General features: G+C 51.2%; 51 protein-coding genes, 2 tRNA genes and 1 pseudogene (2 of these 54 only partly in view). 28 read left to right on the forward strand and 26 right to left on the reverse strand.

What is annotated here, in order from left to right; genetic code table 11:
* On the reverse strand, positions 1 to 1,038 hold the 5' portion of the coding sequence (locus BSZ31_RS13200) for a hypothetical protein (protein ID WP_105029127.1). The gene continues 45 nt to the left of window position 1, outside the view; 1,038 of the gene's 1,083 nt are visible here — the first part of the coding sequence; the start codon lies at positions 1,036 to 1,038; the stop codon falls past the left edge of the window.
* A complete protein-coding gene (smc, locus tag BSZ31_RS13205) occupies positions 1,035 to 4,562 on the reverse strand; it encodes a chromosome segregation protein SMC (protein ID WP_105029128.1) in 3,528 nt (1,175 codons plus the stop codon). The genes BSZ31_RS13200 and smc overlap by 4 nt, the downstream gene beginning before the upstream one ends.
* 194 nt (positions 4,563 to 4,756) lie before the next feature.
* On the opposite strand from smc, the gene queF reads away from it, so the two are divergent.
* From queF to BSZ31_RS13235, 6 genes are all read left to right on the forward strand, one after another.
* Positions 4,757 to 5,176, forward strand: coding sequence for a preQ(1) synthase (queF, locus tag BSZ31_RS13210; RefSeq protein ID WP_105029129.1), 420 nt, complete (start codon positions 4,757 to 4,759; stop codon positions 5,174 to 5,176).
* A 67-nt stretch (positions 5,177 to 5,243) separates the two neighbouring features.
* Positions 5,244 to 6,440, forward strand: coding sequence for a succinyldiaminopimelate transaminase (gene dapC, locus BSZ31_RS13215; RefSeq protein WP_105029130.1), 1,197 nt, complete (start codon positions 5,244 to 5,246; stop codon positions 6,438 to 6,440).
* Positions 6,441 to 6,454: 14 nt separating this feature from the next.
* Positions 6,455 to 7,285, forward strand: a complete 831-nt coding sequence (gene dapD / locus BSZ31_RS13220) for a 2,3,4,5-tetrahydropyridine-2,6-dicarboxylate N-succinyltransferase (RefSeq protein WP_105029131.1) — start codon at positions 6,455 to 6,457, stop codon at positions 7,283 to 7,285.
* A 16-nt stretch (positions 7,286 to 7,301) separates the two neighbouring features.
* Entirely contained in the window at positions 7,302 to 7,646 is a 345-nt protein-coding gene (locus BSZ31_RS13225; protein WP_105029132.1) for an ArsC/Spx/MgsR family protein, read from the forward strand.
* Positions 7,643 to 8,557 carry a 50S ribosomal protein L3 N(5)-glutamine methyltransferase gene (prmB, locus tag BSZ31_RS13230; protein WP_105029133.1) on the forward strand — a complete coding sequence of 305 codons (915 nt, stop codon included), beginning with the start codon at positions 7,643 to 7,645 and terminating at the stop codon, positions 8,555 to 8,557. Before BSZ31_RS13225 ends, prmB begins: the two co-directional genes overlap by 4 nt.
* A 9-nt stretch (positions 8,558 to 8,566) precedes the next feature.
* Positions 8,567 to 10,480 carry an ABC-F family ATP-binding cassette domain-containing protein gene (locus BSZ31_RS13235; RefSeq protein ID WP_105029134.1) on the forward strand — a complete coding sequence of 638 codons (1,914 nt, stop codon included), beginning with the start codon at positions 8,567 to 8,569 and terminating at the stop codon, positions 10,478 to 10,480.
* Between the two features lie 15 nt (positions 10,481 to 10,495).
* On the opposite strand, the gene BSZ31_RS13240 is transcribed toward BSZ31_RS13235, so the two are convergent.
* Positions 10,496 to 12,097: a hypothetical protein gene (locus BSZ31_RS13240; RefSeq protein WP_105029135.1), complete on the reverse strand. Its 1,602-nt coding sequence runs from the start codon at positions 12,095 to 12,097 to the stop codon at positions 10,496 to 10,498.
* A gap of 122 nt (positions 12,098 to 12,219) precedes the next feature.
* On the opposite strand from BSZ31_RS13240, the gene BSZ31_RS13245 reads away from it, so the two are divergent.
* Positions 12,220 to 12,864 (forward strand): glutathione binding-like protein, encoded by a 645-nt coding sequence (locus BSZ31_RS13245; RefSeq protein ID WP_105029136.1) that lies wholly within the window; start codon positions 12,220 to 12,222, stop codon positions 12,862 to 12,864.
* 76 nt (positions 12,865 to 12,940) lie between these two features.
* A complete protein-coding gene (locus BSZ31_RS13250) occupies positions 12,941 to 14,620 on the forward strand; it encodes a long-chain fatty acid--CoA ligase (protein WP_105029137.1) in 1,680 nt (559 codons plus the stop codon).
* A gap of 56 nt (positions 14,621 to 14,676) precedes the next feature.
* Here BSZ31_RS13250 and BSZ31_RS13255 read toward each other — a convergent pair whose 3' ends face one another.
* Entirely contained in the window at positions 14,677 to 15,312 is a 636-nt protein-coding gene (locus BSZ31_RS13255; RefSeq protein ID WP_168426982.1) for an NYN domain-containing protein, read from the reverse strand.
* Positions 15,313 to 15,629: 317 nt separating this feature from the next.
* On the opposite strand from BSZ31_RS13255, the gene BSZ31_RS13260 reads away from it, so the two are divergent.
* The 3 genes from BSZ31_RS13260 to BSZ31_RS13270 all read left to right on the forward strand — a co-directional run bounded on the left by BSZ31_RS13260 (position 15,630) and on the right by BSZ31_RS13270 (position 18,198).
* Entirely contained in the window at positions 15,630 to 16,022 is a 393-nt protein-coding gene (locus tag BSZ31_RS13260) for a GIY-YIG nuclease family protein (RefSeq protein WP_168426983.1), read from the forward strand.
* A gap of 209 nt (positions 16,023 to 16,231) precedes the next feature.
* Complete coding sequence (locus BSZ31_RS13265; protein WP_105029140.1) at positions 16,232 to 16,801, forward strand: hypothetical protein; 570 nt, start codon at positions 16,232 to 16,234, stop codon at positions 16,799 to 16,801.
* Positions 16,802 to 16,881: 80 nt separating this feature from the next.
* Positions 16,882 to 18,198, forward strand: coding sequence for an MFS transporter (locus BSZ31_RS13270; RefSeq protein WP_105029141.1), 1,317 nt, complete (start codon positions 16,882 to 16,884; stop codon positions 18,196 to 18,198).
* 20 nt (positions 18,199 to 18,218) lie between these two features.
* On the opposite strand, the gene serS is transcribed toward BSZ31_RS13270, so the two are convergent.
* The 4 genes from serS to BSZ31_RS13290 form a co-directional block, all read right to left on the reverse strand.
* Positions 18,219 to 19,508: a serine--tRNA ligase gene (gene serS, locus BSZ31_RS13275; protein ID WP_105029142.1), complete on the reverse strand. Its 1,290-nt coding sequence runs from the start codon at positions 19,506 to 19,508 to the stop codon at positions 18,219 to 18,221.
* 84 nt (positions 19,509 to 19,592) lie between these two features.
* The gene (locus tag BSZ31_RS13280) at positions 19,593 to 20,948 is read right to left on the reverse strand and encodes a replication-associated recombination protein A (RefSeq protein ID WP_240605715.1); all 1,356 of its coding nucleotides are present in this window, start codon (positions 20,946 to 20,948) and stop codon (positions 19,593 to 19,595) included.
* A complete protein-coding gene (gene lolA / locus BSZ31_RS13285) occupies positions 20,945 to 21,580 on the reverse strand; it encodes an outer membrane lipoprotein chaperone LolA (protein WP_105029143.1) in 636 nt (211 codons plus the stop codon). The genes BSZ31_RS13280 and lolA overlap by 4 nt, the downstream gene beginning before the upstream one ends.
* A gap of 108 nt (positions 21,581 to 21,688) precedes the next feature.
* Positions 21,689 to 24,001 (reverse strand): DNA translocase FtsK, encoded by a 2,313-nt coding sequence (locus tag BSZ31_RS13290; RefSeq protein WP_105029144.1) that lies wholly within the window; start codon positions 23,999 to 24,001, stop codon positions 21,689 to 21,691.
* A 108-nt stretch (positions 24,002 to 24,109) separates the two neighbouring features.
* Between BSZ31_RS13290 and trxB the strand changes: the two genes are divergently transcribed.
* From trxB to BSZ31_RS13305, 3 genes are read left to right on the forward strand one after another with little or no spacing between them, the layout of a single operon-like run.
* A complete protein-coding gene (trxB, locus tag BSZ31_RS13295) occupies positions 24,110 to 25,075 on the forward strand; it encodes a thioredoxin-disulfide reductase (RefSeq protein ID WP_105029145.1) in 966 nt (321 codons plus the stop codon).
* Positions 25,076 to 25,101: 26 nt separating this feature from the next.
* A complete protein-coding gene (locus tag BSZ31_RS13300; RefSeq protein ID WP_105029146.1) occupies positions 25,102 to 25,743 on the forward strand; it encodes a Smr/MutS family protein in 642 nt (213 codons plus the stop codon).
* Between the two features lie 26 nt (positions 25,744 to 25,769).
* Positions 25,770 to 26,690: an alpha/beta fold hydrolase gene (locus BSZ31_RS13305; protein WP_105029147.1), complete on the forward strand. Its 921-nt coding sequence runs from the start codon at positions 25,770 to 25,772 to the stop codon at positions 26,688 to 26,690.
* Between the two features lie 59 nt (positions 26,691 to 26,749).
* On the opposite strand, the gene BSZ31_RS13310 is transcribed toward BSZ31_RS13305, so the two are convergent.
* Positions 26,750 to 27,088 carry a P-II family nitrogen regulator gene (locus tag BSZ31_RS13310; RefSeq protein ID WP_008252857.1) on the reverse strand — a complete coding sequence of 113 codons (339 nt, stop codon included), beginning with the start codon at positions 27,086 to 27,088 and terminating at the stop codon, positions 26,750 to 26,752.
* Positions 27,085 to 28,740: an NAD+ synthase gene (locus tag BSZ31_RS13315; RefSeq protein WP_168426984.1), complete on the reverse strand. Its 1,656-nt coding sequence runs from the start codon at positions 28,738 to 28,740 to the stop codon at positions 27,085 to 27,087. The genes BSZ31_RS13310 and BSZ31_RS13315 overlap by 4 nt, the downstream gene beginning before the upstream one ends.
* Before the next feature lie 41 nt (positions 28,741 to 28,781).
* Here BSZ31_RS13315 and BSZ31_RS13320 point away from each other — a divergent pair, with 41 nt between their 5' ends.
* A complete protein-coding gene (locus tag BSZ31_RS13320) occupies positions 28,782 to 29,987 on the forward strand; it encodes a GNAT family N-acetyltransferase (protein ID WP_240605716.1) in 1,206 nt (401 codons plus the stop codon).
* 49 nt (positions 29,988 to 30,036) lie between these two features.
* Here the strand turns inward: BSZ31_RS13320 and ppa are convergent, their stop codons facing one another.
* Genes ppa through hemC form a run of 4 tightly spaced genes read right to left on the reverse strand, consistent with a single transcriptional unit; the run spans position 30,037 to position 34,716 of the window.
* Positions 30,037 to 30,564, reverse strand: coding sequence for an inorganic diphosphatase (gene ppa, locus BSZ31_RS13325; protein ID WP_105029150.1), 528 nt, complete (start codon positions 30,562 to 30,564; stop codon positions 30,037 to 30,039).
* A 50-nt stretch (positions 30,565 to 30,614) separates the two neighbouring features.
* The gene (locus BSZ31_RS13330) at positions 30,615 to 31,805 is read right to left on the reverse strand and encodes a heme biosynthesis HemY N-terminal domain-containing protein (protein WP_105029151.1); all 1,191 of its coding nucleotides are present in this window, start codon (positions 31,803 to 31,805) and stop codon (positions 30,615 to 30,617) included.
* Positions 31,802 to 33,742 carry a uroporphyrinogen-III C-methyltransferase gene (locus BSZ31_RS13335; protein ID WP_146106695.1) on the reverse strand — a complete coding sequence of 647 codons (1,941 nt, stop codon included), beginning with the start codon at positions 33,740 to 33,742 and terminating at the stop codon, positions 31,802 to 31,804. Before BSZ31_RS13335 ends, BSZ31_RS13330 begins: the two co-directional genes overlap by 4 nt.
* A 41-nt stretch (positions 33,743 to 33,783) precedes the next feature.
* A complete protein-coding gene (gene hemC / locus BSZ31_RS13340) occupies positions 33,784 to 34,716 on the reverse strand; it encodes a hydroxymethylbilane synthase (protein WP_105029153.1) in 933 nt (310 codons plus the stop codon).
* 149 nt (positions 34,717 to 34,865) lie between these two features.
* On the opposite strand from hemC, the gene argH reads away from it, so the two are divergent.
* Genes argH through BSZ31_RS13355 form a run of 3 tightly spaced genes read left to right on the forward strand, consistent with a single transcriptional unit; the run spans position 34,866 to position 38,250 of the window.
* Positions 34,866 to 36,290, forward strand: a complete 1,425-nt coding sequence (argH, locus tag BSZ31_RS13345; protein WP_105029154.1) for an argininosuccinate lyase — start codon at positions 34,866 to 34,868, stop codon at positions 36,288 to 36,290.
* Positions 36,291 to 36,304: 14 nt separating this feature from the next.
* Positions 36,305 to 36,811, forward strand: a complete 507-nt coding sequence (locus tag BSZ31_RS13350) for a TRAP transporter small permease subunit (protein WP_240605717.1) — start codon at positions 36,305 to 36,307, stop codon at positions 36,809 to 36,811.
* The gene (locus BSZ31_RS13355; protein ID WP_105029156.1) at positions 36,802 to 38,250 is read left to right on the forward strand and encodes a TRAP transporter large permease subunit; all 1,449 of its coding nucleotides are present in this window, start codon (positions 36,802 to 36,804) and stop codon (positions 38,248 to 38,250) included. The genes BSZ31_RS13350 and BSZ31_RS13355 overlap by 10 nt, the downstream gene beginning before the upstream one ends.
* Positions 38,251 to 38,274: 24 nt before the next feature.
* On the opposite strand, the gene BSZ31_RS13360 is transcribed toward BSZ31_RS13355, so the two are convergent.
* From BSZ31_RS13360 to pmbA, 4 genes and pseudogenes are all read right to left on the reverse strand, one after another.
* Positions 38,275 to 39,420 carry a HAMP domain-containing sensor histidine kinase gene (locus BSZ31_RS13360; protein WP_168426985.1) on the reverse strand — a complete coding sequence of 382 codons (1,146 nt, stop codon included), beginning with the start codon at positions 39,418 to 39,420 and terminating at the stop codon, positions 38,275 to 38,277.
* A 10-nt stretch (positions 39,421 to 39,430) separates the two neighbouring features.
* Positions 39,431 to 40,099 (reverse strand): response regulator transcription factor, encoded by a 669-nt coding sequence (locus BSZ31_RS13365; protein WP_105029158.1) that lies wholly within the window; start codon positions 40,097 to 40,099, stop codon positions 39,431 to 39,433.
* A 215-nt stretch (positions 40,100 to 40,314) separates the two neighbouring features.
* Positions 40,315 to 41,402, reverse strand: a pseudogene (locus BSZ31_RS13370) (TRAP transporter substrate-binding protein).
* 21 nt (positions 41,403 to 41,423) lie between these two features.
* Positions 41,424 to 42,776 carry a metalloprotease PmbA gene (gene pmbA, locus BSZ31_RS13375; RefSeq protein WP_206018609.1) on the reverse strand — a complete coding sequence of 451 codons (1,353 nt, stop codon included), beginning with the start codon at positions 42,774 to 42,776 and terminating at the stop codon, positions 41,424 to 41,426.
* A gap of 27 nt (positions 42,777 to 42,803) precedes the next feature.
* Here pmbA and yjgA point away from each other — a divergent pair, with 27 nt between their 5' ends.
* The 4 genes from yjgA (at position 42,804) to BSZ31_RS13395 (ending at position 44,965) form a co-directional block, all read left to right on the forward strand.
* A complete protein-coding gene (gene yjgA, locus BSZ31_RS13380) occupies positions 42,804 to 43,370 on the forward strand; it encodes a ribosome biogenesis factor YjgA (RefSeq protein ID WP_105029883.1) in 567 nt (188 codons plus the stop codon).
* Complete coding sequence (gene mog, locus BSZ31_RS13385; protein ID WP_105029159.1) at positions 43,367 to 43,972, forward strand: molybdopterin adenylyltransferase; 606 nt, start codon at positions 43,367 to 43,369, stop codon at positions 43,970 to 43,972. The genes yjgA and mog overlap by 4 nt, the downstream gene beginning before the upstream one ends.
* Positions 43,973 to 43,974: 2 nt before the next feature.
* Positions 43,975 to 44,640: an alpha/beta hydrolase gene (locus tag BSZ31_RS13390; RefSeq protein ID WP_105029884.1), complete on the forward strand. Its 666-nt coding sequence runs from the start codon at positions 43,975 to 43,977 to the stop codon at positions 44,638 to 44,640.
* 70 nt (positions 44,641 to 44,710) lie between these two features.
* Positions 44,711 to 44,965 carry a DUF3717 domain-containing protein gene (locus BSZ31_RS13395; RefSeq protein WP_105029160.1) on the forward strand — a complete coding sequence of 85 codons (255 nt, stop codon included), beginning with the start codon at positions 44,711 to 44,713 and terminating at the stop codon, positions 44,963 to 44,965.
* Positions 44,966 to 44,983: 18 nt separating this feature from the next.
* On the opposite strand, the gene BSZ31_RS13400 is transcribed toward BSZ31_RS13395, so the two are convergent.
* The gene (locus BSZ31_RS13400; protein WP_168426987.1) at positions 44,984 to 46,198 is read right to left on the reverse strand and encodes a PcfJ domain-containing protein; all 1,215 of its coding nucleotides are present in this window, start codon (positions 46,196 to 46,198) and stop codon (positions 44,984 to 44,986) included.
* Positions 46,199 to 46,313: 115 nt separating this feature from the next.
* On the opposite strand from BSZ31_RS13400, the gene BSZ31_RS13405 reads away from it, so the two are divergent.
* Positions 46,314 to 47,117, forward strand: a complete 804-nt coding sequence (locus BSZ31_RS13405) for a crotonase/enoyl-CoA hydratase family protein (RefSeq protein WP_105029162.1) — start codon at positions 46,314 to 46,316, stop codon at positions 47,115 to 47,117.
* A 47-nt stretch (positions 47,118 to 47,164) separates the two neighbouring features.
* Here BSZ31_RS13405 and BSZ31_RS13410 read toward each other — a convergent pair whose 3' ends face one another.
* On the reverse strand, positions 47,165 to 47,704 hold the full coding sequence (locus tag BSZ31_RS13410; protein ID WP_105029163.1) for a hypothetical protein: 540 nt from the start codon (positions 47,702 to 47,704) through the stop codon (positions 47,165 to 47,167).
* A 277-nt stretch (positions 47,705 to 47,981) separates the two neighbouring features.
* On the opposite strand from BSZ31_RS13410, the gene BSZ31_RS17630 reads away from it, so the two are divergent.
* Both BSZ31_RS17630 and BSZ31_RS13415 read left to right on the forward strand, forming a co-directional pair.
* Complete coding sequence (locus BSZ31_RS17630) at positions 47,982 to 48,398, forward strand: outer membrane protein transport protein (protein ID WP_255411434.1); 417 nt, start codon at positions 47,982 to 47,984, stop codon at positions 48,396 to 48,398.
* Positions 48,374 to 49,471, forward strand: a complete 1,098-nt coding sequence (locus BSZ31_RS13415) for an OmpP1/FadL family transporter (RefSeq protein ID WP_255411447.1) — start codon at positions 48,374 to 48,376, stop codon at positions 49,469 to 49,471. The genes BSZ31_RS17630 and BSZ31_RS13415 overlap by 25 nt, the downstream gene beginning before the upstream one ends.
* Here BSZ31_RS13415 and BSZ31_RS13420 read toward each other — a convergent pair whose 3' ends face one another.
* The 6 genes from BSZ31_RS13420 to BSZ31_RS13445 all read right to left on the reverse strand — a co-directional run bounded on the left by BSZ31_RS13420 (position 49,472) and on the right by BSZ31_RS13445 (position 55,719).
* Positions 49,472 to 50,902 (reverse strand): efflux transporter outer membrane subunit, encoded by a 1,431-nt coding sequence (locus tag BSZ31_RS13420; RefSeq protein WP_105029164.1) that lies wholly within the window; start codon positions 50,900 to 50,902, stop codon positions 49,472 to 49,474.
* Entirely contained in the window at positions 50,899 to 54,027 is a 3,129-nt protein-coding gene (locus BSZ31_RS13425; protein WP_105029165.1) for an efflux RND transporter permease subunit, read from the reverse strand. Before BSZ31_RS13425 ends, BSZ31_RS13420 begins: the two co-directional genes overlap by 4 nt.
* Positions 54,024 to 55,103, reverse strand: coding sequence for an efflux RND transporter periplasmic adaptor subunit (locus tag BSZ31_RS13430; RefSeq protein WP_168426988.1), 1,080 nt, complete (start codon positions 55,101 to 55,103; stop codon positions 54,024 to 54,026). Before BSZ31_RS13430 ends, BSZ31_RS13425 begins: the two co-directional genes overlap by 4 nt.
* Before the next feature lie 170 nt (positions 55,104 to 55,273).
* Positions 55,274 to 55,471, reverse strand: a complete 198-nt coding sequence (locus tag BSZ31_RS13435) for a hypothetical protein (protein ID WP_146106696.1) — start codon at positions 55,469 to 55,471, stop codon at positions 55,274 to 55,276.
* An 80-nt stretch (positions 55,472 to 55,551) separates the two neighbouring features.
* Positions 55,552 to 55,627 (reverse strand) — tRNA-Glu (locus tag BSZ31_RS13440).
* A 16-nt stretch (positions 55,628 to 55,643) separates the two neighbouring features.
* Positions 55,644 to 55,719 (reverse strand) — tRNA-Ala (locus tag BSZ31_RS13445).
* A 202-nt stretch (positions 55,720 to 55,921) separates the two neighbouring features.
* Between BSZ31_RS13445 and BSZ31_RS13450 the strand changes: the two genes are divergently transcribed.
* The 3 genes in view from BSZ31_RS13450 to BSZ31_RS13460 are tightly spaced (each overlapping or abutting the next) and all read left to right on the forward strand, a layout consistent with a single transcriptional unit that may run on beyond the window.
* Positions 55,922 to 56,488, forward strand: a complete 567-nt coding sequence (locus BSZ31_RS13450; RefSeq protein WP_105029168.1) for an NUDIX hydrolase — start codon at positions 55,922 to 55,924, stop codon at positions 56,486 to 56,488.
* Positions 56,485 to 57,213 carry a leucyl/phenylalanyl-tRNA--protein transferase gene (gene aat / locus BSZ31_RS13455; RefSeq protein WP_105029169.1) on the forward strand — a complete coding sequence of 243 codons (729 nt, stop codon included), beginning with the start codon at positions 56,485 to 56,487 and terminating at the stop codon, positions 57,211 to 57,213. Before BSZ31_RS13450 ends, aat begins: the two co-directional genes overlap by 4 nt.
* A protein-coding gene (locus tag BSZ31_RS13460) for an arginyltransferase (protein WP_105029170.1) crosses the window boundary here: on the forward strand, positions 57,200 to 57,671 show its 5' portion. 263 nt of this gene lie beyond the right edge of the window; the window shows 472 of its 735 coding nt (coding positions 1-472); its start codon is at positions 57,200 to 57,202; the stop codon falls past the right edge of the window. The genes aat and BSZ31_RS13460 overlap by 14 nt, the downstream gene beginning before the upstream one ends.

The raw sequence follows: 57,671 nt of genomic DNA on the forward strand, positions 1-57,671 counted from the left end.
AGAATCGGTCAAATTACGAACCCGTTCAATCAACTGGTTGTAGATGCCCTCAATGGCTTGAGTGCTCAAGGTTCGGCCAGAATCGTCCATTAGCGGTGCACCGAATTTTTCATTCATGCCATGGCATACGGTGACAATATCGCCCAAGGCTTTAATGGGTTCAGCTGAATTGGGTACGTCAATACTAAAGCTCAACAGGCGTTTGCCGGGCGCATTGTGAATTACCATGCTGGCCAGGGTGCCGGATTCATCATTGAGAAACCACTGGTGGCCTTTTTGCACCCAACCTGCCACAGCAAGCATGTCGACTGCGGTGCTTTCCTGTACGGTTTCAGGTAACAGGCAATGCAGACCGAGCAAGGTATCCAAAGCAGCCGCGGCTTGGTCCAGCGTTTCAGCTTTGGCCACCACTTCCTTCATCTCGGGAAATTCAATGTCCGCGTTTTGGTCTTCAGCAAATCGCCTGAATTTTCCAAGCACTTCAGAAAACTCGATTGAGCTGAGCGGACCTTTGCGGTTGGCAATTTGAACGCTTGCTTTCAAGGATTTTGCGGTGCCCTCATAGGGGCTTGCCTTGAACCACAGCGTATCAGCGTTTTCAGCGGCGTCTGGGCTGGCAGAATAAATAATTCGCTTGCGATTGATTTGTTCCAACCCGTCGATCAGGGCCTTCCAGGTGTTGGCATCCTTTTCTTCGTCGAAACGGATGATGAAATCTGCAAACAGGCGTTTGTCGATTGTCATTTGCGGTTCATTTTGCAAATGGCTGTCAGCTCGGTGTGCATTAAAGTCTGCTTCTCCGCCTGTTTCATCCAATTCAAGGGAAGAGTCAAACTCTTGTGATCCCGAGAACCCGGGCTCTGTACGCTCATAACTCGATTTGACAGAACCCGTATTCAACAGCGGGTCTTGATCGGTTTCACCAAAACGTTCGCTGGCTTGTTTGCGCAGTCGATAATCTTGCCACCAGTTGTAAGCGATCATGGCAGCAATGCCACCACCTCCAACAATCAGCAGGGTAAGTTGTAGGTCGTTCATACGGTTTCCGTTGCCATTTTTTCTGCAGCCGCCAGGTCAACGGCAACAATGCGGGAAACACCTTTCTCCTGCATCGTGACGCCGATCAGCTGCTGCGCCATTTCCATGGCGATTTTATTGTGGGAAATGAACAAAAACTGGGTTTGTTCAGACATTTGTTTGACCAAGCGGGTGAAACGCTCGGTGTTCGCATCGTCCAGCGGTGCATCAACTTCGTCGAGCAAGCAGAACGGTGCAGGATTCAACTCGAAAATTGCGAAAACCAGTGCTGTGGCCGTTAGTGCTTTTTCGCCACCCGACAACAAATGAATGGTGCCGTTTTTCTTGCCCGGCGGTTGAGCAAATACCTGCACGCCTGCATCCAGAATTTCGTCGCCAGTCATGACCAAGCGCGCCTCGCCGCCACCAAACAACTTGGGAAAGAGGCGCGAGAAATGCCCGTTAACCACACCAAAAGTTTCGGAGAGAAGGTCGCGTGTTTCTTTGTCAATTTTGCGGATCGCATCCTCAAGGGTTTCCATGGCTTCAATCAGGTCGCCGGCCTGTTGGTCAAGGAATGATTTTCTCTCTGTTGCAGCAGCCAGTTCATCCAGCGCAGCCAGGTTCACTGCTCCCAACTCTTGCATGCCGTTGGTAAGGCGGGTTACTTCGGCCTGAAGCACTGATGCTTTCGGAGGTACATCCATGGCAACGAATTGCTGACCCAATTCGTTTACATCGGCCTGCACTTCGTCCATCAAATTCTTGTATTGTTCAATGGTGAGTTCAGCGGCCTGAATTTTTAATGCGAGGTCTTGTACCGCATCCCGCAGTGGATCAGCCTGCTTGTCACTTTCTTTTTCCGCACGTTCAAGCTCAGATACCTTCGCCATGATTTGTTCTAGCGCATCACGAGAAACTGCCACTTTTTCTTCTGCAATTACGCGCTCTTCCAAGGCAAGCTGCAATGCTTCTTGACCTTCGGTTTCAAAAAGCCCCTCAAGTTCAGCCAGCGCCAATTGTTTGCGTTGCTGAATTTGCTGAATTTGACTGCTTGCAAAAGCAATGTCTCGTTCACATTCGCGTTGGCGAGATTCCTGATTACGAATATTGAATTCTGCATCCTGCTTTTTACGCAGCGCATTCTGCACCTGCGCCTGTTTGTCGCGCAGCGCCTGTTCTGCTTCAGTCACTTTGTCTTTCTGGCTTTCGAGCGCATCGCTGGCGACGGCAAGCTGCTCATCCAGTTCGGCGTACTTGTCTTCCGATTCAAGTAAAATTGCCCGTTGTTCTTCCAGTTCGCTTTGCAACAAAGCCAGGTCTAAACCAATTTGTTCCCGGCGGCTGTCTGCCCTGCTTTGCTGCTCTTGCAAGCGAATCATTTGTACCTGGGCTTCATGCAGTCGCTTGGTCAAACTTTCAACCAGTTGACGCGCTTGCACCACATGGGCTTTCATTTCACCCGTGCGCAATTGCAGTTGGTCGCGCTTGGCCATGGATTCATTTTTCAACATGTCTAGCGCGCGTACTTCTGTACGAAGGGCTTCTATTTGCTGCTGGCGCTCAAGCCGACCGCTTTGCGCATTGTCTGCCGCATAAAAAGACACGCCTGTGGCGCTGACACAATGCCCTTGTGGCGTGAAGATCCGCTGGCCTGGCTTCAGGTTTTTTCGTTTCGCCAGTGCGGCTTGCAAATCGGGGGCCAGGAGGTACCCAGCCAGTGATTGAATCAAAGATTGCTGAATGGCAGAGTCGGTGCAGCGCACCAGGCTGGCCAGGTCTTCCGGGCCAACAGAAAGGTTTGAACCACCGCCCTGACTCGCTGATTCCATGAAAGCCACGCGTGCAGGGGGTGGCTGTTTGGCAAAGCCCTCAACCATGTCAAGCGTTCGTACCTGAAAGCTGTCAAGCGACTCCCGCAGCGCCGATTCAAGTGCCCTTTCCCAGCCACGCTCCACTTGTAACTTGCCCAACAAGCGCGGTGTATCGCCAAGGCCGCTACTTTCAACCCAGGGCTTTAACTCAGCGCTTTCGGCAAGTTGCTCGTTTAATTTCTGAAGTGCCTGCAATTGCGCCTGCGCGTTGGCATGCTTGTCCCGCTCAGCATTGAATGAGGCTTGAACATGATCAAGTTCGGCACCACCAGCAGCCAACTTGCTTTCAAATTCAGCAAGGTTGCCGGTGGCATTGTCAAGCTCCCGTTCAAGGGAATGGACCCGAGATTGGACTTCGTCCATTTCGTGTACCGAAGGTGCTGCAATTTGCTGCTTTTCGCTTTCAAGCCGATCCAATTTCACTTGAATCGTGTTTTCGGCACGGCTGGCTGATTCCTGCTGCGAAGAAACCTGGCCAAGTGCCTGCTGTATTTGCATGACACCGGCGCGTTTTTGGTCTACAGCGGATCGTGCAGCCTGCAAGGCCAGCTCAACTGGCTCGACGGCCAGCTCGGCCTCTTCAAGGGCAATAATTCGTTCTTCCAGCTCGGCTTGCTGTTCTTCAGTAGAACCACTGATTTCTTCCAATCGTGCCTTCGCGTCTTCTTCCCGCACAGTCCAGTTTTGAATTTCAAGTTCAAGCTCGGCCACTCGAGTACCCAGGCGTGCGCGTGATTCAGCCATCACGCGCAAATCAGCTTCAAGACGGCTTACTTGCCTGTTGGATTCAATCCATTGGGTTTGGTCGTTCTCCAGCTGTTGCTGGGCGTCCACCTGCTTTTCACGCACAGCAAACAGTTCTGTTTGGGTGCTAATCGATTTGCTTTGAATGGCCTCAAGATCAGCTTTGGAACGTTCAAGCTTGGCCTGGCCAGTATTTTTCTGCTCTAACGCCTCGGAATAGCGGATATACCAAAGCAAGCGCTGCTTGGTATTTTTAGCCTCTTCAAGTTCCTTGAACTGCCGCGCCACGGTGGCTTGCTGCTCCAGTCGCTCAATCTGGCTGGTCAATTCGCGAAGAATATCTTCGATGCGGGTGAGGTTGTCGCGCGTGTCGGCCAAACGATTGCCAGTTTCCCGGCGGCGTTCCTTGTATTTCGATACACCTGCGGCCTCTTCCAGAAAAATGCGCAATTCTTCCGGGCGGGCTTCAATAATACGGGCAATCATGCCCTGCCCGATAATGGCATAGGCGCGTGGCCCAAGACCTGTACCCAGGAAAATATCCTGGACGTCGCGGCGGCGAACCGCCTGCTGGTTGATGTAATAGGTTGAAGCGCCATCGCGTGTGAGCACGCGTTTAACGGAAATTTCGGAATATTGGTTCCAGCTGCCGCCTGCCCTGCCTTCTGCATTGTCAAACACCAGCTCTACGCTGGCACGCGAGGCCGCTTTGCGGTTGGTGGAGCCATTAAAGATCACGTCTTGCATGGATTCGCCACGCAGCTCCGACGCCTTGGATTCACCCAGTACCCAGCGTACCGCGTCGATGATGTTGGATTTGCCACAGCCGTTCGGACCCACCACACCCACCAGATTACTGGGCACGGCAAAGGACGTTGGTTCAACAAATGACTTAAAGCCAGCTAAACGAATGTGAGTTAATCGCACGATGAAGTGGAAATGAGACCAATAGAACGAATAAAAACTTCAACCCACGGGAACTTGAAAACCCGCTGACCTTATAATAGCAAAGCCTTCGCGCTTTACGCCGGGCCCCCGCCCGTAGTTGGCAGGATGATTGAGTTGTTTAACGCCACAAAGGCCAAAGGCCACAACAGGCTAAAAAGGCCCACGAGAGAATTATGAGTAACAAACCCAGCCGTGATTTACAGACTTTTCCGAATCCGAACCCGGATCGGCCCTACCACGTTCACATCGAAGTGCCTGAATTTACATGTCTTTGTCCCTTGACCGGGCAGCCAGACTTCGCCACTTTGGTGATCGACTACCTGCCCAACCAGAAGAATGTAGAGCTGAAAAGCCTGAAAATGTACATGTGGAGTTACAGGGAGGAAGGTGCTTTCCACGAGGCTGTAACCAACAAGATTCTGGACGACCTGGTGGCCGCAACTGACCCCCGCTACATGAAACTAACTGCGAAATGGTATGTTCGGGGTGGCGTATACACCACGGTGGTGGCTGAACACCGCCACTCAGGCTTTCAGCCCTTGCCGAAAGTTGAACTGGATTCCATTTCAACCATGAACCCTACTCGTGGCTAAATGCGCGGGGTTAAAAGCGCGTGGCTATACGCGCTTGGCTTAACACGATGGCTAAACAGCAATTCCGGTGAACTCATTGAAAAACCTCGACAAACTTCAGCCTTATCCATTTGAACGCCTCAAAGCATTGTTCGCGGGCACCCAGCACACGGGTGGTTTGACCCATGTGAATTTGTCGATTGGCGAACCCAAGCATCCCACGCCAGCGCTGATCAAGCAGGCTTTGATCGACAACCTTGATGGCTTGTCGGTATACCCCGGTACGCAGGGATTGCCGGTGTTGAGAAAAGCAATCTCTGAGTGGATATTGCGCCGTTTTGATGCCTTGGTCGATCCGGAAACCCAGGTGCTGCCAATTCTGGGCTCGCGTGAGGCTTTGTTTTCTTTCGCACAGGTGGTACTGGATGGTTGTGAGAACGACAGCCACGTTGTTTTTCCAAACCCGTTTTATCAAATTTACGAAGGCGCCACCTTTTTAGGTGGCGCAAGCCCTGTGTTCGTGAACATTGATCCGGCCAGCGGTTTGTCAAATTTTCACGCACTCAGCCCCGATGTATTGGCCAAAACAAAGCTGATGTATGTGTGTTCGCCCAACAACCCGACCGGCGCGGTGTATTCACTTGAAGACTGGCAAAAGCTGTTTGATCTGGCCGATGAATACAATATCGTGATCGCATCGGATGAATGTTATTCAGAAATTTATCTAGATGGCACCGCAGCCCCCATCGGTGGGCTTGAAGCAGCAAGCCGTTTGGGAAGGTCGGATTACAACAACCTGATTGTGTTTTCCAGCCTCTCCAAGCGCTCTAACGCGCCCGGGCTTCGTTCTGGTTATGTGGCAGGCGATGCAGAGCTGATCAAGGCATTTCTTCGCTACCGCACCTACCATGGTTCTGCCATGTCGACCACCATACAAATGGCCAGCGTAGCTGCCTGGAACGATGAAGAACACGTTGCCGAGAACCGCCGCTTATACACCGAGAAGTTCAAAGCCTTCAGCGCCATTCTTGAAGGCAAACTTGAACTGCATATTCCACCCGCCGGCTTTTATTTTTGGGCTGATGTGGGGCAAAGCGACACCGCATTCGCCAAGAGGCTATTTGAGCAAGCCCATGTTACCCTGTTGCCCGGAAGCTTTTTGGGCCGTGAGGTGAATGGTTTTAACCCCGGTAGCAACCATGTGAGAATTGCACTGGTAGCCAGCCTGGCCGAATGCAATGAGGCCGCTGGTCGTATTGCACAACAAATTAAAAACAGTCTCTGACACAGGAAATCACCATGACAAATAATCATCAATCCATCATTCAAGCCGCATGGGAAAACCGTGCGGAAATTTCCCCTTCTTCTGCACCTGCAGAAGTTCGCGCCGCTGTTGGCGACGTACTGGAAAAATTGAACAGGGGTGAATTGCGTGTTTGTTCCAAGGAAAGCGGCGAGTGGGTAACCCACCAATGGATCAAGAAAGCCGTGTTGCTTTCTTTCCGCCTTGAAGACAACAAACCAATGGCTGCCGGTGGTTTCACCCAGTTTTACGACAAGGTGCCCACCAAGTTTGTCGATTACACCGAAGAAGACTTCAAGAAAGGTGGATTCCGTGTAGTACCGCCTGCCGTGGCCCGCCGTGGCAGTTTCATTGCCAAAAATGTTGTGCTGATGCCCAGCTACGTGAACATTGGTGCGTATGTAGACGAAGGCACCATGGTGGACACTTGGGCCACTGTGGGTTCATGCGCACAAATCGGTAAAAACGTCCACTTGAGTGGTGGCGTAGGCATTGGTGGCGTGTTGGAACCTCTACAGGCGAACCCCACAATCATCGAAGACAACTGCTTTATTGGCGCACGTTCTGAGGTAGTGGAAGGCGTAATCGTTGAAGAAAACTCCGTGATTTCCATGGGTGTTTACATCGGTCAAAGTACAAAAATTTACAACCGCGAAACAGGCGAAGTAAGTTACGGCCGAATTCCTGCTGGCTCAGTGGTCGTCAGTGGCTCACTGCCCAGCGCTTGTGGCAAATACAGCCTGTACTGCGCGGTGATCGTCAAGCGTGTTGATGCAAAAACACGTGCGAAAACCGGCATCAACGAATTGCTGCGCAACGCAGAGTAAAGGAGCATCCGACAGAATGACAGCCAAGGTATACGGAATTCCTAACTGCGACAGCGTAAAAAAAGCGATTGCATCCCTGAAATCGAATGACGTGGAAATTGTTTTCCATGACTTCAAAAAACATGGTGTACCCGCGTTGCTGCTTGACGAATGGATCAGTACCTTTGGGTTGGATAAAGTCGTCAACCGAAAGGGCACCACTTGGCGTGGTCTGGACGAAAGCCTGCAAGGCAAAGCCCGGTCACCTGAGGGTGCCAAAGCCCTTCTGTTGGAATACCCCAGCATCATTAAACGCCCGGTCGTCGAATTGAACGGCGTACTCACCATTGGGCAAACCGATTTCAGCCAAGGCAATTCATGAATCAGGATTACACCGCACACATTGCAGTCGACCCCAAAGAACTACACACCGTTCGCGACTGGGTGCGGTTTTATGTCAGCGAAATGCGCCGTGGTCAGGTGTTTTTTGGCCATGGCTCAAGCAACGCATTTGATGAAGCGATTTATATGGTGCAGTCAGCGCTCAGTCTGCCGATTGGCGATGTCGGGCCGTTTTGGGACGCACGTGTCACCATTCAAGAAGCCAATCGACTGACACGTTTTATTACCCAACGTGTAGTCGATCGCAAGCCGGCCAGTTACATCACTGGCGAGGCCTGGTTGCAAGGACATGCCTTCAAGGTCGACGAACGGGTCATCATCCCGCGTTCCTTTATCGCTGAACTGCTGGCCGACCAATTAACGCCCTGGGTGAATGCCCCTGAAATGCCATTCGAGATTCTTGACATGTGCACAGGTTCCGGCTGTCTGGCGATTCTGGCTGCCTATGTGTTTGAAAATGCGCAGGTTGATGCTGTCGATTTGTCAACTGAGGCCTTGAGTGTCGCGCGCGAGAACATACAGCTGCATGAGATGAAGCAGCGTGTTCATGCCATTGAATCGGATTTGTTTTCAAACCTGAATGGCAAGCAATACGACTTCATCTTGACCAACCCGCCTTATGTCAATGAGGCCTCCATGAAAAAGCTGCCGCCAGAGTACCTGCATGAACCACGCATGGCTTTGGCCGGTGGCGACAGCGGTATGGATCTGATTCAGGATATTCTTGAACAGGCCCCTAAACACCTGAAAGACGGCGGTTTTCTGGTGGTTGAACTCGGCAATGAAAAACTGCATTTCGAAGCGGCCTTTCCACATTTAAATCCCATTTGGCTTGAAACCTCGGCAGGTGACGAACAGGTGTTTTTGCTCAACAAAGAAGACTTGGTCTAAACCCATTCAATGATTCAAATCAACAACCTCAGCATTGCGCGGGGCAGCAAGCCTATTTTAACAAATGCTGAACTCACTCTGTTTCCCGGTGAAAAAGTAGGTCTAATTGGTCACAATGGCGCGGGTAAATCCAGTTTTCTAAGTGCCCTTCTTGGCGAGCTTCACATTGATCAAGGCAGTATCGACCTGCCCAAGGTGTGGCGACTTTCCTGGATTGATCAGGAAGTAACAGCCAACCACCTCAGCGTGATTGATTTCGCCCTGGAAGGTGACCGGGCCTTGCACGAAGTGCGCCAAAAAATTCATGCTGTTGAAGAAAGCGGCGACATGGAGCAACTTGGCCACTTGTATGAAGAGCTGGAGAACCTGGATGGCTACACTGCTGAAGCGCGTGTGGCCACCATTCTTCACGGCTTGGGGTTTAAAACAGAAGACCTTCAACGCAAAGTTGGCGAGTTTTCTGGCGGCTGGAAAATGCGCTTGAACCTTGCCAAAGTGCTGGGCTCAAGGGCCGACCTTATTTTGCTGGACGAACCCACCAACCACCTGGACATCGAAGCGGTGGTGTGGCTGGAGCAGTGGATCAAGCAAGTCAACAGCACGGTAATTCTGGTTTCACATGACCGTGATTTTCTAGACGAGGTGTGTACCCACACCGTGCACCTGAACAGCGAAAAACTGACCAAGTACACGGGTGGTTACTCTGCGTTTGAGCGTGCTTTTGCCGAGCGTGCAGACCAGGTTAGCCAGGCCAACAAAAAGGCTGCTGGTGAAATGGAAAAGCTGCAAAAATTTGTGGATCGTTTCAAGGCCAAAGCCAGCAAGGCCAAACAAGCACAAAGCCGGGTAAAGCGACTTGAAAAGATCAAGTTGATTGAAACTTTGCAAGTAGAACCCCATGTGGCAATTCCGTTTATGGAACCCCACAAAAGTCCAGACCCGTTGGTGGTGCTGAACCGGAGCGATTGTGGCTATGAAGGTGCAACGCCCATTCTAAAAAGTATCAGTCTTGAACTTCGCCCTGGCGACCGTATCGGTCTGTTGGGTGCCAACGGCAATGGCAAAACCACCCTGGTTAAGACATTGGTGGGCGAGCTCAACATGTTGGGTGGTGAGCGGGTTGAGGGCAAAGGCCTGGTTTACGGGTACTTCGCGCAAGACCAAATTGAATCGCTTGACATGAACGCCACACCCTTGCAGCACATGTCACGTCTTGAGCGGCAAATTTCCGAGCAAAAAGCGCGTGAATTCTTGGCACGCTATCACTTTAGAGACGACAAAGTTCGTCAATTGGTTGGCAGTTTTTCGGGCGGTGAAAAGTCGCGTTTGGCTTTGGCCCTTTTAGCCTACAAACGCCCCAACCTGCTATTGCTGGATGAACCCACAAACCATCTGGACATTGCGACTCGCCAAGCCTTGGCCAGCAGCCTTCTGGAATTTGAAGGAGCCCTGGTGATGGTTTCTCATGACCGGCATTTGCTGGAATCTATTACTGATCGATTTTGGCGCGTTCACCAAGGTGCCGTGACCGAATTTGACGGCGATCTGGATGACTATGCGGATCTGCTGCGCAAAGAAACCAGTGCGGAAAATCGCAATGCAAAACAAGGCAATTCGAACAACAAACCTGTTGCAGTTGTGGCAGCACCCATAGACAGGCAAGCTGTGAACCAACGAATCAAACAATTGGGCAATCAGGTTAAAAAACTTGAAAAGCTAATTGAGACTGATCAACCCAAAATGGCCAAACTTGATCAAGCTTTGGCCAAATGCGACTACAGCAAACCCGACGATTCGAAAAAAGCCACGGAACTGCACCATGAGCGCAACTTGATCGCCGCTCGCCTAGAGAACGTGGAAACTGAGTTGCTTGAACTGATGCTTGAGATTGAGCAACTGGAAGAGTCCCTAAGCGTGTCGTGAACAGCAATGTGATGGCTAATCTAGAATACCTTCCTCACTCAAGAATTCGCGCCATGCATTTGAATTAAAGCAAAGTGCGGGGCTAAGCACCTGGCTGTTCAAGTTCACCAGGTTTTCACGAAGTAACTGGCGCTTATCGGCACCCGCGATCTCGCACATTTTTGCGCGCACATGACTTTTGACCACATCGGGCACGCAAAGCGTTGCTCTAAACTCCAGGTCATGTAACTCATTGCCAAGTACCTGCTCCAGCAGTTCCAGTGAAGACTGCGCCGGGGTCAACTGGCCCTGTTTGGCATCCTGAAACGCCAATTCAATCAAGCCAATTTGACTTCGCAACAACAAAGCATCGATCGTTCGGTGTAACTCCAGTGATTTGTTCCGCGACTCGACCAAACCCAGATAAGATGCAGGCAATTTCCAGCTGGGAATGTCGGCCCGATTGATCAACTCAAGACTGATTTTTAGAGACGATCGATACACAGGGTCGATCAAACCGGCGTTCATGTTATGGGCAGATGAATTCAGGTCGGCGTCAAAGTCTTGTTCATCATTTCCAATCAATGACTCCAATACCCGATGGCTACCCACTGACGCTGATGCGGGCTCTCCTGAAAACGCCAAGACGTGTTCCCGGCTGATGGTCGCTACATCCATCGGCTGAGAATTGTTGGCACGACGATCATCGTGTCCGTGCTCATCAACCCCAAACGGAATGTTTGCTTTTTGAGCTGAATACCGTCGATAAAGTAACAAAGTAATCATCAACAGAACCGCTGCACCCAACGATACCGGCAGCAGCCAATCTTGCAGGTTACGGTTTGCAGCTGTTTCCCCAGTGTATTCATTCAAACCAAGCCCGCCAGATACATCGGTAGTTTCCCTTCGGCTTTCAATGAGCCCGGCGCCAAACAAATCAGTATTAAGCGATGCCACCTTCACAACTTCATTGTTACTTACCGCCTCGTCATTTTCTGGTGTCGTTAAAACAACCTCGGGAGTCTCGCCCAATGCTTGCTGAGGCTTTATTTCATGTCGCTTGTCTTGGGTCATCCATGCTGGCTTGCTGTCAACCTGTGGTACTGGTGCTTTTCTGGAATTGGCCAACAACGAAGAACCTTCAGGGTCAAAAGCAGATTCTTTGCCAGCAGTGTTTACGTTAATCGCATTGCCCTGTTCAACCCCACCCTGTTTCAACAGCAATGTCCATTTTGTACTGAACACGATCAACGGGCACTCCGACACCAACTCCATTTCAACCACTGCGTCCTCAACAGGTGCTACCGACTTGAATTCAAGCAAGCCTCCTCGGCGAATCGTTGGGTCAAAATTCACCAGTACCTCTCGCGAAAGGGTACTTTCATAACTGCCCGGATTATTTCCCGAAGCATATATTCGAGCCTTCAGGCATGTGGATCGCAATTGCGATTCAGCTCCTTCTGGCATGTTGCTGAGCGTACTTTTCAGATTCAGGATTTGACCAATTTGCTGAATTCCCACTGGTGTGGAAATTTCAAGGCTGTGCCCCGGCAGGGGAAACAGCGTCAATAAAGCACAGAGAATCGAAAACACCGAAAGGTGAATTATTCGAGCGGCTTGTGTCCAGAAAATCGGCATCTCTACTCTCGGTTCAATTGTTCCTGTTAGCGTAAGCATACGCATGACCACATTCAGTGAGGTATCCTTGAAATGACCTAGCACGAACGTGTTAGCCCATTTGCATCACTGGAGAGCGTTGATTGAATACTGCGCATAATGAACCGATTCAGGTTTACACTTGGACAACTCCCAATGGCTACAAAATCCACATTGCCTGCGAGGAAATGGGTCTTCAATGGAAACCTATTGCAGTTGATATTGGCAAGGGCGATCAATTCAAGCCCGAGTTTTTAAAATTCAGCCCCAACAACAAAATACCGGCGATTATTGACCCGCATGGCCCTGACGGAAAACCACTCGAATTGTTTGAAAGCGGTGCCATTCTGATTTACTTGGCCGAGAAAACCGGCAAGTTTTTCGGTAACAGTCACCGAGAACGCCTATCGATCATTCAATGGTTAATGTTTCAAATGGGTGGCGTTGGTCCGATGCTGGGGCAGGCACATCATTTTCGTATTTACGCGCCTGAACCGATTGAATATGCTATCAATCGATACACCAATGAGGCCAAAAGGCTCTATGAGGTTATCAACAAGCAGCTCAACGAATTTCCTTACATCGCAGGGGAAAACTATTCCATTGCCGATATGGCTTTGTATCCTTGGGTTTATCGCTGGCAGCGCCAGGGAATAGAACTAAGCGCTTATCCCGCAGTGCACAAATGGTATGAAGAACTAAGTGCCCGACCTGCTGTTATCAAGGCCTTGAATGTAAATCTAGAATGACTGTTCTTATCAATCCTTAAACTGTTCAGTACACTACGGTCAATTTTATAAAAACAGAAATTTGGGAGACCTCCTTATGGCGAACATCGCCACTTTCTTGTTTCAACATGACGACACCCCCAATCGCGTGTTGTACCGTCAGTTCATCGACAACGAGTGGGTTGATTTTAAAGCCCGGGAAATGATTGATCTTGCACGTTCCTGGCAGGCTTTTTTTCGATCCATGGGCTTACAGCCCGGCGACAGGGTTGCCATTTGCCTGAAGAACAGTGTTCACTGGGTGGCGTTTGACCAGGGTGCAGTGGCCATGGGCCTTGTTTCAGTGCCGCTGTATGTGGATGACAACGCCAGCAACATTGCCTATTGCATTCAGGATTCCGGATCGCGCGCAGTGGTTGTTGAAAATGACCGCATTGCCCGCAACTTGTTGAAAGAGAACCTGAAAGACGTTCGCGTGTTGTCGATCAAATCAGACATCGAAAAAGAAGCCGATGGCGTGGAAAATGCGGCCCATGTGCTGAAAAGTCTGGATAAAAAGCTGGAGCCTTTCGAACTGCTCGATCTTGAGCAAAACACGCTGGCCACAATTTGCTACACCTCGGGCACATCGGGTCGCCCTAAGGGAGTGATGTTGTCGCACAAAAACGTGATCGCCAACGTAGACAGCTGCTTCCAGTTGGACATTGCAAAGCCGGAAGACGTATTTTTGTCATTTTTGCCCATGTCGCACATGTTCGAGCGCACAGGTGGCTACTACCTGCCCCTGCGTGTGGGTGCAAAAGTGATTTACGCGCGTGGTATAAACCAATTGCCAGAAGACCTGGCAACCCAGGCACCCACGGTTCTGTTTGCCGTACCGCGCATTTTTGAAAAGTTTTACGGCCGCATTCAAGCCTCTGTCAAAGACTCTCGCTTCAAGCGAAAGGCATTCGAAAAGCTGGTGGATGTGGGCTGGCGGATGGAACAGGGCAAAGGTGGCATTGTCGATCACTTTCAGCTCCCTCTTCTGCGCGCCAAAGTGGCTCAACCTATTCTGGAAAGGCTGGGCGGTCGCTTGCGTTTGGCTGTGGTGGGTGGTGCGGCACTAGAAAGCACAATTGCCAAAGCGTTTATCGCCATGGGGCTTCCCATTCTTCACGGCTACGGCATGACTGAGGCTTGCCCGGTCATCTCGGTCAACCGTCCCGAAGGCAATGTGCCCGAATCAGTGGGCCCTGCTCTGCCCAATGTGGAGGTCATGCTGGGTGAAAATGACGAATTGCTGGCACGTGGTCCCAACATCATGTTGGGGTATTGGCAAAACGATGAGGCTACAAAAACAGCGATCGATTCAGACGGTTGGCTGCACACGGGAGATGTGGCTGAAATCAAGGACAAACGAATTTATATTCGGGGTCGAATCAAAGACATCATGGTGTTGTCCAACGGCGAAAAGTTTTCCCCGCAGGATGCAGAAATGGCCATTATTGGTGACGATGTGTTCGAGCAAATTGTATTGATCGGCGAAGGTCGACCTTTCATTGGCATGATTGCGGTCACTGCCAACTCCAATGAAAAAGAACTGATCAAACGGGCCAATGAGCGTTTGCAGCATTTGCCGCGCTACATCCGTGTGCGCCGCATTATCACCACCAAAGAACCCTGGACCGTCGACAATGGTCTTTTAACGCCGACCCTCAAGGTAAAACGCGTGAAAGTGATTGAAGCGTTCAAGGATCGAATCAACGACCTTTACGCAGAAGGCATGGGGGATTGATTGATGTAATGCACCTCGCCGGGTGCTGAAAAAAGCCCACTTTGACGTGGGCTTTTTTATTCAGCAGGCAGATCGTCGTGATCGTAAGTATCTGATCCAATTCGGGCCAGGAAATCTGCTGCCCTGTCTGGTGGGGGGCAGGTCGAGCGCAGCCCATCAATGTAGGAAAACAGATCTTCAGAAATGTTTTGCCACATCGGATCGAGCACTACATCAACGCCCTCGTGGCGCAACAGTTCGGCTGCACTTGAAAAAGCACCATCTCCGGTCAGCAAGACCACCTGTTGAACCTGTCGTTTGTAGGCCAGAGTCGCCAGGTCTACACCCATTCTCAATTCAATCCCCTTGGGGTGGGAATCGGGGGTGAAGTCCTCATCGGCCAGGTCGTCTACGGTAATGCGTTTGCCAAGCAAATCTGCTAGGGCATCCTCATTCAGTTTCCAGGTATCTGCTTCGCGCGCTTCACCCAGCTTCACCGCCAATTTCCGTTTTCTTTGCAATTGACGCTGAAACGCCACCCGGAATTGCCCTTCTTTGGATTTTGACAAATCAATTTGTTGCCTGGAAACCGGCAATGTTACACGTTGCGTGAACACGGGCGTGTCGTAGAAAAAAATGCGGAACAAGTGGCGCTTAGGCTGATTGCGTTCAAACAAATGAGCGGCTGATAAACGCCACACTAGGTCTGCCATGACTTTTGCATCATGGTGGACTGAACTTGGGAATATTTGGCGAATTCTGCGTATGAAGAACGGACCATCCACCAGGATAGCTGTAAGCATATAAGCCTTTGATAAATATATAAATAATTAAAAAGCCAATTTCATTTTGGCATTAGGAAATAATCATCCAAAGCTATAGTACCACCGAATATCCGTCAAAAATAGCGATGGCAGCACCCATTAAGAGGGAGAAACTTGCACTACAAAATAAGCAATACACATACAATCAATAAGTATTGTACTTACAACCACTTATTGCCCTAAAGCCCAATGGTGCGGAGGAAGAATTGAGCAAGAACACGGACAGTAGCTTGAGCGACACCGCCAGAAAACAAGACAAATACTGGCTTTATATTTTGTCGAACAACAAACCCAATGGCCCACTTTACCTGGGGGATACCAACTGTCTTGCCACGCGGATGGATGAACACCTGCAGGGGCTTCGTCGTGATTATGCACACTACCATCGACTTGATCGCCTTGTTTACTTCGAAGTCTGGACTGACCATGACAAATTCGTGGCCCGACTTCGCCGAGTGCGGAACTGGCCACGCGACATGCGCCTGTTGTTGATTGAGTCCTTAAACCCCGATTGGGACAATTTGCTGCCCCAATTTTTGAATGAATATTCAGCTAAAAGAATGGGAGAACCTGCGAAGAACCAGGAAAAAGCAGCGTAAGCAAATTATTTGTGAAATTGGTATTCCAAATTCCGGGTTCAGCGTTAACAATAATTGAACCTTCTCTTGTAACTGCACACAAATCAGTATGGTTTTCGGTTGCTGATTGTTTGTGAAGTCAAGGGAATTTGGTTAGAGCCTCGGTATGAATCTGAATAACTCCGAGCCCAGTACCAATAACATTGCAGCATGTTTTTCAGGAGTTCATCATGAGTTCGATTGCAGAGCGTTTGACTCGGTCTTATTGCCTGTTCCACTGGTTACAGGTTAAGCCTATTCCGGATCAAATTCGTTCTAGCATTGCTTACAGTACACTTGAGCAGGAACTCCTGGCGCTTAAGGTAAAACCTGAAGATTTAGCTGCAGTGGGTTCAGATGTAACGGATAATTTCGAAGAATCCAGACTGGCATTTATGGTTCGCTACAGTGGACTTACCTGGTCAACCTGCTCCATCTTCTGTGATGCTATTGAAAACAACAGCTGGCTTCAAAACGGTACTCCATTGCTGGTTCAGTTCACCGGCGTGGATGCGAGCGGCCAAGTTGGCTTGCCCAAAGTAGCTTTGGGCGATTTCATGTTCCTGAAACCCAGCAATGTCTGGATTGATGACAACCGTGTTGTGTCATTCACCGTTCGCTGGAACAAACACGAAACCCGCCGCATGGAGCGCTTTATCCGCCTGGCTTCTGCCCGCCACGGTCTTGAAGCTACAGTTAGCAACATAGCGCAAAGCGAGAAGTTCATCGCAGCCATCAAGGCCACGGTTGGCGCGCAGTAAACTGCTCGCTTGGCAATCAACAGCCAGTGTTTGATCGGAAAGGCACCTTCGGGTGCCTTTTTAGTTGATAAAGTATCCAGATGCAAAAAGCCAAACCTGCCACTACAGCCCTGTACGACCTTATCACAGGCGACGAAGACGCACGCGTTTGCAAAGATATTCCTGATGAATCCTGCAAACACCAACCCTTCAATTTTTTTCTGCACTTACTTGGCAACTTTTTCACCAAATTGGCTGACGAAATAGCCAGTGCACGCTTGGTGTTTCCATGGGTTCTTGGCCTGTTGGGAGCGCCCATGCTGCTAGTGTCTTTGGCCGTGCCCATTCGCGAGTCGGGTGTGCTGCTTCCACAGCTGTTTATAGCCGCAAAAATAAGGGCCGTAGCACTGAGAAAGTATGTTTGGTTGTTCGGCGGCTTGCTCAGCGGCTTTGCCCTATGGGCATGCGGGTTTGCGTTATTCCTTGATTTGAAGGCAGAAAATGCGAGTTGGCTGGTGTTTGCCGCCCTGTTGGTGTTCAGTTTTGCACGGGGTATATGTTCAGTTGCAGCCAAAGACGTACTGGGAAAAACCGTCTCGAAATCGCGGCGCGGTACGCTCATGGGCCTGGCCACGAGCGTTTCGGGGCTGTTTACCTTGCTCTTGGGGCTCAATCTGGGTTTCTACAATCAAATCAAAAACAATGAATTGATCCTCGCCAGTCTTTTTGGCATTGCTGGGCTGTGCTGGATTATCGCTTCTTTCGCGATTTGGGCGATCCGGGAAGAGCCGGGCGCAACCACAGGCGGCGGCAATGCTGGCATTGAGGCTTTGAAATCGCTTCGTTTGTTAAAAGAAGACAAACCTTTTCGCAATTTCGTGATTCTTCGCACCCTGTTATTGAGCGTGTCACTGGGCGCCCCCATGCTGATTATTCTTGCCCAGGACGCCCTGGGCAACGCCGCGTTGATCGGCCTGTTTTTGATCGTTTCTGGTCTGGCCAATACCGCGTCGGGCTATTTGTGGGGACGTTTGGCCGATTATTCAAGCCGCACCTTGATGGCAATCGCCAGTGCAATCAACGCCGCGGTATGCATTGCTGTACTGCTGGTTTTGAAATTTGAAATTGAATTCAGCGCCTTGGTGCTGTTTCCCGGCGCTTATTTCCTGACTTCGGTGTGCCTGGCGGGTGTGCGTTTGGGTAGAAAAACCCTGCTTGTGGACATGGCCACTGCAGAAACCCGCTCTGCTTATGTGGCTGTCAGCAACACGGCGATCGGGTTTCTAATTTTGATTATGGGGGCGGTGGTCAGCCTGCTGGCAGGGCAAAGCACACACGCCATGTTGTGGACCTTTAGCGTGCTGTCTGCACTGGCCGGCGCGCTGTGTCCCCTGCTTCTGCCGGCACAACAGGCTTGAAAGCCAAAAGTTGGGCAATTTTATGGCTGAAGTACAGCTTTTCCGCCCATGTAGGGCTGAAGAACTTCAGGCACCTTTACCGAGCCGTCGGCTTGTTGATAATTCTCAAGCACCGCCACCAAGGTACGCCCAACCGCCAAGCCTGAACCATTTAAAGTATGCACAAACTCGGTTTTACCAGCCTCGTTTTTAAAGCGGGCTTTCATGCGACGCGCCTGGAAGCTTTCACAGTTCGAACAAGACGAAATTTCACGGTAAGTATTTTGGGCAGGCAACCACACTTCAATGTCGTGCGTGCGGGTAGAGCCAAAGCCCATATCACCAGTACACAGAACGATAACCCGGTAAGGAAGCCCCAGCTTTTGCAGAATATTTTCCGCGTGCTGGGTCATTTCATCCAGTGCCGCATAGGAGTTTTCCGGGTTCTCAATGCGCACCATTTCTACTTTGTCGAATTGGTGCTGGCGAATCAGACCACGGGTGTCACGGCCATAGCTACCCGCCTCCGAGCGGAAACAGGGTGAATGTGCGGTCATTTTGATGGGCAAATCGCCTGTTTTCAACATTTGGTCAGCCACCAGGTTGGTCAAGGTCACTTCTGCGGTCGGAATCAGATACAGAGGTTCAGAAGTTCCCTCTTCTCCGCCTTTCTTGACTGAAAACAAGTCATCAGCAAACTTCGGAAGCTGTCCGGTGCCTTTCAGGGTTTCGCCACGAACAATGTAGGGTGTGTAGTGTTCGGTGTAGCCGTGTTGCTCGGTGTGGGTATCGAGCATGAACTGCGCCAATGCCCGATGCAGTTTGGCGATTTGCCCCTTTAACACGGCAAAACGTGAACCTGACAAATTAGCAGCCGTTTCAAAATCAAGGCCAAGTTTCTCGCCCAAATCCACATGGTCTTTCACCTGGAAATCAAACTGGGCTGGTGTACCCCAGCGGCGAAGTTCAACGTTGTCGTCCTCGGATTTACCTGCGGGCACTGATTCATGCGGCAGGTTTGGAATGTTCAACAAAAATGCGTTGACCTCTTCTTGCAAAGCACTCAACTCGGTTTCATTGCGTTTCAATTCATCACCAAGGCCGGCCACTTCCTCCATCACGGCAGAAACATCTTCACCCTTGGCTTTCAGCTGACCAATTTGCTTGGACATGCTGTTGCGCTTGGCTTGCAGCTCTTCGGTGCTGGTTTGTAGTTGCTTGCGTTTGCCTTCCAGTGCGTTGAACTGCGCAATGTCGAGGCTGTAGCCACGTTGGGCCAGTTTTTCGGCCACATTGGTCAAGTCTTTGCGAAGCAATTGAATGTCTAACATGAAAATTTCTCGGAATGCAGTTGGAGTGGATAGCGGTGATGGTACTAAAACTTCATGCCCAGTGAGGGTGACATGGGGCGCTTCTTACTTTTTTTGACGGGCTTCGGCATTGCGCTGTGCAAGCCAACTCAGCTTTTCGGCAATTTTACCTTCGAGTCCACGATCAGTGGGCCGATAAAACTGCGGCGTTTGCATACCCTCGGGCCAATAGCTTTCTCCCGCGGCATGTCCAGCTTCCTCGTCGTGGGCATACCGATAGCCACTGCCATGTCCCAGTTCTTTCATCAGCTGGGTGGGTGCATTGCGCAAGTGCATTGGCACGGGCATGGAGCTGCTTTGCTTCACGTGTGCCATCGCTTGTTTGTAAGCGTTGTAACCCGCATTGCTTTTTGCCGCAATCGCTAGGTAAAGCACGCATTGGGCCAAAGCCAATTCACCCTCGGGGCTACCCAGCCGTTCATAGGTCTGCGCCGCTTCATTGGCGATGGTAAAAGCTCGGGGATCGGCCAAACCGATGTCTTCCCAAGCCATGCGCACAATTCGGCGGGCCATGTAGCGCGGGTCTGCTCCGCCATCGAGCATGCGGCAAAACCAGTAAAGGGCTGCATCGGGGTCAGAGCCACGAACCGACTTGTGCAAGGCCGAGATCTGATCGTAAAAGGCATCGCCCCCTTTGTCGAAACGGCGAATTTGTGAGGGAGCAATTTGCTTCAAAGCTGGTAAATCAAGGCAGCTCAGGCCCTGTGCCTTGATTTGAAGAAGCGTAATTTCCACCAAATTCAGAAAACGGCGTGCATCCCCATCGGCATAGGCGCACAAAGCATCGAATGCATCGTCCTCAACCTTGATGTCAGTGGCCAGTTCCGCCTGAGCACGTTTGAGCAAACGAGTAAAATCATCGGCATTCAAACTGTTCAGTACATACACCTGTGAGCGCGACAGCAAGGCTGAATTCACTTCAAAAGATGGGTTTTCAGTGGTTGCTCCAATAAATGTGACCAAACCCGATTCAACAAAAGGCAACAGGGCATCTTGCTGTGATTTGTTGAAGCGGTGAATTTCATCGATAAACAAAATGGTGGATTTACCCACCTTGGCATACTCGCCTGCCTGTTCAATTGCAGCGCGAATTTCCTTGACCCCGGCCAGCACAGCCGACAAGGCGATGAATTGCGCTTTCGCAGCGCCTGCCAGCAAGCGGGCCAAAGTTGTTTTACCCACACCGGGTGGGCCCCACAAAATCAGTGAGTGAACATGTTGCTGGTCAAACAGCAAGGTAAGCGGTTTGCCAGGGCCGAGCAGGTGCGTTTGGCCCACCACTTCGGCCAGTGTGTTTGGGCGAATCCGTTCGGCTAACGGAACCGATCCGGCGACACCGCCTTGATTCGGCGGTGAAGAACGTTGCTCAGTGCTGTCGCCAAACAGATCAGGGGTAGTCATTGGGTTCGAATCAAATCCACACCGGCGGGTGCCTTGAAGTCAAAAAAGCCTGCCGGGCGTTGCTTGGAAAAATCCCAATTGCTCAATTCCAACTGGGTAACCTGGCCCAAAGCGTCATGAATTTCCAGGTTCACTGGCAAGCCGTCTTTCCAGCCAATACGTGCATAGTCGAACAGGTTGTCCTTGTCTTTCGGACGAATGACTAGCCATTCCTTGCCGTCTTTCATGCCTTCATCTTTAAGATTAAACAACTTGTCAACGTCTTTACTGCCGAACAACAGGGCGACAGGTGTTGAATCCATGGCATTGCCAATGGGCTTTTGTGTGGCGTGACCCATGTCTTCATCGTAAGAAACCACGCTGCTGCCATTGGAGAGCAACAGCAAGGGATAGGGTTTCTTGATTTCCCAACGGAATTTGCCAGGCCGTGAAAAAGAAAATTCACCTGTACCGCGTTGTTTCACCGCGCCGCTGGGAGAAATAACCACTTGTGAAAACTGACCTTCGGCGAAGCCCCGGTTTTTTACAAAGTTGTTCAACGCCTCTTGGGCAGACGCCCAAGCCGACCCAAGTGCGCCAGCACTCAAAGCCGCAGCCAGGATTGATCGAAACAAGAATTGTTGAATTCGCATTAATTTCTACTTCCTTTAAGGTGCCTCACCCTGAATAACGCATGTTGTTACCAGGGGTAAACAGGCTTTACCGAACTTAATGGATGAATGCTGAATTAATCGTCATGATTATTCATCATCCTGGCCCGCCTCGGCTCGCGCCAGAATTTCGCGGTTGCCGTTGGACTGCATGGCCGATACCAAGCCCGCCTGTTCCATGCTTTCCAGCAGGCGTGCTGCACGGTTGTACCCAATGCGCAAATGGCGTTGCACAAATGAAATGGATGCCCTGCGGTGCTTCAGCACAATGCCCACGGCTTGGTCGTAGAGTGCATCTTTTTCGCCATCGAAACTGCCGGCTGTCGCGTCCATGCTGGCGTTGCCACCTTCCTCCGCGGTGCCGCCCTCTAGAATGCCCTCAATGTAGTTGGGCTCACCACCCTTCTCTTTCAGGTATTCAACCACACGGTGTACTTCTTCATCCGATACAAAAGCACCATGCACACGCTGGGGCACGCCGGAACCAGGCGGCAAGTACAACATGTCACCCTGCCCAAGAAGTGCTTCAGCACCCATTTGGTCGAGAATGGTGCGGGAATCGATTTTCGATGAAACCTGGAATGCAATTCGGGTTGGAATGTTGGCCTTGATCAACCCAGTAATGACGTCGACCGAAGGCCTTTGCGTTGCCAAAATAAGGTGAATGCCGGCCGCACGGGCTTTCTGGGCCAAACGTGCAATCAGTTCTTCAATTTTCTTGCCCACCACCATCATCAGGTCGGCCAGCTCGTCGATCACGATCACCAACATGGGTAAGGTGTCCAAAGGCTCGGGCGCGTCAGGTGTCAGGCTGAACGGGTTTGGAATGCTGTTACCGCTTTTTCGGGCCTCTGCAATTTTCGCGTTGTAGCCCGCCAGGTTACGTACACCCATTTTACTCATCAGGCGGTAGCGTTTTTCCATTTCGCCCACAGCCCAATTCAAGGCATTGGCAGCTTGGCGCATGTCGGTTACCACTGGGCACAGCAGGTGAGGAATTCCTTCGTAAACGCTCATTTCAAGCATTTTCGGGTCAATCAGAATCAAGCGCACATCTTCGGCGCCACTTTTATAGAGAAGCGACAAGATCATGGCGTTAATACCCACCGATTTACCCGAGCCGGTGGTACCCGCCACCAGCAGGTGTGGCATCTTGGCCAAATCGGCCACCACCGGCTTGCCTGCGATGTCTTTACCCAAAGCCATGGTCACGGGCGATTTGTTGGTGCTGTACACCTGCGAACCCAAAATCTCGGTCAGCTTCACCACTTGTCTGCGCGGGTTAGGCAGTTCAAGCCCCATCAGGTTCTTGCCGTAAATGGTTTCAACCACGCGAATGGACACCAAGCTCAACGCTCGGGCCAGGTCTTTGGCCAAATTCACCACTTGCGAACCCTTCACACCGGCTGCGGGTTCCACTTCAAAGCGCGTAATCACCGGACCTGGCTGGGCTGCCATCACCTGTACCTGCACACCAAAGTCACTCAACTTCTTCTCAATCAAGCGCGACGTGTATTCCAGCGTATCGGCGGAGACAGTTTCAATGGCTGCAGGCGCATCGTCCAATAGGCCCAAAGGTGGCAACTCGGTTTCAGTCAGTTCAGCAAACAGCGGCTGCTGTTTTTCCTTGATGGCTTGCACCGAGGGCTCGGCTGCCACTGCAACCGGTTCTATGCGAATAGGTTTGTGTTCTTCAAACTTTTCTCGTTTCTGTTCCACTTTTTCAACACGGGCCAAAGCGACTTTTTTGCCTTCTTTGCGGTCAAAGTAAGCAGTGACCAATTCTTTGGTTTTAAACACCAAGCCTTCCAGAAAGCCACCCACGCGTTCGGCCATCACGGCCCAGCTTAGCCCCAGTAATCCGCTTAGGCCAGCCGCAGTGCACAGCAACAGCAACATGACGGCGCCAGAAAGCCCCAGCAATTGCTGAAAAATGCTCGAAATGGTTTGCCCAACAACGCCGCCAGCGCCGGCTGGCAGACCTTCGCCTTTAAAAATTGACAGCGACTCCAGGCCCATTAAACCGACCCACAACACCACAAAGCCAATGGGCCTTACCCAGGCAATCCACTTTGGCAAAGGTTCGTTGAAACCGGGTAATTCGATGGCATCGACCATTTTACGGGCACGCCACAACATGAAGAATGACAAGCCCAGCAGAGCGTAGGCAGAGTAGCCCGCAATAAAGAACAACAAGTCGGACAAATGGGCACCCACAGCCCCGCCAAAGTTGCTGACAACATCGCTGCCTGATTCATGGGAAAAGCTGTCATCACTGCTGCTGTGCGACACCAGAATCAAAAACAGATAGATGGAAAAAACAAGCAGACATAGCCAGCGGATTTCCAGCAACAACTTGCTGATCCGAAGGGTGCCTGTATTTTGTGTGGTCCTGGAATTCACTGTAATAAGAGTAGCCCGCAATGCAGCATATAATTGAAGTCTGTATTCTGACAAAGTTCGAGAGAAATATCTTGAACAGACACCATTTGAAGCACAAAAGAGGTAGCAATGACCAGTTCTAACACGCCACGCCACGCCAAAGTACTGATTTTGGGGTCTGGCCCCGCCGGATACACTGCTGCAGTGTACGCCGCGCGTGCCAATTTGAACCCTGTTTTGATCACCGGCATGGCCCAAGGTGGCCAACTAATGACCACCACTGACGTGGACAACTGGCCGGCCGACGCCGAAGGCGTGCAGGGCCCCGACCTGATGAGCCGCTTTTTGGCCCATGCCGAGCGTTTTAATACCGAAATCATTTTTGATCACATCCACACGGTTGAACTGCAACAACGTCCATTCACGCTAAAAGGTGACTCGGGAGTGTACACCTGTGATGCACTTATTCTTGCCACCGGTGCAAGTGCCATGTACCTGGGCCTGCCTTCTGAGGAAGAATTTGCGGGCAAGGGTGTATCTGCATGTGCCACTTGTGACGGCTTTTTCTACCGCAATCAGGAAGTGTGCGTGGTGGGTGGTGGCAACACCGCGGTTGAGGAAGCGCTGTACCTGAGCAACATTGCCAAGAAGGTCACCGTGATTCACCGCCGCGACAAATTCAAAGCCGAGGCCATTTTGATCGACAAGATGATGGACAAGGTGAAGGAAGGAAAAATCGAGCTGAAAACCGATTACACCTTGGACGAAGTGCTGGGCAATGAAATGGGTGTAAACGGCGCGCGTATTAAATCCACAAAAACTGGTGAAACTCAGGACTTGGCGCTTCAGGGCGTATTTATCGCGATTGGCCACAAGCCCAATACCGACATCTTCGAAGGTCAGATCGACATGAAGAACGGTTACATCACAACCCGTAGCGGTTTGAATGGTTTGGCGACCATGACCAGCATCGAAGGCGTTTTTGCGGCTGGCGACGTACAAGACCATGTGTACCGTCAAGCAATTACCAGCGCAGGTACAGGTTGCATGGCTGCACTGGACGCACAGCGCTGGCTGGAAGCTCAAGAAGGCTGACAAGAGTCCCTTTAAGAAGTACTGCATTGAAAAAGCTGACTTCCATGGCAGATCTTGAAGGCGTCAGGCGCTCGCTCAAAGAGCAGCGCCTGGAGGCTGAACGCCAGGAGAAAATTAAAGCGGCTGAACTCAAGAAGTTGCAGGATGAGGCAAACTTGTTCAAAAAGCTGGTTCGCGATGTCACCCCGCTGCCCAACACCAATCTGAAAATTCACGAACTGGAAAAACCAGCCCCAATTGCCCGGCAGCGCGAGCTTGATGATGAAGCAGTGCTGTGGGAAAGCATTTCCGATGAAATGGATGTTGAGCGGTTTCTGGAAACCGACGACAAACTGTCCTATCGCCGCAATGGTGTGGGTGTGGAGGCCTTGAAAAAACTTCGAAAAGGGCAATGGGTTATTCAGGCCCAAATTGATTTGCATGGGCTGCGCTCGGATGAAGCACGAACTGCCGTGGGTGAATTTTTGCGATCCAGCGTAAAACATGACATTCGTTGTGTCAGAATCATTCACGGTAAGGGCTTGGGTTCGATTGGCAAAGAACCCGTGCTGAAAGAGAAAGTAAAACGCTGGCTGGTGCAAAAAGACGAAGTGCTTGCTTTTTGCCAAGCCCCACCCCGAGACGGTGGCGCAGGCGCCCTGCTGGTGATACTCAAAGCCCGACAATAACAAGACACACCACGGAGACAGCACAGATGAAAGCTGCGAGCACCCCCATTGAATGGCAACAAGGTTTTGCCAAATCCAGCATTACTGGGCTGAATATGGCCTGGGAAAGTGCTGGCCCTGCCGATGGTGAAACCATTTTCATGGTCGCTGGACTGGGCTGCCAACTGACCATGTGGAATGATGATTTTTGCAGACCGTTGCTGGAACGCGGCTATCGCTTGGTGCGTTTTGACAACCGCGACATTGGCCTGACAGACCAACACCCCACCAGCATGAAAGTGAACGTACCAGCCACATTCATTCGCAACAAGCTGGGCCTGCAAACACCCACCAATTACAAGCTGGACACCATGGCCAACGATGCAATTGGCCTGATTGATGCACTTGAATTAAAGCGCCCTCACCTGCTCGGTATTTCGATGGGCGGCATGATTTCGCAAATCGTGGCGGCAAAGGCGCCCGAGAAAATAGGAAAGTTGGTCACCTTGATGTCGAGCACCAACAACCCGAAACTTCCGATGCCCACACCGAACGTGTTGCACAACATGTTTTTGAAGAAACCAAAAAGCCAGAAAATTGACGATGTAGTGGCGCATGTGGAACGGGTGTTTACTGCCATTGGAAGCCCCGGCTACCCGCCCGACCCATTGAAGTTAAGGGAGCGTGCCCGCAAATCGTACAACCGAGCCTACAAACCAGCGGGTGTGCTACGGCAAACCCACTGCGTGGTGGCCACGGGTTCGATCGAAGATTACACACGAGAAATCAAGGTGCCCACTTGCGTGATCCATGGGCTGGATGATCCACTCTTGAAAAAGGCCTGCTCGGAACGAATCGCCAAGTTGATACCCAATTCAAGACTTCATTTGATCAAAGGCTTGGGCCATGATTTGCCAGAACCCTTGGCACCCACCTTTGCGGAAATCATTCACAGCCATTTGGGTTAACAATCCGCTAAACTAAGCGCTGTAAAAAAAGCCCAAGTGAAGAACCTGGGCTTTTTTGTTTAAATGGCTGCTTCGCCTTGTTCGCCCGTGCGAATGCGGATAACGCGCTCAACGTCGGTCACGAAAATTTTGCCATCGCCAATCTTGTTGGTGCGCGCTGCATTCTGAATGGCATCAATGGCTTGGTCCACCAATTTGTCTTCAATCACCAGCTCAATTTTTACCTTGGGCAGGAAATCAACCACATACTCAGCGCCACGATACAATTCGGTGTGACCACGCTGGCGGCCAAAACCTTTTACCTCCGTCACGGTCAGGCCGGTTACACCGACTTCTGACAGTGCTTCACGTACTTCATCCAGTTTGAAAGGCTTAATGATAGCGCTGACCAGTTTCATTCTTGGAATCCTTCTAAATCGTTGAACTTTGATGTTATTGGATAGCGCCAGTCTCGACCAAATGCACGGTGCGTGACCCGAATACCCACGGGCGCCTGTCTTCTTTTGTATTCGTTGATACGAAGCAGTTTAACAGCCTTGAACACGTCTTCCTTCTGAAAGCCGCTTGCAATGATGTTTTCAACTGATTCATCCTTTTCCATGTATCGGGCAAGGATGGCATCGAGTACTTCGTAAGGTGGCAAGCTGTCTTGATCCACTTGGTCGGGCCGTAATTCTGCCGATGGCGGACGCGTAATGATGCGCGTCGGGATGACTTCAGACAGGCTGTTGCGGTATTCGCAAAGCTGATACACCAGTGTTTTAAAAATATCTTTGATCACTGCAAAACCACCAGCCATATCGCCATACAGTGTGCAATAACCTGTAGCCATTTCACTTTTATTGCCCGTGGTCAAGACGATGCGGCCGGTTTTATTCGAAATCGCCATCAGCATGGTGCCGCGAATTCTGGCCTGCAAATTTTCTTCAGTGGTGTCAGCCGCCAAGCCGGTGAACAGGGGGGCAAGGCTTGAATCGAAGGATTTCATGCAGTCCTGGATGGAAATTTCGTCATATTGAATACCTAGGCGCTTGACCATGTCGCGAGAATCATCCAGCGAGATATCGGCAGTGTATGGCGAAGGCATCATTACGGCACGCACTTTGTCAGCGCCCAAAGCATCCACTGCAATCGCCAGGGTAATTGCAGAATCAACGCCGCCTGACAAGCCGATAATCGCGCCGGGAAAGCGGTTCTTTGTGACGTAGTCGTGTACACCCATTTTCAGGGCTTCGTACACCTGCGCAGTCAGTTCAAGCTCGGGTACGCATGGCTGGTGGGCCTCCAGCACAATAGGCTCGCCAGGGCTTGCAACTGCGTCAAGCATGGCAAGCGCCTCTTGAAACTGAGGCAAGCGCATTGCCACATGCTGCTTTCCGTCCATGGCAAAAGATGCGCCATCAAAAACCAGCTCGTCTTGCCCACCCAGCATGTTGGCATAGACAATCGCCATGCCAGTTTCCTGAACACGCTTGGCCACCATGGACTGACGAATGGTTTGTTTGCCCATGTGGTAAGGCGATGCATTGGGTACCAACAACACTTCGGCGCCGGCTGCTGCAGCGGCTTCAGGCGCGTAGCGGTTCCAGGTGTCTTCGCAAATATTCAGGCCAAACCGAATGCCATCGACCTCAAATACCAATGGGCGGTTGTCGGGCGTGAAGTAACGCTGCTCATCAAACACCTCTCGATTGGGCAAATCATGCTTGTGGTACATGCCCACAACGTGGCCCTTGTGCAGCACAGAGGCAGCATTGAAAAGTTCACCCTCACGACTGACTGGGTGGCCGACCACCACATAAAGGTCAAGCTCGGCCAGGTTGTGCAGCAGTTGATTGAACGCCGCATCAGTTTGGCGTTGAAACGATGGACGCAACAACAAATCTTCAGGCGGATAGCCCGTGATGGAAAGTTCTGGGGTGAGCAAGATTCTCACACCTTGGGCTGCGGCTTGATGCGCATATTCAAGAATTTTTGCGCAATTGCCTTTTAAATCGCCCACAGTCAGGTTCAACTGCGCAATAGCCAATCGGACTCGGGATAAACTCACTGGGTACCTGCATAGTAGTTGTCGCCTTTATGAATTATCGCATGCAGATTTGCCAATCCATTGGCGAGATCGTACAAGCTGAATGGAATTCACTTGTGTGCAAATGCAATGGTGGTGTGCTTCACCCCGCTCTTCGTCATGAATACCTGCTGGCCTTAGAGGCCAGCGGCAGTGCAACAGCCGAAACCGGTTGGGGACCGCTGCATTTGGCCATCCATGGGGACACTGGCGAGCTTCTGGCAGCCATGCCCTTGTATCTGAAATCGCATTCCTATGGCGAGTATGTGTTTGACTGGGCCTGGGCTCAGGCCTATGAACGCAGCGGGCAGCGTTATTACCCCAAGCTGCTGTGTGCCATCCCATTTACCCCGGTGTTGGCACCCAAAGTGCTCCACGCCACACCCGAGGCTGGCAAAGCATTGGCTCAAGGACTTGCACAGCTGACCTGGCAGGCTGCCGAGAACACTGAACTGCTGGGTGTACAAATTTCAACGCTGCATGCTTTGTTCTTAACCCGGCAAGATCAACAACTGTTGTTAAGTGATGCAACAAGCCTGAACAACAGCAGTCGGCATGTGGTGCAATTTCACTGGAAAAACCAAAACCCGGCCACGGGCAAACAATTTGATGATTTCGATGAGTTTTTGGAAAGCCTGAACCAGAAAAAGCGAAAAAATATTCGCGCCGAACGTCGAAAAGCGCATGTGGATGGTTTGGAAATTCAACGCATTCATGGGTCTCGAATCAGCGAAGCTGAACTGGAATTTTTCTATCAGTGCTATTCCCGCACTTACATGGAGCACTTTTCCAGCCCTTATTTAAATCTTGAGTTTTTCAAGCAAATTTGTACAACCATGGGCGAGCAGATATTGATCATTCAGGCTAGCCTGCATGGTCAGCCTGTGGCCAGCTCATTTTTTCTGTACAGCCAGGAACGTTTGTATGGCCGCTATTGGGGCTCTATTGAAAACCTGCCCTGCCTGCATTTTGAATTGTGTTATTACCAGGCGATTGATTTTGCGATTGAGCAAGGCATAGAGTGGTTTGAAGGCGGGGCACAAGGTGAACACAAAATGGCACGTGGCCTGAACCCGCAAACCATGGTCAGTGCACACTACGTGCACGACAACGGCTTCAAGTTGCCGATTGAAAACTTTTTGCGTCGGGAAAAGGCGCACCTGGACGCGTATGCAGTTGAGTTAAATGAACACACTGCTTTTCGGGAAAGCGGTTCGGGACAGCTATAAAAAAAGCCAACCCGAAGGCTGGCTTTTCAGTGCGGTTAAAGCTGCGATTTCAGCCTTTGTAATTGGCCACGCCGTCACGAATTTCTTTTTCGACGTCTGTCATGTCGCCCCAACCTTCGATTTTTACCCACTTGCCTTTTTCAAGGTCTTTGTAGTGTTCAAAGAAGTGCTGAATGCGCGCCAGAAATTCTTGAGGTACATCGGAAATGCTTTGATAGTGTTTGTACTGCGGCAACAGCTTTTCTACTGGAACGCCCAGCAGCTTCGCATCACCGCCTGATTCATCGGTCATTTTCAACATGCCGATTGGGCGTACACGCACCACGCAACCAGGCTGCAATGGGAATGGTGTCATCACCAATACGTCCACGGGGTCGCCATCGGCTGCCAGAGTTTGTGGAATGTAACCGTAGTTGCAAGGGTACTGCATGGATGTACCCACGAAACGGTCTACAAACAAGGCACCGCTTTCCTTGTCGATTTCGTACTTCACGGGATCTGAGTTTGCGGCGATCTCGATGATTACGTTCACGTCGTTTGGAATGTCTTTACCGGGGGAAATGCTTTCGTAGCCCATGCTGATTAATCCTTAAAATAAAATTTGGTCGTATTGTATCGAATATTGCTTTAAGCAAGCTGACGGTCGTTCTGAAGATGATTGTTCAATTTCTCTCGCCAGGTTTTGGCACGTTCACCCTGGTTGGCTGCCTCATACAATCGTTCCAGCTTGCCCGCCACATGTGCGGAAGGCTGTTTGGCATACACCGCTTCAAACCTGGAAATCGCCTTGCCCCACAGTTGTTCGCGCTCGCACACATCAGCGGCCAACTCCAGCAAACGCAAATCAGCGGGCTGTTGGGCCAGCAAACGCTCTACATTGGGCAAAGCCTCCCGTGGCTCTAGAACGGCAACCTGGTGATAAATCGGCAATAAATCCTTGTTGTAATTTTGGTTCAAAGCCATTTCCAGCAGCGTGCGGGCCGCAGTGACCAATCCACTCCTCTGCAAACCAGTGGCTAGCGTGCGCAATACACCCACGTTCTCAAGCTCAGCAGGTTTGGCACTGGACAACACCTCTTTCATTTTTGAAGCGTCTTGCCCCGCGCTTTCTCCCAGACCAGCATAAATGCGCATCAAGGCTTCATTTTTTTCACCGTTGGTGAGCGCCGATACAGCGACACAGGCGCGGTATTGCACCAAAGCATCTTGCCAACGGGCCAAACCCATCAAGGCCAGCATGCGCAATCGCTGAACCTGAGGTAATTTTGCAGCCAAGGGGTCCATGGCCTCGAGCATGCTCAAAGCACCCGAAAAGTCTTGTTTGGACAAGGCCACTTTTCCACGCAATACAACCAGGGCGTGCGAGTGCTCGCCCACCTTGGCTTTTTCCTGATTCAGGATTTCCTCGGCCACATCATAGCGGTCGGCTTGAATGGCTGACATGGCGCGGATCAAGTAACTCAAATCCGTTTCAATCCCGGTTTTACTGGCTTGGTTCAACGCTTTTTGGGCGCCTTGCTCATCGCCAGTAATCAAGGCGATCAAACCCTGTGTATTGGCTTGCAACAAGGCGTTTTGCTTGCGGTTCATCCAATACTCTTTGAATTTTCCGGGAAGCTGGCTGGATGCACGCCAAGCGCGCATCATGACGTACAACACCAGGAATAGCAGCAAAATAGCCACTACCGCAAAGTTGAGCGACATGTCGACTCGGTACTGACCGAAAAAGATCAATACCTTGGAAGCATTGCCCTGAGCCATCAAAGTGACCGCCACGGCCACTACGACAACCAGCAACAAACCAAGCAGTTGCTTCATTGGCGCTCCCCCTGCTGCCCGGCAACGGCCAGCCTCAGCGCGGCAGAGGTAGCCTGCAATTCTGGCAACACCAAATCAAGTTGAACTTCGCCAATTTCAGCCAACACAGTTTGAGCACGCTGCACTTGGATGGATTTACTGTCAAAGTAGGTATTCAACAAATTGCCTGATCGCTCAAGATCAGATTTCAGCAAAGTGGCCTGACGCGACAAAAGCGAAATTCGTGCATTCAACAAGGACAAACGCAGTGTATTGCGCAAATCAGTTTCTTGACGACTGGACAACATGAGCACTTCAGGGCTGTCTACTTTGGTGACTTCGATCAATGATTTGATGTCGTACCAAACTGTTTGAGCCACTTTTTTAATGGAAGCCCAGGCTTTCTCAAACCCTTGCGCTTGTTCGTTGGCTGCTGGCGCTTGGGTGTCGGCTACTACCTCAGATGCTTCTTCTTCGGTCAACTGCGCCAATGTTTGATCAGTGGTGGCCTGTGCGCTTGACAGCATCGGCAAACTTTCAACAGAGTTAACCACCGAATCAAGAGAAATCGCCAGCCTCAGCAAATCGTCGCTAGGCAGGGCCTTGATTTCGGTCAAGTCTTTTTCCAACGCGGTGCGCAAATTCAACAAAGAAGGTTTCTCTGTGCCCTCCAGCAGGTCGATGGCCTGGGACAGGGCAATAGACGCTCCCTTTACATTGCCCAACAAATACAACTGGCGTTTGGCAATTGATATCAACTGCTCTACTTCGCTAAGCGACACTTCCGTTCGGCTGGCCAACAGGCTGTTATAGACCTCCTCAAGACTGGCGCGTTGGCTGGCCTCCTCTTTCTGGGCAAGCTCCAACAGGTCAAAACGGGTTTTCAGGTCTTTCGCCAGATCGCTCGATTTGCTGATTTCTTCTTTCACCAAATCAAGTGTGGTCGACTCTTTCTGAATCCGCTCGCCAAAGGCCATGCGTGTTTTTTCAATCTGGTTTTTCCCGGCAAACGCAATCAGCAAAATGAGTACAAAGCTGAGCACCGAGATGAAAAATGCGGCTTTGCCCAACCACTGCCCATTGGGCTGGGAAGCGCTGGCAGAAGCCGGTCTGGATTGGGAGGTGACAACCGGTTGCGGGTTGACAGCAGGCGTGGCAGAGTTGGTTTGATTGTTGTTTTCCATGCTTTTCTTGTTGGATTTCAGCCATGAATTTACCGATTGTATCCCTGTTGCTATCTGGACAACATGGGCATATCCCAATTCCCTGCATTTGGCCGTAATGCGGGGATGTGTGGTCAATACGGTGGCGGTTTCTTTCAACACCTTGAGTTGTGATTCCGATTTGCGTGCCAACTGCGAATCGAGGGCCTCTATGGTTTCGCTGCTGGTAATCCAGAGCACCGCCTCAGCCGCTCGGGCAAACAGTGCTTCGCACTGAGCATTGCTTTGCTCAATCACCTTGCGGTCATAACACTCCAGTACTGTCACATCGTGTTGCATTTCCTCCAGCTTTTTTGGAAACTCAACACGGCCTCTGGGGCCTTTGCATACCATTACCCGGCAGCTACCCGCTTCAAAATGCGTGGCCAGCAAGCTGGCCAGCCCGTCGGAATCCTCGGTTTCATGGTCGTTTTCGCCAGTAGGGGCGATAATTTTGTCTTTGGGAATACCCAAGTCCATGGCCAACTTGGCGCTTTGCCTCCCCATTACCCCACAGTAAACATGGGCTGGCCACTGCCCCAGGTTGGTCACCGCAATTTCAAGAACCGAAGGACTTACAAAAACGATCAAATGGTTGGATTTTTCGGTGGCCGCATCAAGCCATGGCCGAATGGTTAACATGGCTGCCAAATCTGGCACCAACTCAAACACCGGAAAATACATCACATGGCCCGCATGCATTTGATCAAGCTGACGCTTCAAATCAACGCGCTGAGTCAGATACTGATCGGGCAACTTGGTTTGCAAACGACCAAAGTGTGAGTCATGTCCGGTAGTTATCCTTTAAATTGTTGAACAGCCGATTCAATCAAGGCCTGCGCACCTTCTTGAAGCAAACCTTCGATGACCAGGTCCGCGGCAGTTTCCCAGTGTTGCAGGCTTGCCTGCGCACTTTTCTCGATCACAGTCTTGCCATCCGGGCTGGCCACCAAGCCTCGCAAAGTGAAAGTGTGTGCATCGTTCAAGGTTGCATAGCCGGCAATAGGCACTTGGCAACTGCCGCCGAGCGCTTTGGACACCGAACGCTCTGCGCTCACCAAGGCGGTACACACCGGGTCAATCAGTGGCTTTACCAACTCGGCCAATTGTGAATCACCGGCGCGAATTTCCAGGCCCAAGGCACCCTGCCCCACAGCGGGCAACATGTCGGTTGATTCAATCACGTTGCGAATTCTTGAATGCAAACCAAGGCGTTTCAAACCGGCAGCAGCCAAAACTATGGCTTGATACTGACCTGAATCCAATTTGCCCAATCGAGTATCCAGATTGCCGCGCAAAGGCTCGACTTTCAAATGCGGATAACGCGCCAACACCTGTGCCTGCCTGCGCAAGCTGGAGCTGCCAACCACGGCACCTGCTGGCAAATCAGCCAAGCTGGCATAGTCATTGGACACAAATGCATCGTGTGGGTCTTCGCGAGTCATGAAGCCCAGCAGTTGAAACTCAGGATCCAGGTCCATGGGAATGTCTTTGCCAGAATGCACGGCCAAATCAGCCCGCCCTTCAAGCAAGGCATGCTCCAGTTCTTTGATGAAAAGTCCTTTTCCGCCAATTTTTGCAAGTGAGCGGTCCAGAATCTGATCGCCCTTGGTGGTCATTCCCACAATTTCAACGCCAGAAACCCCGGGCAACGCCAGTAACAGGTCTCGAACATGTTCAGCCTGCCACATGGCCAAGCGGCTTTCCCTTGATGCAATTCTTATTTTCATTCAGTGTGGCGACATCGCTAGTCGCAATTCAGTGGATAAATTTCAATCAATTCCCCACAGCAAGGCTGTGAGAAGGCGTTCATGACGAAAGTCTAGCACGGCAACCCCTTATAATTAGGCCCTGTTCCAAAGTGCATAAAGGATTCCCCATGTCGAACCAATGGTCCAAAAAACAGGAAGCATGGTCAGCCCGATTCAACGAACCCATGTCCGAGCTGGTCAAGCGCTACACTGCATCCGTGTTTTTTGACAAACGGCTGGCCGAGTTCGACATTCAAGGCTCATTGGCACATGCCACCATGCTGGCTGAGGCAGGAGTTATTGCAGCGTCCGACCTTCAGGCAATACAAAACGGTATGTCGCAAATTCTGGATGAAATCAAGGCGGGTCAGTTCACATGGCAGCTGGATCTTGAAGACGTGCACTTGAACATCGAGCGCAGGCTTACCGAATTGGTGGGTGACGCTGGCAAACGTCTGCACACAGGCCGCTCTCGCAATGATCAGGTGGCCACGGACATTCGCCTGTTTTTGCGCCACGAGGTAGACCGCATTCAGGGATTGCTCAAGGCACTTATTCAAGCACTGGTCACTGTGGCTGAACGCAACCACGACACCGTCATGCCTGGCTTTACCCACTTGCAAGTGGCACAGCCTGTTACTTTCGGGCACCACTTGCTGGCTTATGCAGAAATGTTTGAACGCGACTTGGAACGCATGCAAGATTGCCGCAAGCGAATTAACCGATTGCCACTGGGTGCGGCTGCACTGGCGGGAACCACATTCCCCATCAATCGCAATCGCACAGCTGAACTGCTGGGGTTTGATGCCCCAACCCGCAACAGTCTCGATTCCGTTTCAGACCGTGATTTTGCAATTGAATTTTGCTCGGCCAGCAGCATCTTGATGATGCACATATCGCGCCTGTCTGAAGAATTGATTATCTGGATGAGCCAGCGCTATGCATTCATCGATCTGCCCGATCGTTTCTGCACCGGTTCGTCCATCATGCCACAAAAGAAAAACCCGGATGTGCCGGAACTTGCGCGCGGCAAAACAGGCCGTGTTTATGGACACCTGATGGGCCTGCTGACCTTGATGAAAGGCCAGCCACTGGCCTACAACAAAGACAACCAGGAAGACAAAGAGCCCCTTTTCGACACCGTTGATACTGTGGTCGACACGCTCACTATTTTTGCTGAAATGGTTGAGGGCATTCAAGTGAAAGCCGACAATATGCGCGCAGCCACACTGGAAGGCTATGCCACAGCTACTGATCTGGCGGATGCCTTGGTCAAGCGCGGCATGCCTTTCCGTGATGCACATGAGGCTGTTGCCCGTGCCGTGCGGTACTGCGACACCCAGCAATGTGGCCTGGAGGCGCTGAGCGTAGCCCAACTTCAAGAGGCTCTGAAACTAACCGAACTGGGCTACAGCGACGATTTGGTGAACCAGGAATTGTGTGCGGTACTCACACTCGAAGGCTCGCTGCAGGCACGCGACCACGTGGGTGGAACCAACCCGGCACAGGTCAAAACAGCTGCGGCCGAAACCCGCAAGCGGCTGGGTTTGTAAAGTTGAAGGGGTTGTTGGCCATCTCACGCGGCATTGACGGCCTGAACACCAGGCTGGGGCTTGCCGTGGGTTGGTTAATTTTAATCACTACGCTGGTGTCGGCCTACAACGCTGTGGTGCGAAAAGTTTTTGACACCAGCAGCAATGGCTTGCTTGAAATTCAGTGGTATTTGTTTGGCGCTGTGTTTTTACTGGGTGCCGCTTACACCCTGCAACAAAATGCACACGTACGCATCGACGTACTTTCAAACCGGTTTTCCGAGTCAACGCGCGCCTGGATCGACATTCTGGGGCATGTGCTGTTCACCTTGCCTCTAATCGGTTTTGTTCTTGTGTCAGGCTGGGAATTCGCCTATGAGTCATTTCGAATCAACGAATACTCTGCCGACCCAGGTGGTTTGATCCGCTGGCCAGCCAAGGCATTAATCGTTTTGGGATTCGCCTTGCTTGGCTTGCAAGTTTGTTCCGAAATCATCAAAAAAATCGCCGTAATCAAAGGACACCCCACACCATGCCAATAATTCCGGTTGAATGGTTGGCGCCCCTAATGTTTGCAGTTCTGTTGCTGTTCATGGTCAGCGGCTTTCCTGTCGCATTCGCCCTGGCTGCAAACGGGCTACTGTTTGGCTACATCGCAATTGAGCAAGGGTTAATGAGCGTGGCCTTGCTGCAAGCGCTGCCCGACCGAATATTCGGAATCATGAGCAATGAAACCCTGCTCGCTATTCCATTCTTCACCTTCATGGGCTTGGTGCTTGAACGCAGTGGCATGGCCGAAGACCTGCTGGAGACCATCGGCCAATTGTTTGGCCAGGTGCGCGGTGGTTTGGCCTATGCAGTGATATTGGTAGGCGCTTTGTTGGCAGCCACCACTGGCGTAGTGGCGGCTTCGGTCATATCCATGGGGCTTATTTCTTTGCCCATCATGTTGAAATATGGCTACAGTCAGTCGGTGTCTACTGGCGTTATCGCTGCTTCGGGAACACTGGCCCAAATAATTCCACCGTCGCTGGTTCTAATTGTCATGGCCGATCAACTCGGGGTTTCAGTGGGGGCCATGTACCAAGGAGCGCTAATTCCTGCCTTGTTGCTGGTGCTGCTCTACATCGCTTATGTGTTTGTAATTACACGCGTTCAAAAGAACGCTCTGCCTGCTTTGCCCCCAGAGGCCTGCTACATCGGTCAAACCAAATCGGGCGCGCGAATACTGAAAGCTGTGGTGTTTGTGTTAATGCCACCCTTGGCCTTGGTATTTCTGGTGCTGGGCACCATTTTTCTGGGCATTGCCACGCCCACCGAGGGCGGTGCGATGGGTGCTGTTGGTGCTTTGCTGATAGCGGCATCCAAGAAGAGGTTGAATCTGGATTTGCTGAAACAATCAATCGATTCCACGACCAAACTTTCCTGCTTTGTTTTGTTCATTTTGATTGGCTCTACCGTGTTTGGTCTTACTTTCAGGGCAGTTGAAGGCGACCTGTGGGTGGAACAACTCATGGGTGATTTGCCAGGTGGTGAACTTGGATTCTTGATCGCTGTGCAAATCCTGATTTTTGTGTTGGGCTTTTTTCTGGATTTCTTTGAAATTGCGTTTATCGTAATTCCGTTGCTTGTACCTGTGGCTGACAAACTGGGCATTGACCTGGTGTGGTTCGGCGTCATGATCGCCATGAACATGCAAACCTCTTTCCTGACCCCACCGTTTGGCTTCTCGCTGTTCTACCTGAAATCGGTCACACCCAAGGTGGTAAAAACGATTGAAATCTACAAGGGCTCCCTACCGTTCATTGCCTTGCAAGTGTTGATGGTGGTGCTTATTTTTGCCTTTCCACAGCTGGTGATTCAGGAGGAAAAGGTGAAGTACCAAGACAGCCCATTGCAACTGGACCTGCCCACGCAGAATTACGGGGGTGGGAACGACCCGGCCGAGCAACAACCTTTTGTTCCAAGCTTCAGCGAATAGCTGCCTAGGTCATTGGCAATCGTCTTAACCCGTTTTTTTCGAGTTCAGAATCACAACTTCAGCCTTGTTTAAAATTCGATCGGCAAGTTCAAGCACAAACACCGTGCCCCCTTCTTTGACATTGCACATCGACAAATTCCATTCCATTTCCTGGCAGAGGCGCTTGACCACATACAAACCTATGCCTGTTTTAGGAAGGTCGCTGCCAAAGGTTGAGTACCTTGCCGCCTTGTGCTGCAGTATGTCCTCTTGCAGGCCTGGGCCTGAATCTTTGACGGTAAAACGGTGAATTCCACCATGGCGTCGATAGGAGAATGCCACACCGCCTTCAAGCGTATGTTCTACCGCGTTGAACACCAAATTTCCCATAACGCGTTTCAATCGGCGAGCATCCGTGTGAATCAGGAACTCCTCCACATCGACATGGAAAGTCAGCCCTTTGGTTTCAGCCAACTGTGCCATCCAGCCCTCAAGCGACTTGCAAAGTTCGGTGCTTGAAACACTCTCAATTCTTTTCTCGCGTTGCTCACCCAGTTCAAGCCGGGTGGCCTCAAGCATGTTTTCAGCCAAGTCGTGAAGCCACCTTTGGCAACTGGTCATTTGACGAATAACCTGATTGGACGCGGCATGTTGATGGAAAGTATCCAGCGAGGGGTGACCCACCAACAAACCCAGTGCATGCAGGGGCTGACGCATGTCATGCTGAACACCAGCCAGCCAGCGCAACCTGTCTTTCCATTCGCTAAGCACACTGTGTTTTGCATTTCGCCACCTGGCTTGCTGAGTTCGCCGATTCTGAATCCGTTGTTTTGCGATGCTGTACCGGTGCTGCCTTTCCAATAAAACTGCCAGCAGCGTAAACGGTGAAACCCAGCACAGCACCGCAAAGCTGAGATGCTGCCAGTTCAGCGACAACACCCAGCCACCGAAAGCTGAAGCAAAAACCAGAAACCAGAGTTTTTCTGTGCGCGGTACCCGAAAGGCACGCCTGCAGGACACTTTGGCATTGAGCAGGCACCCGCTGATGAAGGCAATGTAAGCCAACTGGGATTGAGCCGCACTGTCCAGGCCCACCAATTGAAAAGACAGAGGCAACAAACACAGGGAAGCCAGCAAACATGCATCATAGTGTTGCTGTACCCATGCACTGAGCCGGTTGATTTGTCTCATGAAGTGCGGCTTAATCTGAATAAACCTCATCGGTTTTTTGTTCCTGCCAGGCTCGGTACAGCATTGCCGCCTCCAGTCGATTTCGGGCATTCAGGCGGGCCAGAATGCTTCGAACATGCGTTTTCACCGTTTCAGGAGACAGACCCAAATTCTGGGCAATTTCATGATTGGACTCGCCTTTGGCAATTCGGTACAAAACAGACACTTGCCGCTCAGTGATTCGGGCCATTCGCTGACCAATCGTGAACCCGCTTGCGGCTTGCGTTTTTTGACTGATTTGATCGGTCCAGTTGTTACGGCGCAAACGCAAAACCATACTGTCCAACACACTAAGCACGCGATCTTGAGTAATACCTTTGGATACAAATTCAGTTTCAGGGTATTCATCGGCCATGTCACCCAAAATCTCTTCATTGCCCGAAATGACCAGCGTACGGCTGTAATCAAAAGTTTCAAGCGCCGTTTCCAGCACTTTTTCTGGCGCCATATCTGGCAAGCCCAAGTCAAGCAGTACAAGGTCTGGTTGCTCGAAACGGCTGTGCTCAAGCGCGGGCCCGATGCGACTGAACAGCTTGACCTCAAGGTCGGTGTAGCGCGAATTCATGATGTCGCGCAAAGCCATGGCAATGATTGGGTGATCATCAATAATAAATACGCGTAGTTGATTAGGAGTCGACATAAATTTGTCCCATACAAGTCAAGTGTCAGAAGCCGTCGTTCAGAAGTGAATAGTGCCCTTGCCATTCATTACGACAGCCAAAAGAAGTGCGAACAACCCCGATAGGGGCGACACTGCGTTGGGTGACTTGTGCCAGGCTTTTGGTTCCATTAGACGAAAAAGAGCGGCCAGTCAGCCGCTCTTTATATCTGACCCCTCTTGCGTAGGTCAAAAACTTACTTCGATCTGGGTATGTATGAGGCCATGGAATTTTCAGCAACCCGGAACCAGTTGCTCTGGTCGTTCCGAAAACGATTCCAAGATGTGAATATTTTCTTGAATTTTGGATTGTTTTTGGATTCTTCGGCGTAAAGCTTTTCGGCTTCCTTGTAGGCGGCATCCAGAATATCGCGGGGATAAATTCGAAGTTGCGCACCCGATTGAATCAATCGATTCAATGCAGCCGGGTTTTTGGCATCATATTCTGCCGTCATGGTGATATTCACCTCGGCCGCAGCTACCTCCAGTGCAGCCTGATAACTCTTGGGCAGTTTGCTCCAGGCGTCCAAATTGATGTAGAAACTCAATGATGGGCCCGGCTCCCAAAACCCAGGGTAATAATAAAACTTGGCCACTTTTTGAAAACCCAGTTTTTCATCGTCATATGGCCCAACCCATTCGGCGGCATCAATGGTGCCCTTTTCCAATGCCGGGTAAATATCGCCACCGGCTATGGTTTGTGGCACGGCGCCCAAGGCTGCCATGATCTTCCCGCCAAAGCCCGGAATCCGAACTTTCAAACCTTTCAGATCGTTCAGGTTCTTGACTTCCTTGCGCCACCAGCCGCCCATTTGGGTACCTGTGTTACCGCCAGGAAAATTGATGATGTTGTAGTCCTTCAAAAACTCTCGGGTCATTTGCAGGCCACCGCCATGGTAAATCCAAGCGTTTTGCTGGCGAGCCGTTAAACCAAAAGGCATACCTGTCTCAAAAGCAAAAGTCGCATCTTTCCCCACATAGTAGTAACTCGCAGTGTGCCCACATTCCACCGTGCCACGCTGCACTGCATCCAGCACCTGCAGGCCAGGCACAATTTCGCCAGCCGCAAAGGGGCGAATGTCGAACTTGCCACCGGTCAATTCAAACACGCGCTTGGCCAACTGAGGTGCTGCGCCCCAAAGCGCATCCAGGCTTTTGGGGAAACTGGAGGTGAGGCGCAGCGTACACTGGGGCCATCGGCGGCGAATGCGGCTGTTCCTGAAGCAGCTGTTGCGGTGGCGGCTGCTCCCAAACCCGCTTTTTTGAGAAAGGAACGACGTTCCATTGCTTGGTCTCCTTGTTTGCTTTAATTCCCTGCAACGGTCATGGATTCGATCAAAATACTGCCCACATGTTTACTGCCGCGCCAATACGCATCGTCGCCCACGGCCACAATATTGGCCAACATGTCTTTCAAGTTACCTGCAATTGTAATTTCCTCAACCGGGTGAACAATGATGCCGTTTTCCACCCAATAGCCAAAGGCACCACGCGAATAATCGCCAGTCACACCATTCACACCCTGCCCCATCATCTCAGTAACCAACAAGCCCGTACCCATGGTTTTGAGCAGTGCATCAAGGCCGCCTATGACTGTTTTGGTCGAGCTGAGAATAAGGTTATGCGTACCACCCGCGTTGCCGGTGGTTTCCATGCCCAATTTTCGAGCCGAGTAACTTGAAAGAAAGTAGCCGTTGCACACGCCCTTTTTCACCACTGTTCGGGCTTTTACCTTTACTCCTTCTTCATCGAAAGGTGAACTGCCGTGCGCACCTTCAATGAACGGGTCTTCCTTGATGGTGATGTGCGGGGCCCAAACGGGTTTGCCCAATGAATTCAACAAAAAACTGGTTTTGCGATACAGGGAGGAGCCCGACACCGCACCCACATAATGGCTTACCAAACTTGCTGCGATGGGTGCTTCAAAAATTACGGGGCAGTTACGGGTGGTAATTGGTTTAGAACCCAAGCGGGCCAGGGCTCGTTGCGCAGCATAGGCGCCAATTTTTGCGGGCTTGGCCAGGTCTTTGGCCCTGCGTTCCGACGAATACCAGAAATCGCGCTGCATCGGGCTGTCTTTGGACTTCTTGGCTTGCGCAATCGGCGAAACAGACAATGAGTGACGCGAGTATGGATAGCCGCCTTTGAAGCCCTTGCTGTTGGCTGCATAAAAATGCCCTGATTCGGTGGACACATTGGCACCGTCAGAATTTCGAATCTGCTTGCTGACATCAAACGCCGCCTGTTCCATGGCCAAGGCTTTCTCGACTGCTTTGGCGGTACTTAAATTCCACGGATGATACAAATCAAGATCACGATGCCGTCTAGAGATGTTTTCCTCATCGGGCAGGCCTGCGAATTTATCCGCAGCCGTGTACTTCGCAATGTCCAGCGCTGCTCGAATTGCAGAGTCAATTGCTTCCAGCGAGAAATCAGACGACGAGGCATTGCCCCTTTTCTTGCCTTTAAACACGCTGACACCAAAGCTTTTGTCACGTGTGTGTTCAATGGTTTCGATTTCACCCATGCGCACGCTGACCGACTGGCCCACCGCTTCGCTGATATCGACCGCGCAATCGGTCGCTCCCAGTGATTTGGCTTTTTTCAATGCGTATTCGGTTAATTCCTGAAATGTCTCGGATTTAAAGCTAAAGCCCATATTGCCCTGCGAAAAGTGCTGCCAAAAATGGCTAATATACAGCCCATGGAACCAGAAAACGACAAACAGGGCGAGTTTGAAGAATATGATCGCCCCAGCAAGTCCTCGGTGAAGCGAGACATGCTGGCCCTGCAAGATTTGGGCAAAACCTTGTGCGAAATGCCCTATGACAAAGTCAAGCGGGCACCGATTGGTGAGCGCCTGCTTATCGAGATCGCAGAATTTCACAAGTGCAAATCATTTGGCGCCAAAAAGCGGCAAATGCAGTTTATTGGCAAACTGATGCGTGACGAAGAGCACGAGGAGGTGCAAGCCTGGGTGAATGGCGAGACCGTTGAGCAAAAACTGAAGGTGCTCCACCTGCATGCGGCGGAACAGTGGCGCGACCGCCTGATTGAAGAGCCTGGTCTGTTGGCGATGTTCATTGAAAGCTACCCCGCCGCCGCGCGGGAAAACCTGAACCCGATCATCAGGCAGGCAGTGCAGGAACGTGCCGCCAAAAAAGCTCCCCGAAATTTTCGACAGTTGTTTCAGATCATTTACCGTTTGATCGAAGAGAAAGCCGAGCAAGATGCGAACGGAGGCGAGTCATGAGTTTTGATGTCATAAAAATTGGGTTGGTGTCGGTGAGCGATCGTGCCTCCGCAGGTGTTTATCAGGATCAAGGCATTCCGAGCCTTAAAGCCTGGCTTCAAAACGCGTTGCTGAACCCGATTGAGTTTGTTGAGGTGTTGATTCCAGATGAACAGGGCGAGATTGAAAACGCCTTGAAGAAACTGGCCGATGAACACAAGTGCAATTTGATTTGCACCACGGGTGGCACCGGCCCCGCCAAGCGTGATGTAACACCTGAAGCAACCCTGGCTGTGGCTCACAAGGAGATGCCGGGTTTTGGCGAGCAAATGCGGCAAATCAGCCTGCATTTTGTACCAACTGCGATATTGTCTCGTCAGGTGGCTGTAATTCGTGGTGAAAGCCTGATTTTGAATTTGCCTGGCCAACCCAAAGCCATTGCAGAAACGCTGGAAGGTTTGAAAGACACGGAAGGCAATAGCCTTGTGAAAGGTATCTTTGCCGCTGTGCCTTATTGCATCGACTTGATTGCCGGCCCGTATATGGAAACCAATGAGGCAGTGATCAAGGCATTTCGTCCAAAATCTGCCCTTCGAAAGCCCACTGAAGGAAGTGCATCGTGAGCGTGAACTCAAAGATTGAATGCGTTGTTGTTGAAACCGGTCCACAACCCACGGGCTGTGTAGTTTGGTTGCATGGCTTGGGCGCAGACGGCTATGACTTTGTACCCATTGTCAAAGAGCTTGAGCAAATGGGTTTGCCCAACACCCGCTTTGTGTTTCCTCATGCGCCTAAAATTCCGGTCAGTATCAATGGCGGTTATGTGATGCGCGCTTGGTACGACATCAAAAATGTTGATTTGCAACGTCAGGAAGATGAGGATGGAATACGACAAAGCCAGGCCACCATTGAACAATTGATTGAAGATCAGATTGCATTGGGTTTCAAGCCCGAACAAATTGTGCTTGCCGGCTTTTCACAAGGTGGTGCAATTACTTACCAGCTCGGTTTGCGTACACGCCACAAACTGGCAGGCTTAATCGCCTTGTCTACTTACCTGCCTTGCGAAAACACGCTGGATGCTGAATTAAACCCGATCAATCTCGGTATTCCATTGCTGGCGGCTCACGGCGAGCAGGACAACATCGTGCTCATGGAGCGTGGTGAAAAGGCAGTCAAGTTGTTGCAAAACAAAGGAGTTGATGTTCAGTGGCATACCTACCCCATGGCCCATTCAGTTTGCGGTGAAGAGGTGGTTGAAATTGCCAATTTCTTAAAGCGCGTTTTCTGAAATTTCACTGTATATAAAAACAGCTTTTTGGTTTATACTTGAGTTCAGGATTAACCAAGCAGGTGTAATTATGCCAGCGCAAGCGCAACCGCCAATTTCGATTATTGAACTTGAACGTGCCATCAATTATTGGCGCTCGAAATATCCTTCATCCCGGGACACCATGACACTGTGCCCCCAAGCCGCTTGTCTGGCCGAGTTGTATGCCCGAATGATCATTTTTCAAATTCACGAAATTTCGATCGCGGAGTTTTCTGCCAAAGCCAGGAAAGCGCTACGCGAAGCCGAAGAAGCCCACGCGGGTCGGCACAATCAGGCAGCTTGAATTCAATTAAACTCCAGCTTAGTTCGCACGACTTAACAACAAGTGAGCCGCGCTCCACAACTGGCTTGAAACCGGTGCATTGCATGGTCCTTTCAACTGACTGATTTGCCAGGCTTTGGCGCCCACACGTCGCAATTCCAGTGTGCCACGCTGTGGGGTGTGTCCTTTAATCTGCAAATGAAAAATACAAATATCGCCTGCCATGCAACGATCAATGTAAGACGGCACACAATGGTGCATTTTTTTGGCTTCGCTCAGCAAAGCATTCAACGAGTTCAATTCAATAAACTCAATGTTGTCACCCAAATTGCCCATGCCAAGAATCTCTGGCCAAAATACATTCTGACGCCCCAAGTCCAAATCAAGCTCGACCAAATGCCAATGTGCCTGCCGGGCCATTAAAGTGTCGTAGGTCCAGTTTCTTGAAATAATCACGGGGCGTTTGGTCGCGCTGGCCGCACTGCCAAGCAACCAGTCTGCAATTAAGGGAAACTCCTCTAACTCCAGCTCTCTTCTGTGTTCAAGCTTCAAGTTGCTTTCACGGCGCTCCAGCGCCAGGCGGGTTCCCCGCAAAATATTCAAGGCCGCCACCGTATTCAAATTCTCGTGATTGCGCCTGAGCCAGGTGCTTAGTCCCCCGAAACCCAGCAAAGCTGCCGTTTGCTTGTCGACCCACGAAATCGGAATTTTTCGGTACAAGGCGGCATGAAAATTCACCCAGCTCAAGTGACTCAATTGCCCCCAGTTAATTCTGGCAATGTAAGCGGTTTTTTGACGTGTTAACCACCGCCAGGTTTGTTGGCTCATGCCTTGCGCCAACATGCGGTTCTTGACCATCTGCCAATTGGGCAAATTGCGCCACATGCCGCGGTCTTGGGCCAGTAAAGGTGCCAAAGAAAGATTCTCGCCAAGCCTGTCCTGAAGCACTGTTTTAAACGCTGCCACTTGGCTTAAATCAAGCAAGGTCGTGTATTTGGGCACCACTCGCAGTGCCAGTTTAAGAACATGGCCACCATATCGTCGGCGAATCGCACTGGTCCAAGCCCGCTGAATGTCGTTCAGGCTGGCTGCCTCAATGGGAAAATCAAGCTGTGTGTCAAGCAAGCTGTCAGGAAGCTGCATGCTTGGTGGGGCTCGCCACACAGAACGCATCAAATCCGCTTTCAAATTCCAGGCCGCCTCATCCGACAAAACAATACGGCAGGATTCAGCAAGTTTTGCACGGGCTTTCATGCCCCATTCAAAATAAAGTCCGGTTCGAGTGCTCACCAAACGCGCAGGCAGCCGTGGCGACTTAACTCGCGGTATGCTGGAGGCTGTGTTCAATTCAAAATCTAACAAAGGGCGCATGATGGACAACAAAGCAGAAGAACCTGTCGACATCAAGATCTTACAGCAAGGCGAGATCTGGAAAATTTCAATCAATCGACCCGAGGCTCGCAACTGTGTCGATCGTTACACCGCCGACCAGCTTGAAAAAGCATTTCAATCATTTGAAACGGATGCAACAGCTCGCGTTGCCATTTTGACTGGTGAAGGCGGTAACTTCTGTGCAGGCGCAGACTTGAAAGCTGTTGCATCGGGTGACCCCAGCCGTGTAAACCGAATGGAACGACATGGTGCAGGCCCCATGGGCATAAGCCGAATGGAGTTGAGTAAGCCAGTGATTGCCGCGGTATCTGGCTACTGCGTAGCGGGCGGCCTGGAGTTGGCTGCCTGGTGCGACATGCGAGTTGCAGACAGCACAGCAGTGTTTGGTGTATTTTGTCGACGCTTTGGTGTGCCATTGATCGATGGCGGAACAGTGCGCTTGCCACGCCTGATTGGTCAAAGCCGGGCAATGGACATGATCTTGACCGGGCGCCCTGTCAACGCTGTGGAAGCCTTTTCATGGGGTTTGGCCAACCGGCTGGAAGAAGAACGCACAGCCCTGGAGGGTGCAATCGAGCTGGCAGGTCTATTGTGCAAACACCCACAAACCTGCATGCGCAACGACAGACAAAGCGTATTGACCCAGTGGGGTTTTGGTGAACGTGAAGCACTTGAGGAAGAATTTGAGTTTGGCTTGAATACCCTCACTTCAGGTGAAACTGTCGAAGGCGCAACCGCATTTAAGGAAGGTTCGGGTCGCCATGGCGAGACTGTGCAGTAATCGCGTATTCAGAGCGAATGGAAGTTAAAACTTTTCATTCAAACAGATTAATTCAAGCCGACGATGACGCCAAACTGTGCAGAATTCGAAACACGGCGTGAGTCAGCGGCAGTGGAGTAAGAATTGGACTGAACACCAAAAAACCAATTGGCCAAACCACCGCGATTGGTAAGCAAATACAGCCCCTGACTTTCGCTGTTCAGCGTTGCGCTGGACAGGCGGCCAGGGGTGTAAACAAGACTCAAATTTTCTTGCAGCGAAACTTGCAAGCCACCGTAAATTGCCTTGACTGAAGATTCAGGCTTTGTTTCAGAAAGGAGCAAGCCAGCTTTCGATGAACTCAGCCTGGTTTGAACAACTGCGCCCTCGTCTACCACGACACCCCGGAACAAATTGACTTTGCCCAACAGGCTCGTTGAAAGCTTTTCTTGATCAGGTGAGTGGAAAGGTGCAATTCCATGTTTTCCCAGTTTACCGCTCACCTTCAGGGCAAGTGGCTCAGCGGCATTTATGCCCCCCAGGTAAAAACACCCGGTCGTCAAAGCGAGTGCCATCAAAGCAAACTGTTTTGAGTCGATACGCGCCATGACACACCCCTTCAGTACAGAATTCTACTTACTTCAATTAACGGTCACCTTGAGTTTTACTGAATTGCAAGATTGGACTAACCCCATTGCGGGTGGGCTGCACGTTTAGGGCCAGGAATCAAGCCCAAAACGGCTTTTTAGAGCAACCAATCTACTTCAATACTTGAAAGTAACATTTTTTCGCTTTGGTGATACACTGAAATGACTACATAAAAGTCACTACTTCGAGCGACTACACGCTGTAAGTGCACTGACAACAATACCGGAGACACTACCCATGAATTCTTCTGCCCGGAGAACGGATTCCTTTTTCCCATTAAACCGTGTGTCCACTGCCCTGTTGTTGAGCGTGGTCTACTGCACTTCCGCCCATGCTGGCGGTACTGCATTTGACGCCACAAGCATCAGTGCCATGGGAAATGCGTCGGCAGGGCAAGCTGCCGAGGCTGGTGATGCATCGGTTTTGTTCGCCAACCCAGCCGCGCTGACCCGGTTTAAACGCGCTGAATTGACCCAAGGCGCCGCTGTAGTCACGATTGGTACCGATTACACATCCACTCAAAACAACGATGGTGCAGACTCCGGTGCGCCACAGGGCCAAAATGGTCAGGTGTTCAGTCGCAAAGACGGCTATGCGCTGGCGCGCTTGCACCCAACCTGTTTATTGCGATTCCAATCAACGAAAAACTGGTGATGGGCTTTGGCGCTTCTGCCTCTCATGGCCTGGTGATTCATTACGATGAAAATTTTCCGGGGCGAAATCAAGGCCGGGATATTGACTTCAAAGTGACCCGCCTGAATCTGGGTTTCGGTTACAAATTAAGCCCGACTTTGTCCTGGGGTTTGAACGGCTCCTATGAGCGTTATTTTCAGTCCATCAAGTTGAAACTGAATTACCGTGAAGCCGTAGAGGCTCTGGCCCCAGGCTCCGCCGCACTAATTGAAGGTCCGGCAGGTGCCCTGATTGGCGCTCCACCGATTCCCGGTGAAAGCAACGCGGGTTTGCGCATGTTTGGCTGGGCATTCAACGCTCAGCTGGGTGGTCTGTGGGAGCCCACAGAAAACACACGCGTGGGTATTTCTTATCGACCGAAAACCGAATTCACGGGCAACCGTGGCAAGTTCAAGCTTGATGACTCACCCGAGCAAGCCGCGTTTCGCGCTTTTCTGAATAGTGACAGCCTGATCAACAACTTGGCGTTTGGTGCCTTGGGTGTAAACGGTCCGCAGGCAGCCGGGGATTTGGCACCCGAACAAATCATCAAACAGGAAATATCCCTGCCCGATGAGCTGCGCCTCTCCGTGTTTCACCACGCCACACCCAAACTGGATTTGATGGCCACCTACACGCGCCAGGATTTCTCGGTGACCACCTTGAATTTTGTACGTGAAAGCAATGGTCGAACGCTGGAAAACATCCCGCAAAATTTTGTAGCAGCAGAGTCGTATAGAGTTGGCTTGAATTACAAGCTGTACAAAAGGCTGACGTTGCGAGCGGGCTATGCGATTGAAAACAGCGTGATTGACGATGCCACCCGAATCACGATTTTGCCAGACAGTGATCGACAGTATTTTGCTTTTGGTGGTCAGTTCGATTTAAGCCGTGACACCAGCATTCACTTTGCCTACCAAAAACTGGACACAGACCCCGCACCTGTTGGTAACAACACTGGGATCACACCCGCCGAAGTACGCGGTGGCGACTTTCAGGGCAATGTGCAACTTGACACCCACTTCTTCGGGATTGGCTTCACCGAACGGTTTTAATTACGACTGCACACCAAGTGCACGGAACAAGCCAGCAATCAAGGTGGCGTAATTGGTTTGTTCCGTGGCCAAGGCCTGTTCGGCGTTGGCATACACGCGCTGTGCATCCACCACATCCAGAAAACTCACCAAGCCCAACTGGTACAGGGCATCTGCCTGCTCAAAGCTCCGTTTACTCGATACCACTGCCTTGCCGAGCGCAGTTTGGCGTGATGCGGAGGAGTCAATTGCAGTTAAGGAATTTTCAACCTCCTGGGTAACCACTCTCAGCACCTGCTCGTACTCGGCCAACGCCCCCTCAGCACGGGCCACTGCCGCATTCAATCGAGCGTCGCGTGCACCACCGTCGTATACCACTTGATTCAACAAAGCGGCCAAAGAACCGATCAATATGCTGGTCGCGGGGTTCGAATTGATCGCGGTACTGCCAATTTGTATGTTGGCCATCAATTCGATACTGGGATAGAAATCAGCTTGTGCCACGCCCACATCAGCGGCCGCCTTTGCAAACCGGGCCTGCGCCAACTGAACATCCGGGCGTGCTTGTACTACCTGAAAAGGCACGCTCGCCGGAATGCCCAAGCCGTACTCTGGCAAATCGCCTTCAGGCCTGAGCAACTGCTCGTAAGCCCCTGGAAATTGACCGCTCAGGGTCGCCAAACGGTGGCGGGAGTCTTGCAGCGCCTGTTGCAATGGGGCAATACTCGCTCGCAGATTTTCGACTGAAGTTTCAGCTCGCCGAACGTCCAGCTCGGGTGACAAACCACTTTCAAATCGAGCTTGAACAATGGCCAGCGTTTTTTCCTGCAACTCAACAGATTCACGCAACATAGCCAATTGTTTTTGATTGCCACGCAAACTCAAATACTCTTGGGCCACGGCTGTGCTGGTTTCAATAATTTGCGCGCGCAAACCAGCCTGCTCAGCCATCAAATTGGCTGCCGCTGCTCGAACTTCCTGCTCAACCCGACCAGCCAAATCAATTGGCAAGATAAAACCCAAACCCAACAAAGCACTGCGTTCATCCCGTGCATTGTTGCTACCCGAATTGCTGGGGGTATTGTTGTTTCGATCTGATTTTTGGCCACTGACCTGGGCATCCAGTTCAACCAGCAAAGAATCACCAGCCTCACTGAGTTGTAGCAGCGCGCGGGCTTCCTTGACACGCGCTGCAGCCGAAGCGATTTGGAAATTGTTTTGTATGCTCGTGCTAACCAGCTCATTCAAAACAGAGTCGTTAAAACCCTCCCACCAACGCACACCTGCCACGCCAGTGTCTTTCACACTGCTTAGATTCTGAAGAATATTTTGCGCTACAAATTTTTCAGGTGGTTTCGTCGAAGATTTGGGCAGCTCAGGCGCAGTAACAGCACATCCCGACAACAACGCCAGTGGCAGTACCAGACCACTCATCCAGGCGGCGCGCCTCATGCCTTCACCTCACCCTTTTTCAAACTGGCTTCGTATTCTTCAATCTCCTTGTCCAACATCTCTGCGGCGTGCGCCCTTGGCTTCATGTAAGGTGCAATAAAGCTATAGCCCATGGGAGCGAGGTACAGGGTAAACAGTGTAGACAATCCCAAACCGCCCAACACAACCCATGCAATCGCCTCTCGAGCCTCTGCACCTGGACCTGACGTCAATACCAATGGCAGTACACCCAGCAAGGTGGACAGCACCGTCATTGCGATTGGGCGAAGTCGCATGCGTGCGCCCTCCCGAATGGCCGATTCAATGCTGTACCCTTCATCACGAAGCTGATCCATCAGTTCAACCAGCAAAATCGCATTCTTGGTCATCAGGCCAATCAGCAACACCAACCCAATCTGACTGAACAAGTTGAGCGACTGGTTCGTAATCAACAGTGCAAACACCGCTGCGGCCAAACCAAACGGCACGGTAAACATCACAACCAAAGCACTTCCAACACTTTCAAATTGCGCCGCCAACACCAGAAACACCACAATCAGCGCCACAGCAAAAGTGATCAACATTTCATTGGAAGTTTCTTCCAGGGTGGCTGCTTCACCCAAAAAAATCAGCGTGGCCGAAGATGGCAGAGTACTATCCGCAACCGCGCGTATTTGTTGCATGGTGGTTCCAAGATCGGTCCCTGGCGGTATACCAATGTTCAGTTCGACTGCCCTGCGCTGTGCATGTCGGTCAAGTTCGGCAGCCACACCCCTTTCTTGCACCTTGATCATTGAAGCAAGCGGTACCAGTTGCCCGGTGTCGCTACTGGTGTATATGTTCAGCAAATCAAATGGTGAATTCAGACTGCCATTGCTGGAGCCCAGCATTACTGGCACGGCCTGGTCACCAACACTGAGATCCAGCAACTGGTATTCGTCGGCCATGATTTGTAAGGTCTGGGTAATGCGGCTCACCGGAACCTGCAAATCACTGGCTTTCTCGCGATCGATTTCAAATCCGAGTTCAGGCTGGGAGGTGTCATACTGAACGCGTACATCCTGAACTGCATCAATCTGCTTGATCAAGGCATCCGCCAGCGATTCTGCATTGTTGGCCAAAACATCGTAGTCGTCGCCCAGCAAAGCAATTTGCAAACCGCCGCCGCCACCGCGAATGTTCAAGCTGCTTTCATTTTGAAAACGCACTTGAGCACCAGGAATACTGGACAACTCCTTGCTCAATTTGGCTGCGAGTTCCTGCTGGGTGGTGTCGCGCTGGCTCCAGTCTGCCAAATTGGCTTGAATGGCCACACGGTTTTTGTCGTATCGACCCACAATCGTGAACATGTCGGTGATCAGTCCCTGCTCTTGATAGGGCCTCATGATGTTCTCGGCGATTTGCCCCTGCCTGCCACTGTATTCAAGAGAAGCGCCGTCGGGCCCGGTGAAATCCACCACAAGTCGCCCCCTGTCTTCCGGGGGCACCAATTCCTGATTCAACAAAGTGAATGTCAGGCCACCTGCAATTGCAATACCCAGGAAGACAAGCAAAAACACCAGGCGATGTTTCAAGAAAATATTCAAAGTGCGAAAGTAGGCATTGGCTATTCGATCACCAAAACCCTGGAGTGGGCCCATGATTCGAGCGGTTAGACCTGTTGCGGGTACATCGTCTTTCAACAATTTAGCGGCCAACATGGGGCACAAACTCAAGGCAACAAAAGTACTGATAATTACCGACATGGACAGGACCATGCCGAACTCCCGAAACAGGCGTCCTGTTTCACCCGGCAAAAAAGCGATGGGCAAAAACACCGCTACCAAAGAGGCAGTGGTGGCGATGACAGCAAAGAAAACCTGCTGCGTGCCCAACACCGAAGCCACGGTAATACTTTCACCCAGTTTTTTGCGGCGTTGAATATTTTCAAGCACCACAATCGCATCGTCGACAATAAATCCTGTTGCCAGCACCAAAGCAAGCAATGTCAACATGTTGACCGAAAAACCTGCCAACCAAATTGCGGCCAGAGTACCCACGAGTGACACTGGCATGGTTACCGCAGGAATCAGCACTGCCTTCCATTGCCCAAGAAACAGGGCAATGACAATCAACACGACGACCACCGCGAACACCAGAGACATCAATACTTCTTGCAAGGCACCTTTGATAAATACCGAGTCGTCGGAAATCATGATCACTTGCAAGTCTTTGGACTGCGCATTAATTTCCGCCATGCGCTTTTTCACATCGCCAGCGATCGCAATGGTGTTGCCACCGGCCTGCCGCAATACGCCCATGCCGACCACAGCCCGGCCATTCAGCAAAGAATACGATTCAGCCGACATGGGGCCGTAGTACACCTCGGCCACATCGCGAACCCGTACGCCATTTTTAATCAAAATAGAATTAATTGCTTCAGTGTCGATGGTGGAGGCATTTGCACGCACCAATAGCTCTTGTTTGCCTGACAGGTAACTGCCCGCTGGCACGTCAAGATTCATGGTTTGAAGGCTACTCAGTACGTCAGTGGCTACCATGCCGTACCGGGCCATTTTGGCGGGGTCCAGAAGCACGCGCAGCACGCGGGGTTGATTTCCGTTCAAGGGAACATCAGCAACGCCATCAATCGAGACAAATGCGGGCACCAAATCTCGCTCAACACGTTCGGCCAGATCCTGCATAGCCAAGGTATTGCTGTACACAGCAAGCTGAACCACAGGCCGTGCATTGTCATCGGCTTTGATCACCAAAAGCTGGTCAAGGTTCTCAGGCAATTGATTGGTAATTCGGCTTATAGCCTCCCGCACATCGTTGGCAGCGGTATTTACATCAATGTCCGGAGAAAACTCCATGCGCACGCGCATATTGTTTTCCTCACTTGAACTTTGAATGCGCAAGACGCCAGATACCCTGGCCACCGCTCCCTCTACTTTGGCGGTCACTTCAGCGTCCATGGTTGTGGGCGAAGCACCTTGATAAAACGCCCGCACAACCACCACGGGCCTATCAATATCAGGTAGCTCCCGCACCTCAACGCCAAACATGCTGACAATACCGGCAAGCATAATCAACAAATTCAGCACCACGATCAACACGGGTCTTTTCAAACCAAGTGCGGTTAAACCGTCGGTGGCGCGACTCATTGCAGGGGGTCCTCAACCAACTCAACAACTACGCCTTCTGCAAGCCGCAAACCACCTTCAACCACAACAGATTCGCCCTCTTTGATCTTGCCATCGAGAAACACGCGGCCCTGCCGCCGGTCGGCCACGCGCACGTTCTCACGGTAAGCTTTTCCGTCTCGAATCATCCAGACATAAGAGCCTTCCCGATCCCATTGCAAAGCTATTTCAGGCACGGAAGCCAACATTTGCCCCTTCACTGCCATTTGCACTGCGAACGACATACCCGGGCGCAATAAGTCATCAGGATTGCTGATATTTGCCCGAACGCGCAGGGATCGCTTTTCAGGATTCAAACGACTGTCCAAGGCAACCACACGCGCCTTGAATTCCTGGCCAGGTACAGAAGGCGTGCTGGCAAGCACTTCAATTTGATCCATTTTGCTGGCACTCAATTGACCAACCAAGGCCTCAGGCACCTCAAAATCCACATAAATAACTTCACGGGAATCAACACCGGTGATCATTACGCCAGGGCCAATTCGCTGGCCGGGATCGATGTCTGTAATGCCCACAACACCCGAAAATGGAGCACGAATTTGGTGGTTGGAGATGGCGAGTTTGGCTTGATCAACAGCCACTTGCGCAGCCTCGTAATCGGCTTGTGCTGAATCAACTTGGGTTTGTGGCACTGCCCCCTTACCCACAGCTTGTTTGTATCTGTCCAACAAGCTTTTTGTGTTCTTCAGTTGCACTTCCGCAAGCCGAAGCGCCAACTGTTCTTCTCGATCGTCTTGTTGAACCAGTAACTCGCCCTTTTTTACCTTTTGCTGTGGCTTGAACAAAACCTGAGTGACTTTCTCGTCCACGATGGCAAAGACTTCTGCAGATTTGTCGGCCCAGCCGGTTGCAATGGCGCCAAACGAACTCGCGGTGGACTCAAGCTTTACAACCTCAACCAAGACCTTGGGCGCTGCGCCTTTGCTGCCCTGATTGGGCGCGTTGGCAGACGAATTTCCCAGCAGTGTTTGAGAAACAGAGTAGGCAGCCCCCAACAAGATAATGAGAACAAGAAAATAAACCAGACGTTTGATCAAGCCAAAGGCTCCACTGCGAATGCGACGAGAAAGGTTATCACGTATGAAAGTACCTTCAACGAGACCAAAGTGCAGTCAATAAGTTCTGATACCCCCTAGTGGTTGGGGTGTAGGTTAAGAAAGTTGGGACACAATCAAGATCAACTGGTAAGCAAGCCTTAGAGGAGGCTTTACTCTTCAAGTTCTTCGTCGTCATCGCTGACCGCATCAATACCAGCTTCAACAACAGCGCCCGTGACTTTGATGCCTGTTGACACAACAGCCCCGGTAATTGAAATGGCAGCGCCCGCTGTAGCGCTTACTACTGCACAACCTTGAATGACTGGCAAGACAACTGCAGCCAGTGCGAAGAAAACTGCTTTGTTCAAGATCGGACCCATGGTCACCTCGCAGCCGTAAATAAAAAACGCTTCCGACCCTGTGGGTGAGAAGCGTTTTGTGCCAAATTTGGCATCCCCAACCGGATTCGAACCGGTGTTACCGCCGTGAAAGGGCGGTGTCCTAGGCCTCTAGACGATGGGGACCTAAAACCGTGTGCTTTGGTGGAGGTAAGCGGGATCGAACCGCTGACCTCTTGCATGCCATGCAAGCGCTCTCCCAGCTGAGCTATACCCCCGAAGCGAAGACCGAGATTATTAATTATTCTGCTGAAGTTGTCAACTGTATTTCCTACGATTTGTTGAAACTTTAATGCAAAACTTTTAATTCTTTTTGCCTTCTGCCTGCATTGCCTCAGCAATTTGAGCAGCCCGAATTATACACATATTTGTCGGTTACACTGCAAGTGATTTTTTCAAAAAAATAGAAGCAAACAACAAATGAAATACTGCAGCACATGTGGCGCCCCGCTTGAACTTCGCATTCCTGCCGGCGATAACCGAGAACGAAGTTGTTGCCCAGGATGTGGCGCAATTCATTACGTAAACCCGAAGATTGTAGTTGGCACCATTCCAACCTATCAGGGCAAGGTTTTGCTTTGCAAGCGAGCGATTGAACCCCGCCATGGTTTTTGGACCCTGCCTGCAGGCTTCATGGAGCTGAACGAAACCACGCACCAAGGTGCCGCCCGCGAGACACTGGAAGAAGCTGGTGCTCAAATCAAATTGGGCCCTCTGTTCACCATGTTCGATGTCATTCGCGCTGAACAGGTTCATATTTTTTTCCGCGCCGAGATGCCCACCCCCACCTTCTGTGCGGGTGAAGAAAGCCTGGATGTGAAACTGTTTTCCGAAGAAGAAATTCCGTGGGATGAACTGGCTTTTAAAACTGTGTCAAAAACACTGACCCTGTTTTTTGCAGACCGAAAAGCGGGACGGTACACCCTGCACACGGGCGATGTGTTCGATCACACGGACTGGACTGATTCTCAATTCAAGGCCGGATGACAAAAACCACCATACCCTGGCTGGACTCTCCTGGCGAATTCCCCAGCACTGCACTAGCGCTTGAATACCCACCAGGCCTGCTTGCAGCCAGCATGGAAATCAATGCGGACTGGCTTGAAGCGAGTTATGCACGCGGCATATTTCCCTGGTATTCCCAAGGTGAACCTGTGCTTTGGTGGAGCACCTCCCCACGCGCAGTGTTGTATACCGCTGAATTCAAGCTTCACCGATCGCTGGCCAAGGCGATTCGCAAAATGCACGGCACCCCGGGAAGCGCCATTCGCCTGAATACCGCCTTTGAGAGAGTGATGCGTGCCTGCGCGGCGCCCAGACCGGGCCAGGACGGCACCTGGATCACCGAAGAAGTAATTGCGGCCTACACAACGCTTCACCAGCGCGGTTTGGCCCACTCGATTGAACACTGGCAAGGCAACCAGCTCATCGGCGGCCTGTATTGCGTGGCCTTGGGTAAAATGGTGTACGGTGAAAGCATGTTTGCAACGCAAACCGATGCTTCCAAAGTGGCCTTCGCTCATTTTGTGTATTGGCTAAAATCTCAGAATGTGCACATAATTGACTGCCAGCAGGCTACCGGGCATTTGATGTCAATGGGTGCCCGCACGGTAAGCAGAAAGGTGTTTGAGACTGAAATGGCGAATTCCATTGTGCAGCCCACCTTGAATTGGGAACCCCGCGAACTTAAATGGACGTATGACCAGACCTAAGGAACTGCCCTTCTCTACCTTGCAGTTTTATTCAACTGCACCCTACCCCTGCAGCTATCTGGACAATCGTCTGGCCAGGTCGCAGGTGGCAACCCCGAGCCACTTAATCAACGCCGATGTATACAGCGAGTTGGTTCGCATGGGTTTTCGTCGCAGCGGCCTGTTCACCTACAAGCCCCATTGCGACGGTTGCAATTCATGCAAGCCCCTACGCTTGAAAGTATCCCAGTTTCACACCAATCGAAGCCAGCGACGTACTCTAAAAACTTTTGCAAGCCTGAAACCCAGCGTACAACGCCTGCACTTTAATTCTGAACACTACGCTTTGTACCTGAAATACCAGTCGGCCCGCCATCATGGTGGCGGAATGGACGAAGACAGCCGTGAACAGTATTCCCAATTTTTGCTGCAAACCCGGGTCAATTCCCGTTTGGTTGAATTCCGAAACCCTGACGGTA

The organism is Limnobacter sp. SAORIC-690 (genome assembly GCF_002954425.1).
Taxonomy (GTDB): domain Bacteria; phylum Pseudomonadota; class Gammaproteobacteria; order Burkholderiales; family Burkholderiaceae_B; genus Limnobacter; species Limnobacter profundi.

Bases quoted from the DNA above. Each gene is read 5' to 3' on its own strand.
- trxB (WP_105029145.1), top strand. From the start codon at position 24,110: ATGACCAGTTCTAACACGCCACGCCACGCCAAAGTACTGATTTTGGGG.
- BSZ31_RS13310 (WP_008252857.1), bottom strand. From the start codon at position 27,088: ATGAAACTGGTCAGCGCTATCATTAAGCCTTTCAAACTGGATGAAGTA.
- BSZ31_RS13365 (WP_105029158.1), bottom strand. From the start codon at position 40,099: ATGTCGACTCCTAATCAACTACGCGTATTTATTATTGATGATCACCCA.
- BSZ31_RS13410 (WP_105029163.1), bottom strand. From the start codon at position 47,704: ATGGCGCGTATCGACTCAAAACAGTTTGCTTTGATGGCACTCGCTTTG.
- BSZ31_RS13270 (WP_105029141.1), top strand. From the start codon at position 16,882: ATGCAAAAAGCCAAACCTGCCACTACAGCCCTGTACGACCTTATCACA.
- BSZ31_RS13450 (WP_105029168.1), top strand. From the start codon at position 55,922: ATGAAATACTGCAGCACATGTGGCGCCCCGCTTGAACTTCGCATTCCT.
- BSZ31_RS13425 (WP_105029165.1), bottom strand. From the start codon at position 54,027: ATGAGTCGCGCCACCGACGGTTTAACCGCACTTGGTTTGAAAAGACCC.
- argH (WP_105029154.1), top strand. From the start codon at position 34,866: ATGTCGAACCAATGGTCCAAAAAACAGGAAGCATGGTCAGCCCGATTC.
- mog (WP_105029159.1), top strand. From the start codon at position 43,367: ATGAGTTTTGATGTCATAAAAATTGGGTTGGTGTCGGTGAGCGATCGT.
- BSZ31_RS13240 (WP_105029135.1), bottom strand. From the start codon at position 12,097: ATGCCGATTTTCTGGACACAAGCCGCTCGAATAATTCACCTTTCGGTG.
- pmbA (WP_206018609.1), bottom strand. From the start codon at position 42,776: ATGGGCTTTAGCTTTAAATCCGAGACATTTCAGGAATTAACCGAATAC.
- queF (WP_105029129.1), top strand. From the start codon at position 4,757: ATGAGTAACAAACCCAGCCGTGATTTACAGACTTTTCCGAATCCGAAC.
- BSZ31_RS13305 (WP_105029147.1), top strand. From the start codon at position 25,770: ATGAAAGCTGCGAGCACCCCCATTGAATGGCAACAAGGTTTTGCCAAA.
- hemC (WP_105029153.1), bottom strand. From the start codon at position 34,716: ATGAAAATAAGAATTGCATCAAGGGAAAGCCGCTTGGCCATGTGGCAG.
- dapD (WP_105029131.1), top strand. From the start codon at position 6,455: ATGACAAATAATCATCAATCCATCATTCAAGCCGCATGGGAAAACCGT.
- BSZ31_RS13400 (WP_168426987.1), bottom strand. From the start codon at position 46,198: ATGAAAGCCCGTGCAAAACTTGCTGAATCCTGCCGTATTGTTTTGTCG.
- lolA (WP_105029143.1), bottom strand. From the start codon at position 21,580: ATGCGAATTCAACAATTCTTGTTTCGATCAATCCTGGCTGCGGCTTTG.
- BSZ31_RS13225 (WP_105029132.1), top strand. From the start codon at position 7,302: ATGACAGCCAAGGTATACGGAATTCCTAACTGCGACAGCGTAAAAAAA.
- serS (WP_105029142.1), bottom strand. From the start codon at position 19,508: ATGTTAGACATTCAATTGCTTCGCAAAGACTTGACCAATGTGGCCGAA.
- BSZ31_RS13355 (WP_105029156.1), top strand. From the start codon at position 36,802: ATGCCAATAATTCCGGTTGAATGGTTGGCGCCCCTAATGTTTGCAGTT.
- BSZ31_RS13255 (WP_168426982.1), bottom strand. From the start codon at position 15,312: ATGGCAGACCTAGTGTGGCGTTTATCAGCCGCTCATTTGTTTGAACGC.
- BSZ31_RS13405 (WP_105029162.1), top strand. From the start codon at position 46,314: ATGATGGACAACAAAGCAGAAGAACCTGTCGACATCAAGATCTTACAG.
- BSZ31_RS13420 (WP_105029164.1), bottom strand. From the start codon at position 50,902: ATGAGGCGCGCCGCCTGGATGAGTGGTCTGGTACTGCCACTGGCGTTG.
- BSZ31_RS13265 (WP_105029140.1), top strand. From the start codon at position 16,232: ATGAGTTCGATTGCAGAGCGTTTGACTCGGTCTTATTGCCTGTTCCAC.
- prmB (WP_105029133.1), top strand. From the start codon at position 7,643: ATGAATCAGGATTACACCGCACACATTGCAGTCGACCCCAAAGAACTA.
- ppa (WP_105029150.1), bottom strand. From the start codon at position 30,564: ATGGGCTACGAAAGCATTTCCCCCGGTAAAGACATTCCAAACGACGTG.
- BSZ31_RS13360 (WP_168426985.1), bottom strand. From the start codon at position 39,420: ATGAGACAAATCAACCGGCTCAGTGCATGGGTACAGCAACACTATGAT.
- BSZ31_RS17630 (WP_255411434.1), top strand. From the start codon at position 47,982: ATGAATTCTTCTGCCCGGAGAACGGATTCCTTTTTCCCATTAAACCGT.
- BSZ31_RS13330 (WP_105029151.1), bottom strand. From the start codon at position 31,805: ATGAAGCAACTGCTTGGTTTGTTGCTGGTTGTCGTAGTGGCCGTGGCG.
- BSZ31_RS13320 (WP_240605716.1), top strand. From the start codon at position 28,782: ATGCAGATTTGCCAATCCATTGGCGAGATCGTACAAGCTGAATGGAAT.
- BSZ31_RS13280 (WP_240605715.1), bottom strand. From the start codon at position 20,948: ATGACTACCCCTGATCTGTTTGGCGACAGCACTGAGCAACGTTCTTCA.
- aat (WP_105029169.1), top strand. From the start codon at position 56,485: ATGACAAAAACCACCATACCCTGGCTGGACTCTCCTGGCGAATTCCCC.
- yjgA (WP_105029883.1), top strand. From the start codon at position 42,804: ATGGCTAATATACAGCCCATGGAACCAGAAAACGACAAACAGGGCGAG.
- BSZ31_RS13250 (WP_105029137.1), top strand. From the start codon at position 12,941: ATGGCGAACATCGCCACTTTCTTGTTTCAACATGACGACACCCCCAAT.
- BSZ31_RS13235 (WP_105029134.1), top strand. From the start codon at position 8,567: ATGATTCAAATCAACAACCTCAGCATTGCGCGGGGCAGCAAGCCTATT.
- BSZ31_RS13395 (WP_105029160.1), top strand. From the start codon at position 44,711: ATGCCAGCGCAAGCGCAACCGCCAATTTCGATTATTGAACTTGAACGT.